This is a genomic window from Vibrio sp. 10N.261.54.E10, from assembly GCF_002877735.2.
Lineage (GTDB): Bacteria > Pseudomonadota > Gammaproteobacteria > Enterobacterales > Vibrionaceae > Vibrio > Vibrio crassostreae_C.
The window spans coordinates 1,786,358-1,844,028 of sequence record NZ_MCXE02000001.1; the positions used below are offsets into that span (position 1 = coordinate 1,786,358).

General features: G+C 44.6%; 47 protein-coding genes, 1 tRNA gene and 1 riboswitch (1 of these 49 cut by a window edge). Of the genes, 15 read left to right on the top strand and 33 right to left on the bottom strand.

Features of this window, described 5'->3' with window-relative positions; translation table 11 throughout:
• Nucleotides 1-195: 195 nt before the first annotated feature.
• The 4 genes from gltS to BCU07_RS07795 all read right to left on the bottom strand — a co-directional run bounded on the left by gltS (nt 196) and on the right by BCU07_RS07795 (nt 5,087).
• Nucleotides 196-1,410: a sodium/glutamate symporter gene (gene gltS / locus BCU07_RS07780; protein WP_017062061.1), complete on the bottom strand. Its 1,215-nt coding sequence runs from the start codon at nt 1,408-1,410 to the stop codon at nt 196-198.
• Between the two features lie 254 nt (nt 1,411-1,664).
• Nucleotides 1,665-1,755: transfer RNA gene (locus tag BCU07_RS07785), tRNA-Ser, on the bottom strand.
• A 180-nt stretch (nt 1,756-1,935) separates the two neighbouring features.
• Nucleotides 1,936-2,385: an L-alanine exporter AlaE gene (locus BCU07_RS07790; protein ID WP_102427842.1), complete on the bottom strand. Its 450-nt coding sequence runs from the start codon at nt 2,383-2,385 to the stop codon at nt 1,936-1,938.
• Between the two features lie 248 nt (nt 2,386-2,633).
• The gene (locus tag BCU07_RS07795; RefSeq protein ID WP_017062063.1) at nt 2,634-5,087 is read right to left on the bottom strand and encodes a hybrid sensor histidine kinase/response regulator; all 2,454 of its coding nucleotides are present in this window, start codon (nt 5,085-5,087) and stop codon (nt 2,634-2,636) included.
• A gap of 171 nt (nt 5,088-5,258) precedes the next feature.
• On the opposite strand from BCU07_RS07795, the gene BCU07_RS07800 reads away from it, so the two are divergent.
• A complete protein-coding gene (locus tag BCU07_RS07800; RefSeq protein WP_017062064.1) occupies nt 5,259-5,828 on the top strand; it encodes a UPF0149 family protein in 570 nt (189 codons plus the stop codon).
• Nucleotides 5,829-5,903: 75 nt separating this feature from the next.
• Here BCU07_RS07800 and BCU07_RS07805 read toward each other — a convergent pair whose 3' ends face one another.
• The 17 genes from BCU07_RS07805 to aspS all read right to left on the bottom strand — a co-directional run bounded on the left by BCU07_RS07805 (nt 5,904) and on the right by aspS (nt 22,103).
• Nucleotides 5,904-6,935, bottom strand: a complete 1,032-nt coding sequence (locus tag BCU07_RS07805) for a potassium channel protein (protein ID WP_017063519.1) — start codon at nt 6,933-6,935, stop codon at nt 5,904-5,906.
• A 175-nt stretch (nt 6,936-7,110) separates the two neighbouring features.
• Nucleotides 7,111-8,172 (bottom strand): quinolinate synthase NadA, encoded by a 1,062-nt coding sequence (gene nadA, locus BCU07_RS07810; protein WP_102427843.1) that lies wholly within the window; start codon nt 8,170-8,172, stop codon nt 7,111-7,113.
• Between the two features lie 209 nt (nt 8,173-8,381).
• The gene (gene ybgF, locus BCU07_RS07815; protein ID WP_102427844.1) at nt 8,382-9,158 is read right to left on the bottom strand and encodes a tol-pal system protein YbgF; all 777 of its coding nucleotides are present in this window, start codon (nt 9,156-9,158) and stop codon (nt 8,382-8,384) included.
• 33 nt (nt 9,159-9,191) lie between these two features.
• On the bottom strand, nt 9,192-9,734 hold the full coding sequence (gene pal / locus BCU07_RS07820; protein WP_017062069.1) for a peptidoglycan-associated lipoprotein Pal: 543 nt from the start codon (nt 9,732-9,734) through the stop codon (nt 9,192-9,194).
• Nucleotides 9,735-9,847: 113 nt separating this feature from the next.
• The gene (gene tolB, locus BCU07_RS07825) at nt 9,848-11,200 is read right to left on the bottom strand and encodes a Tol-Pal system beta propeller repeat protein TolB (RefSeq protein ID WP_017062070.1); all 1,353 of its coding nucleotides are present in this window, start codon (nt 11,198-11,200) and stop codon (nt 9,848-9,850) included.
• A gap of 12 nt (nt 11,201-11,212) precedes the next feature.
• A complete protein-coding gene (tolA, locus tag BCU07_RS07830) occupies nt 11,213-12,280 on the bottom strand; it encodes a cell envelope integrity protein TolA (protein WP_017062071.1) in 1,068 nt (355 codons plus the stop codon).
• Between the two features lie 13 nt (nt 12,281-12,293).
• Nucleotides 12,294-12,737 carry a protein TolR gene (gene tolR / locus BCU07_RS07835; RefSeq protein WP_017062072.1) on the bottom strand — a complete coding sequence of 148 codons (444 nt, stop codon included), beginning with the start codon at nt 12,735-12,737 and terminating at the stop codon, nt 12,294-12,296.
• Nucleotides 12,738-12,740: 3 nt separating this feature from the next.
• Nucleotides 12,741-13,424 carry a protein TolQ gene (tolQ, locus tag BCU07_RS07840; RefSeq protein ID WP_017063515.1) on the bottom strand — a complete coding sequence of 228 codons (684 nt, stop codon included), beginning with the start codon at nt 13,422-13,424 and terminating at the stop codon, nt 12,741-12,743.
• Nucleotides 13,414-13,851: a tol-pal system-associated acyl-CoA thioesterase gene (ybgC, locus tag BCU07_RS07845; protein ID WP_017062074.1), complete on the bottom strand. Its 438-nt coding sequence runs from the start codon at nt 13,849-13,851 to the stop codon at nt 13,414-13,416. Before ybgC ends, tolQ begins: the two co-directional genes overlap by 11 nt.
• A gap of 172 nt (nt 13,852-14,023) precedes the next feature.
• Nucleotides 14,024-14,326: a cyd operon protein YbgE gene (ybgE, locus tag BCU07_RS07850; protein ID WP_017067532.1), complete on the bottom strand. Its 303-nt coding sequence runs from the start codon at nt 14,324-14,326 to the stop codon at nt 14,024-14,026.
• Nucleotides 14,319-14,426, bottom strand: a complete 108-nt coding sequence (cydX, locus tag BCU07_RS07855) for a cytochrome bd-I oxidase subunit CydX (RefSeq protein ID WP_000270284.1) — start codon at nt 14,424-14,426, stop codon at nt 14,319-14,321. Before cydX ends, ybgE begins: the two co-directional genes overlap by 8 nt.
• A 31-nt stretch (nt 14,427-14,457) precedes the next feature.
• Nucleotides 14,458-15,594 (bottom strand): cytochrome d ubiquinol oxidase subunit II, encoded by a 1,137-nt coding sequence (cydB, locus tag BCU07_RS07860; protein ID WP_017067531.1) that lies wholly within the window; start codon nt 15,592-15,594, stop codon nt 14,458-14,460.
• Between the two features lie 13 nt (nt 15,595-15,607).
• Nucleotides 15,608-17,194: a cytochrome ubiquinol oxidase subunit I gene (cydA, locus tag BCU07_RS07865; RefSeq protein ID WP_102332483.1), complete on the bottom strand. Its 1,587-nt coding sequence runs from the start codon at nt 17,192-17,194 to the stop codon at nt 15,608-15,610.
• A 552-nt stretch (nt 17,195-17,746) separates the two neighbouring features.
• Nucleotides 17,747-18,763: a Holliday junction branch migration DNA helicase RuvB gene (gene ruvB / locus BCU07_RS07870; RefSeq protein WP_017062078.1), complete on the bottom strand. Its 1,017-nt coding sequence runs from the start codon at nt 18,761-18,763 to the stop codon at nt 17,747-17,749.
• 103 nt (nt 18,764-18,866) lie between these two features.
• Nucleotides 18,867-19,478, bottom strand: coding sequence for a Holliday junction branch migration protein RuvA (gene ruvA, locus BCU07_RS07875; RefSeq protein WP_017062079.1), 612 nt, complete (start codon nt 19,476-19,478; stop codon nt 18,867-18,869).
• Nucleotides 19,479-19,631: 153 nt separating this feature from the next.
• Nucleotides 19,632-20,153: a crossover junction endodeoxyribonuclease RuvC gene (ruvC, locus tag BCU07_RS07880; protein ID WP_004736470.1), complete on the bottom strand. Its 522-nt coding sequence runs from the start codon at nt 20,151-20,153 to the stop codon at nt 19,632-19,634.
• Between the two features lie 171 nt (nt 20,154-20,324).
• Nucleotides 20,325-22,103 carry an aspartate--tRNA ligase gene (gene aspS / locus BCU07_RS07885; RefSeq protein WP_017062081.1) on the bottom strand — a complete coding sequence of 593 codons (1,779 nt, stop codon included), beginning with the start codon at nt 22,101-22,103 and terminating at the stop codon, nt 20,325-20,327.
• Nucleotides 22,104-22,417: 314 nt separating this feature from the next.
• On the opposite strand from aspS, the gene BCU07_RS07890 reads away from it, so the two are divergent.
• The 6 genes from BCU07_RS07890 (at nt 22,418) to BCU07_RS07915 (ending at nt 28,885) form a co-directional block, all read left to right on the top strand.
• The gene (locus tag BCU07_RS07890; protein WP_102427845.1) at nt 22,418-23,323 is read left to right on the top strand and encodes a DUF72 domain-containing protein; all 906 of its coding nucleotides are present in this window, start codon (nt 22,418-22,420) and stop codon (nt 23,321-23,323) included.
• 139 nt (nt 23,324-23,462) lie between these two features.
• Nucleotides 23,463-24,191 carry a carboxy-S-adenosyl-L-methionine synthase CmoA gene (gene cmoA / locus BCU07_RS07895; protein WP_017062083.1) on the top strand — a complete coding sequence of 243 codons (729 nt, stop codon included), beginning with the start codon at nt 23,463-23,465 and terminating at the stop codon, nt 24,189-24,191.
• A 186-nt stretch (nt 24,192-24,377) separates the two neighbouring features.
• Complete coding sequence (gene cmoB / locus BCU07_RS07900) at nt 24,378-25,349, top strand: tRNA 5-methoxyuridine(34)/uridine 5-oxyacetic acid(34) synthase CmoB (protein WP_102427846.1); 972 nt, start codon at nt 24,378-24,380, stop codon at nt 25,347-25,349.
• A 288-nt stretch (nt 25,350-25,637) separates the two neighbouring features.
• On the top strand, nt 25,638-26,378 hold the full coding sequence (locus BCU07_RS07905; RefSeq protein WP_065585129.1) for an ATP-dependent zinc protease: 741 nt from the start codon (nt 25,638-25,640) through the stop codon (nt 26,376-26,378).
• Between the two features lie 17 nt (nt 26,379-26,395).
• Nucleotides 26,396-27,901 carry an inactive transglutaminase family protein gene (locus tag BCU07_RS07910; RefSeq protein ID WP_065585128.1) on the top strand — a complete coding sequence of 502 codons (1,506 nt, stop codon included), beginning with the start codon at nt 26,396-26,398 and terminating at the stop codon, nt 27,899-27,901.
• Nucleotides 27,902-27,904: 3 nt separating this feature from the next.
• Nucleotides 27,905-28,885, top strand: coding sequence for an alpha-L-glutamate ligase-like protein (locus BCU07_RS07915; RefSeq protein WP_026084277.1), 981 nt, complete (start codon nt 27,905-27,907; stop codon nt 28,883-28,885).
• A 109-nt stretch (nt 28,886-28,994) separates the two neighbouring features.
• On the opposite strand, the gene fdhF is transcribed toward BCU07_RS07915, so the two are convergent.
• The 5 genes from fdhF to cmoM all read right to left on the bottom strand — a co-directional run bounded on the left by fdhF (nt 28,995) and on the right by cmoM (nt 41,084).
• Nucleotides 28,995-33,224 carry a formate dehydrogenase subunit alpha gene (fdhF, locus tag BCU07_RS07920; protein WP_102427847.1) on the bottom strand — a complete coding sequence of 1,410 codons (4,230 nt, stop codon included), beginning with the start codon at nt 33,222-33,224 and terminating at the stop codon, nt 28,995-28,997.
• Between the two features lie 367 nt (nt 33,225-33,591).
• Entirely contained in the window at nt 33,592-38,052 is a 4,461-nt protein-coding gene (gene mukB / locus BCU07_RS07925) for a chromosome partition protein MukB (protein WP_102427848.1), read from the bottom strand.
• A complete protein-coding gene (mukE, locus tag BCU07_RS07930; protein WP_102427849.1) occupies nt 38,049-38,855 on the bottom strand; it encodes a chromosome partition protein MukE in 807 nt (268 codons plus the stop codon). The genes mukB and mukE overlap by 4 nt, the downstream gene beginning before the upstream one ends.
• Nucleotides 38,836-40,173 carry a chromosome partition protein MukF gene (gene mukF / locus BCU07_RS07935; RefSeq protein WP_102427850.1) on the bottom strand — a complete coding sequence of 446 codons (1,338 nt, stop codon included), beginning with the start codon at nt 40,171-40,173 and terminating at the stop codon, nt 38,836-38,838. The genes mukE and mukF overlap by 20 nt, the downstream gene beginning before the upstream one ends.
• 125 nt (nt 40,174-40,298) lie before the next feature.
• Nucleotides 40,299-41,084 (bottom strand): tRNA uridine 5-oxyacetic acid(34) methyltransferase CmoM, encoded by a 786-nt coding sequence (gene cmoM / locus BCU07_RS07940; protein WP_017063509.1) that lies wholly within the window; start codon nt 41,082-41,084, stop codon nt 40,299-40,301.
• A gap of 115 nt (nt 41,085-41,199) precedes the next feature.
• Here cmoM and elyC point away from each other — a divergent pair, with 115 nt between their 5' ends.
• Nucleotides 41,200-42,051 (top strand): envelope biogenesis factor ElyC, encoded by an 852-nt coding sequence (gene elyC, locus BCU07_RS07945; protein ID WP_102427851.1) that lies wholly within the window; start codon nt 41,200-41,202, stop codon nt 42,049-42,051.
• A gap of 164 nt (nt 42,052-42,215) precedes the next feature.
• Here the strand turns inward: elyC and torR are convergent, their stop codons facing one another.
• Nucleotides 42,216-42,929 carry a two-component system response regulator TorR gene (gene torR / locus BCU07_RS07950; RefSeq protein ID WP_017067841.1) on the bottom strand — a complete coding sequence of 238 codons (714 nt, stop codon included), beginning with the start codon at nt 42,927-42,929 and terminating at the stop codon, nt 42,216-42,218.
• A 285-nt stretch (nt 42,930-43,214) separates the two neighbouring features.
• Between torR and torD the strand changes: the two genes are divergently transcribed.
• From torD to BCU07_RS07975, 5 genes are all read left to right on the top strand, one after another.
• Nucleotides 43,215-43,862, top strand: a complete 648-nt coding sequence (torD, locus tag BCU07_RS07955; RefSeq protein ID WP_102427852.1) for a molecular chaperone TorD — start codon at nt 43,215-43,217, stop codon at nt 43,860-43,862.
• A gap of 315 nt (nt 43,863-44,177) precedes the next feature.
• Nucleotides 44,178-45,182: an HTH-type transcriptional repressor PurR gene (gene purR / locus BCU07_RS07960; protein ID WP_017062096.1), complete on the top strand. Its 1,005-nt coding sequence runs from the start codon at nt 44,178-44,180 to the stop codon at nt 45,180-45,182.
• Between the two features lie 170 nt (nt 45,183-45,352).
• Nucleotides 45,353-45,438, top strand: a riboswitch (cyclic di-GMP riboswitch).
• A gap of 127 nt (nt 45,439-45,565) precedes the next feature.
• Entirely contained in the window at nt 45,566-46,156 is a 591-nt protein-coding gene (locus BCU07_RS07965) for a TfoX/Sxy family DNA transformation protein (protein WP_019820997.1), read from the top strand.
• 134 nt (nt 46,157-46,290) lie between these two features.
• Complete coding sequence (locus BCU07_RS07970) at nt 46,291-46,971, top strand: TVP38/TMEM64 family protein (RefSeq protein ID WP_059020315.1); 681 nt, start codon at nt 46,291-46,293, stop codon at nt 46,969-46,971.
• A gap of 47 nt (nt 46,972-47,018) precedes the next feature.
• Nucleotides 47,019-47,336: a DUF2007 domain-containing protein gene (locus BCU07_RS07975; RefSeq protein WP_017062099.1), complete on the top strand. Its 318-nt coding sequence runs from the start codon at nt 47,019-47,021 to the stop codon at nt 47,334-47,336.
• A gap of 131 nt (nt 47,337-47,467) precedes the next feature.
• On the opposite strand, the gene BCU07_RS07980 is transcribed toward BCU07_RS07975, so the two are convergent.
• From BCU07_RS07980 to topA, 4 genes are all read right to left on the bottom strand, one after another.
• Nucleotides 47,468-48,265, bottom strand: coding sequence for an alpha/beta fold hydrolase (locus BCU07_RS07980; protein ID WP_017062100.1), 798 nt, complete (start codon nt 48,263-48,265; stop codon nt 47,468-47,470).
• Between the two features lie 285 nt (nt 48,266-48,550).
• Nucleotides 48,551-50,005 carry a glycogen synthase GlgA gene (gene glgA / locus BCU07_RS07985; protein ID WP_102332491.1) on the bottom strand — a complete coding sequence of 485 codons (1,455 nt, stop codon included), beginning with the start codon at nt 50,003-50,005 and terminating at the stop codon, nt 48,551-48,553.
• A complete protein-coding gene (gene glgC / locus BCU07_RS07990; protein WP_080582251.1) occupies nt 49,995-51,224 on the bottom strand; it encodes a glucose-1-phosphate adenylyltransferase in 1,230 nt (409 codons plus the stop codon). Before glgC ends, glgA begins: the two co-directional genes overlap by 11 nt.
• 523 nt (nt 51,225-51,747) lie before the next feature.
• Nucleotides 51,748-54,378 (bottom strand): type I DNA topoisomerase, encoded by a 2,631-nt coding sequence (gene topA, locus BCU07_RS07995; RefSeq protein WP_050643790.1) that lies wholly within the window; start codon nt 54,376-54,378, stop codon nt 51,748-51,750.
• Between the two features lie 439 nt (nt 54,379-54,817).
• Between topA and BCU07_RS08000 the strand changes: the two genes are divergently transcribed.
• Nucleotides 54,818-55,063, top strand: coding sequence for a YciN family protein (locus tag BCU07_RS08000; RefSeq protein WP_017062104.1), 246 nt, complete (start codon nt 54,818-54,820; stop codon nt 55,061-55,063).
• 61 nt (nt 55,064-55,124) lie between these two features.
• On the opposite strand, the gene aroA is transcribed toward BCU07_RS08000, so the two are convergent.
• Both aroA and BCU07_RS08010 read right to left on the bottom strand, forming a co-directional pair.
• Nucleotides 55,125-56,405, bottom strand: a complete 1,281-nt coding sequence (aroA, locus tag BCU07_RS08005; RefSeq protein ID WP_017062105.1) for a 3-phosphoshikimate 1-carboxyvinyltransferase — start codon at nt 56,403-56,405, stop codon at nt 55,125-55,127.
• Between the two features lie 162 nt (nt 56,406-56,567).
• Nucleotides 56,568-57,023, bottom strand: a complete 456-nt coding sequence (locus BCU07_RS08010; protein ID WP_004736438.1) for a glycine zipper 2TM domain-containing protein — start codon at nt 57,021-57,023, stop codon at nt 56,568-56,570.
• A 53-nt stretch (nt 57,024-57,076) separates the two neighbouring features.
• Here BCU07_RS08010 and aat point away from each other — a divergent pair, with 53 nt between their 5' ends.
• Nucleotides 57,077-57,671: the 5' portion of a leucyl/phenylalanyl-tRNA--protein transferase gene (gene aat / locus BCU07_RS08015; RefSeq protein ID WP_102427853.1), read on the top strand. Its footprint extends 116 nt past the window's final position; the window shows 595 of its 711 coding nt (coding positions 1-595); it begins with the start codon at nt 57,077-57,079; its stop codon lies off the right edge, out of view.

Sequence of the window (57,671 nt, forward strand, 5' to 3'; positions counted from 1 at the left end):
AACATATATCCCAATTTATCAAGATCGTAATTGCTCTTACTAACTTGTGCACCGAGTCACTTCAAGACATCACATCAAAGGCTGATATACGTGTTTTAGCTTGCTGTCGATAAAACAAAGGCGACGACTTTCGTCATCGCCTTTGTGGTCATTATCCCGATGTAAACCTCAAGCAGTCAATAACCGGTCACTTCACTACAGACCAACAAAGAAACTGATCACCAATGCGTTGATCAAATCAACAAAGAAACCACACACTAATGGCACCACAATGAACGCTTGTGGGCTTGCGCCATAGCGGTGAGTTACTGCGGTCATGTTAACAATTGCTGTTGCGGTCGAGCCTAGAGTGATACCACCAAAGCCTGAACATATCACCACAGAATCGTAGTTTCTTCCCATCAAGTAATAAACGACAAACACAGTAAACAGCAGCGAAAGCAAGATCTGGATACTCATGACAACAGAGATATAGCCAAACAGTCCATCGAGATCCCAGATACGCAACCCCATCAATGCCATGGTCAAGAACATGCCTAAACAAATATCAGAGATCATCGCTAAGCCTTTGCGGCCTTGAGCGATTTTCTCTTGTGTACGACGTTTCTTAAACAGTGCGCGACCAACGTTTCCGATTAGGATACCTGCGATCAAACAGCTAACGAATAACGGCAGTTTTAGGCCCATCGAGTCGATAACTTCACTCAAGCTGTAACCCAGCATTAGTGTTAAGTTAAGAATCAACCACGCCCACAGAACGCCGTAGTGGCTAAGCTCTGTTTTTGTTTCACTCTCTTGGAATGCACCAACCGTAACCTCTTCTTCATTAGAAGGGCTTACTTTGTGTTTATTGAGCAGGTAGTTCGCAATCGGACCACCAATCACACACGCTGCAATTAAACCAACCGTGTTTGAAGCGACACCAAGTTCGAGCGCGTTAGCAATACCAAACTCTTCCACAAACATTGGCGCCCAAGCTAACGTTGTGCCTACGCCGCCTATCAAGCTAACAGACCCAGATAGCAAGCCTGCTTTCGCATCCATTCCAAAGCCAGAAGCGACTGCCATTCCGACTACGTTTTGCAACACGATAAAAATGGCAGCAAGACACAGTAGGATGAACAACGGTCGCCCGCCTTTAATCAGTGTTTTAATATCCGCTTGGAGCCCGATGCCAGCAAAAAAGTAGAGAAGCAAAAAGTCTCTGACATCTAGGCTAAAAGTGATTTGGATTTCAAAAATATAGTAAAGCGCCGCTACGGTCGCTGCGCAGACAAAGCCACCAATCACAGGCTCTGGCAGTGAATACTTTCTTAATACTTCAGATCGCTCAATCAAACCTTTACCGATAAACAGTAATGAAATCGCGATCGTAAAAGAGAGCATTGGAGAAACTAGGGTTTCTGTCATGAGGTTATGGATTCCTAATAGTTAGATTATTCATAATATTGCGTACTATTAATAATCTAGGTTCACGCCAAAAAATCAAGCGATTATCTATGATAAAAACACCTAATATGGTTAATTCTGCGACGGTATTAATAGAGATTATAACTATAAAGCAATGATTAAAGGAACGGATATTAGGGAGGTATACAGATGAGGTGGGATATAGAGGCTCTAAAACGAGAAAACCCCAGCATTTCTGCTAGGGTTTTGAATAGTGGTGGAAGGATGGGGATTTGAACCCCAGATACGCTATAAACGTATACTCGCTTTCCAGGCGAGCGCCTTAAGCCACTCAGCCATCCTTCCACAAATTGTGTGTTGAGCATGTCACTCAACGAGGCGCTACTTTATTGATTCTGCTTGCTTTGGTCAAGGGGCATTCTCAAAAAAAGTGCCTTTTTCGGTTTGTTCGATTACAAATTAACTCATTAGATCAAAAACAAACCAAATTTCATTCTTTCGCTGCACTTATGCTTGTTGCTTTTCTTAAGCTTGTTGATAGTAGCCAGGAACTCGAAACCATTTACGACACATATCGAGGAAGTAGCCGTAAAGTACGCCCATACCGCACGAGATAACTGCATTACTGGTGACAGCCGTAACGATCTGGTCGCCTGAAGCACCCACTGCCAACAAAATACCCGCATACACTGGAGACTGGAATAACACGTATGCCATCAAATCAGACAAGTTTTTCATCAATGAGCTTTCTGAAAGTTTTGCAACATTGCGTAAGAACCAATCACGAAAAACGCCATAAGGCCAAGCGATAGCAATGTTTACAGGAATAGATAACGTTCGAGAAGCAAGAGATTGCTCAAACGTCATACCAGAAATAAACACTTCTACGATCATGCCAGAAATAAAACAGAAAACGACCATAGCAAATGTATCCGCAGCTGCGTTTCGAATACAAAATGGACCACGAGACTTCATTGACGACAAACCTAAAATATATCACTGCTTAATTAGTGATTTAGTAACATATAAACAAGGCACATTTGCACCTCACCAGATAATGTCGCTATTAAATCACAAGATTAGTAGTCATACACTCCAAATTAAAAATCAAGTTGTAAATTAACAACCAAAAACCACTTTAAAAGCAGTCACTTTCACCAAAAAATCCAACCAAGGTCAAATGTTGGACAGTTCGTCATTTACTTACCGTAATTAAACAACATTTAAGCCATAGGTAGATTTACAGTAATGATATTAATGACATCTTGTGTAGGTGGTGATCCTAAAGCAACCTGCTCTAACGCTTTATCGACTTGTTCAGTAAGTTCCGCGTTGTTCATAGCTTCAACGTGGACACGTAGGCTCTCTAGTGCAAATTGAATCAGTTCTAGGTTGTTGTCTTCTAGCGCCACATACAACGTCACTAACAGCTCTTCAGTGTTATCTTTGTTGCGAAGATCAGGTTTAGGCAGTGACTCGCTTTTACTTTTCGAATCGTGTGGTTTTACGTCTTGGCTTTCGAGCTCATCCGCTTTTACTTCATGGTATTGATAAAGCTTATTTGAATAGCGGAACAAGGCATCATCCAGTTCACGCTCGTCAATCGGCTTAGCAATAATATAATCCACACCTGCCCCCAACATACGCTCACGAGTCTCTTTAAAGACATCAGCCGTACAACCAAACACCAATACCGATGACACATCGCCTATCAAAGCACGAATAGCAGTGGTTGATTCAACGCCATCCATCACAGGCATATGGTTATCCATGAGCACCAAATCAAAGCGCTCAGCAACCACGGCTTGTATCGCAAGTTCACCGTTTTCGACGCTCTTACAGGTAAAGCCTTTACTGCTCATGAAGGCTTCAATGATCACCGTGTTAGTTCGGTTGTCCTCGACGATCAGTACCTTTAAGCCAGAGTAGTCCAACTTCTTATGTGGCAAACTCTCGATTTCTCCTGGCTGACATGGCTGAATCTTCAAGCGAACATCAAAACTCGTGCCTATCCCTTCTTCACTGGTGACGGTAATACTGCCATCCATCAACTGGGCAATTTTCTTCACAATCGCGAGGCCAAGGCCAGTACCGCCAAAACGCCTTGTGGTCGAAGACTCCGCTTGTTCAAACGGTTTAAAAATACGCTTCTGAGCTTCTTTAGAAATACCAATTCCGGTATCACGAACTCGAATGCTCAGATAGGTGTCACTCCCCTCTACAACTTCTTTCAGGTACACCTCAACAAAGCCTCTGGAGGTGAACTTCACCGCGTTGTTCAATAGATTAAACAAAATTTGGCGAAGGCGAGCTTTATCTGAGAAGTACCAACGACCCGAAGTCACCTCAGAGTACACTTTGAATTGAAGCCCTTTCTCGGAAGACAATGTGTAGTAAACACTGTTAATACTGCCGATGATCGAATCAAGCGGGAAACGCGTTTCATCAAGATCCAACCTGCCCTGCTCGATCTTCGAGAAGTCTAAGATCTCGTTGAGTAGAGTCATCATATGATCGCCGGACTCATACAAGCTCTTAAGATGCTTCTCTTGTTCAGAATTTAGAGGCGTTTTTAATAGGATTTGAGCGGTACCCAATACCCCATTCATCGGAGTGCGAATTTCATGTGACAAGGTCGCAAGGAAAGCGGTTTTTGCATTGGTGGATGCCTGAGCTTTAACCTTTTCCGCTTCGAGATAAATGGTCTTTTCGTTGAAGGTTTTAATCAAATGGCCGATTTCGTCATCACTCGAGTAATCCACATCAATGATTTCGCCGGCTTTCGAACTATCAACCTGTGCTGCAATCCTTGTGATTGGACTAATCAAATAACGGTTCAATAAGTAATACCCCGCCATGACACAAAGTAGCAATAGCGGAACAATACCGCCTTCAATGCTCATCACCTGACGAAACACTTCGTCTTCTACTCGTGATTTGGAGTTCACCACATCCACTTGCCAGCCGAAATCACCAAATTGATTGCTACTGATGTAAATGCCTTCAACGAGATTAAAGTTATGCGAAACCAACACTTGGTTAAGCTTATCTCTGAGCGTAATGCCAAGGTTGTATTCTTCGGCGTGGTTCTTGATAAAACCAAGCAGCTCTTCGAGCGAGAGATCCACCGTGGCAACACCGGCAAAAGTACCGTCGTAATAATAAGGGGAAGACGCCGTAATCATTCGAACGTGTGTGTATGGATCGATATACACATCGCTCCAAGAGATCGTGCCTTGTTTTTGGTTGACGACAGAGGTGTACCAATACTCTTCTTGATAAGGGGCATTTTGGGGGTTGTTGTAAGAATATATCTGGTCGATTATTCCATCGTCGGCTTTATTAAAAAAGTAACTGTTGAGAAGCTTTTTAGAATCAAGCGCATAAGGTTCGGGCCAAATACCGGCACTGACAATCGTATCGTCGCTCGCCGCCAACATGGACTTAAAGAGCGGAATAACATCATCACCGTTACGATGCGCTTGAGCAAACCCAACGAGACTGTCTACGAAGCCTCGAGAACTACTGAGTGGCTCTGTAATCAATGCGGATAACAGTTGCGTACGCAAGTCGAGGTTTTGTTGTAATTTGGCGCGCACAGGGGATTCTACGACGTAATACGTCACACTACCGACAATGGCAATAAACATCGCAAGGTATAATCCAAGCGCTACCATGCTTTTTTTCTTTAAAGACGACCGTATCTGCATAATTCTTTTATTGTTTTCTTTTCTGTTAAACCTAGTGTTTATCATCCATGACATCAAGTCTTTTTAGATTGAAGCTTGATTGGCACAAGTTCATTGGTACTATAAGCGCAAATATGTTCCCTTTTACGGTACCTCACTTTGACTTTACAAGATATTCTTGCGCTTCCAGAGTTGGAAGGAAAGCTAATCACAGAACACAAAACAATGGGCTTTGTCACTGCAATGGCAGCGGCACCGAATGTGTTAACCCCGCATGAGTGGCTACCGTTCTTATGGGGTGGCGAAGAAGTCGCACCTTTTACGGATGGTGAACAGCTAGAAAGCTACATTGAAGTTATCATCGAGCTTTGGAATAAAACCCGCCCAGAACTGATTGAAGGGACTTGGGTTTGGCCTGAAGCTTGTCAATTAGACGACGAAGAAGTGGTGAACACTGCCGCTCGTGATTTTTGTGAAGGCTTGCTTCAAGGCTGGCAGATTGCTCGCGACGATTGGGAAACACTAATGCCTGAAGAGAGCGAAGATAACGCACTCGTTGGCGGTGTCCTGCTGTCACTGAGCATGCTTTACGATCCAGAAACGTCAATTGCTACGCTTGCAGAGCAAGGCATCGAAGGCCTAGAGCAGTTCGAAGAGATCTTTAACGCTGTTCCTGTGATGCTTTGCGGACTAACGCAGCGTGGCATTGCACTGGCTGAAGCTCAATAACAGTTAGCTTTATACAAGCCAAAAGGCCTCATTATGAGGCCTTTTTTAGTTTTCAGACGAAATAAAATAGTCGCTTTAGAAGCCTTTCCAATCGAAGTCATCAATTCGCTCATCAGCAATATAAAACAGCTTAGTGCCACTGCTGACCACTTGATCTAACTCTGGGTTGAGTTCAATACCGCTCCCCGTATCAATGGCGATCAGAGTTGCTTGATACTTCTCTTTAAACACTGAGAAAATAGGCGCGACGGTGACAGACTCAGCGTCTTCAGGGAAATACGTTGAATACTGTGTCATGCCTCTTGTTGAGCTCAATAATTCTTGGTGAAGCGCACTGGAACCTGGGTCTACCGCAGCCTTTGCTAGCATCTCAGCACCCACCGCTGGAATACATTCTGAGTTAGGGCAATGCTTGTGTAACAAATCGCTCAGCGCTTCATCTTTAAAGTAAACAAGAAGGTGCGCTTTAGGGTTTCGGTTGGCACAGTAAAGCGCCGCAGATAACGTAATGTCGTCTTCTGGGTTATCAATCAGGATGCAACTTGCAGACTCAATGCCCGTTTTCTCCATCTCTTTGCCATCGGTGTAGCTGTTTACTTTGACGAAATTGATTTCACCGGGTAACGGGTTCTCGATATCTGAACGCGTACATAGCACGATTGGTCGTTTACCCGTTTCTTCGTGTTGTAGCATGCGGATGAGATGAATGGTTCTTTGCTCATTCCACCCCAACATCAAAATGTGGTTGTCCACTCTAACTCTCCTTTTTCCTAGCAAGCCCGCTCGCCAATATTCAACACCTTCTGTCGCCACTTTACCGAGCAACGCGGCAAAAAGGCTCAACCCGCCTGGAATCACAAATAGAATAACGATCCACTGCCCCGCTACCGTGGTCGGTGATAAATCACCATAACCAACCGTAGAAGCCGTCACCACCAAGTAGTAAGCGAATACGGTAACCGAACTGGTTAAATCTGTTTCACCCGCCAAATACAGCATCGACCACGATAAAGCGATGTAGCCAAGAAAAGTGAACAGTAAGTTTTTGCCATTCAAAACAAAGATGTTTGCTTTGATCCAGCGTTTGAGTTGTAACCAGATTATCATTCGAGCCTCTAATCTTTTCCTCTTACTTACATGCTAGAAAAAATACGCGATATCAACAAGATGTATCATCAGAAAAAGATACATGACCACAAGATTGATATTGGCGGCCTATACGCAGATACAAAAAAACCAGCACTATTGGCTGGTTTTTTTATTGGTTAGATAAAAGAACGACTTACGCGTTACCTTTTACCTGCACATTTAACTGCTCTGCAAAATCTAGCATGCGGTTCAATGGAATAAGAGACTTCACGCGTAATTCGTCAGAAACGAAGATTTCGTGTTGCTCACCACCATTCTCAAGCGCGTTTTCAATCGCTTCAAGGCCGTTCATTGCCATCCAAGGACAGTGTGCGCAGCTACGACACGTTGCACCAGCACCCGCTGTCGGCGCTTCAATCAGCTCTTTTTCAGGAACCAATTGCTGCATCTTGAAGAAGATGCCTTTGTCTGTCGCAACAATCATCTGTGGATGAGGCAGCTCTTTTGCTTTCTTGATCAGTTGGCTTGTTGAGCCTACAGCATCAGCCAGTTCAACCACGCTTGCTGGTGATTCTGGGTGAACCAAGATAGCCGCTTCTGGGTATACCGATTTCATTTTCTTCAAAGCATCAGCTGAGAACTCATCATGAACGATACACTCACCTTGCCAAAGCAACATGTCAGCGCCAGTTTGATTTGCGATGTAAGAACCTAGGTGACGGTCTGGCCCCCAAATAATGGGTTTGCCTTCAGCGTCTAGGCTTTCAACGATTTCTAAAGCGATGCTCGACGTAACTACCCAGTCTGCACGAGCTTTAACAGCTGCAGAGGTGTTCGCGTATACAACCACAGTGTGGTCAGGGTGAGCATCACAAAATTCTGTAAATTTGTCAGCTGGGCAGCCAAGATCAAGCGAACATTCAGCTTCAAGTGTTGGCATTAAAATGCGTTTTTCAGGAGTAAGAATCTTTGCAGACTCACCCATGAAACGAACACCAGCGATGATCAAAGTGCTTGCTGTGTGACGGTTACCGAACTTAGCCATCTCTAATGAATCGCCAACGAAACCACCAGTTTCTTCTGCCAGAGCCTGAATTTCAGGATCGGTGTAGTAGTGTGCAATTAGAACTGCATCTTTTTCTTGAAGTAGTTTTTTGATGTTTGCGATGTGGGCCTGTTTCTGAGCGTCGCTCAATGGAACTGGCTTAGGCGGAAACGGGTAAACTGTATCGATTTTATCTAGTATATGACTCATTGCTCTTGCTCTACGCAACTTCTTCCGAGAATCCGAGTATTCTACACAGGACAGCGATTGGGATCAAAAAGGATTGGTTGCAAGCGGTGACTAGCTAATGCTTAAAACGCATAAACAAGGCGATGTGTTGTCATCACTAGCAAGAGAAGTAAACACTAAACGGAAGTGAACAGGTATAAAAAAGAGGCGCCTAAGCACCCCTATTTTGGTTATAAGTGGGTTTTGGCCACTTTAGCCGAAGCACTGTTTGGGTGCTCGGTTACGACTTGTTGGTAATATTTCTTAGCTTGCGTCGCGTTGTTGTTGCGCGCTGCTATGTCACCAAGCTTAACCAGTGCATCTGCTCGCTTGTTTGAGTCTTTGTACGACACAACAGCAGCGAAGCTCTTCACGGCTTCTTTATCTTGCTTCTTAGCGAAATAAAGCTGACCTAACCAGTAATGTGAGTTAGGTGTGAAGGTAGAATCTGGGAAGTCTTTTTGAAACTTTTGGAATGCAGCGATAGCACCCGTGTAGTCTCGTTGCTTTAGAATCATATCTACAGCATTTTGATAAGCAGTTTGCTCATCCACATCAGTACTGAACGTACCTGAAGCGTCTTTAGAGCCTTCGCTCGCCGCTACCGTTGCTGTTCCTGCTGCTTTCACCTCGCCTCTTACGCGATCCAGTTCAATGAACAGTTCACGCTGACGCTCTAGCATTTGCTTCATATCGTAGCTGTTTCGTTCCAGATCACCACGAAGTTCACTGATCTCCAGTGCCATGTCGTCGATTTGCTGTTGCATTTGAAGCTGAACGAGATTGCGATTTTGAAGCAGGCGCTCTAAACGCTCAATATCTGATTCGTTAGATGCTGATCGAGAGGAAGATGATGAATTGGTTGCGGTGCTATTGAGATCGGATACTGGAGCTGGTGCAGCGAACGCGGTGTTCGCTGCACTTGCCAGTAACGAAAGCAAAATGACTCGCTTTGTGTTACTGAACATGAGGCAATTCCTCAATTATATAGTCTACTAAAATTAGTAAACTAGTACTGCGCGACGGTTTTTAGCGTACACATCTTCAGATTGACCTAGAAGAAGTGGCTTCTCTTCACCGTAGCTTACGATAGAGATTTGGTCAGCTTGAACACCTAGAGCTTGTAGGTATTTCGCTACAGCTTGTGCACGACGCTCGCCAAGTGCGATGTTGTACTCAGGAGTACCGCGCTCATCAGCGTGACCTTCGATAGTAACGTTCATGTCAACGTTCTTAACTAGGTATGCTGCGTGAGCTGCTAGCATTTCTTCGTAATCGCCAGCGATAGTAGAGTTATCGAATGCGAAGTAGATTGTTTGAGTTTCACGTAGCGCTTGCTCTTTAAGCTCTTGCTCAGACAGTTGACCGTTAGCGTCAATTGGCGTTACAACAGTTGTGTCTACATTGCCTTCTGAACCTGAAGTTGTTTGGTTGCTTTCAGTACCAGATGTTGCAGATGTTGCTTCATCAGTTGAGCTACATGCCGTTACTGCCATCACTGGTAGTGCAATCATCAAGCCTTTAAGAACTTTGTTAAGTTGCATCTTTTTTTCCTTACGTTATCAAACTTAGTTTCTACAGCGACTAAGAGTGCTATAGATAGTTAAATGCCACAATAGTTAACACTATCAATAGCTAAAAGAATATGTAATTTTCCCTAGAGGAACGGTGACCATGCAGGCGCTCTTACGCGTCCGTTAGTTGCCGGTAATCTAGCTTTAAAACGTCCATCGATAGAAACCATCGATAGTACATTTGTTTTGTTGTAAATAGAGCTATAGATAACCATACCTCCATTCGGTGCAATACTTGGAGACTCATCTAACAATGTTTTTGTTAGTACCTGAACCGCACCGGTTTCCAAATCTTGCTTAGCCAAGTTAAAACCTGAGTTGCTGCGATTCACCATGATCATGAATCGACCATCAGGAGTGATCTGGCCACCTAAGTTTTGGCTACCTTGCCAAGTAATACGAGAAGTCGAATTATTGGACAAATTTACATTATAAATCTGTGGTTTACCACCACGATCCGATGTAAAAATAAGAGACTTGCCATCTGGGTGCCAGAATGGTTCAGTATTATTCGAACGGCCGCGGGTAATTTGAGTCAGCTTACGGCTAGCAAGGTCAAGTGTGTACACCTGAAGGCTGCCCGTTTTCGACAATACCAATGCCAATGTTTTACCATCTGGCGAGAATCTTGGCGCACCATTGTGACGAGGGTATGACGTCACTTTCTCACGTTCACCCGTGTAAATATTCATGATGAATATTTCAGCTTGGCCATTCTGGAAGCTCACATAAGCTAGCTTTTTGCCGTCTGGTGACCATGCTGGAGACATGAGAGGCTGCTTAGAACGAAGTACTAAACGCTCGTTAAAGCCATCGTAGTCAGCAACACGAAGTTGATACGGGTACTTGTCTTTATCGTTCACTACCACGTAAGAGATACGAGTTAAGAACGCGCCTTTCTCACCAGTTAGCTCTTCATACACTAGGTCTGAGATACGGTGTGCGTACTCTCTCAAGCGATTACCAGGAACCGTAGCCTTCTTATTGAATAGAACGTGATCTTTAGAAAGCACTAATTGGCCTTCATCACTCAGCGCACGACTTTGTCCTTTGGTCAGTTGACCACGAACAATGTCGATCAATTGGTAATTCACCACATACTGCCCTTCGGCATTTTTAGTGATACTACCGGTAAGCAATGAGTCAACACCTAGGTTAGTCCAAGCATCAAAGTTAACCTCAGTTTCGCTGTAAGGCGTTTGAGGCATTTTGCTTGTCGCAACTGGGCTGAATTTACCACTGCGCTGTAAGTCAGAAGCGATAACCGCTGATACATCGTGTGGCAATGGCTCTGAGCCTTCCCAACGGAAAGGTACAATAGCGATAGGTCTTGCAGAGTTAATACCGTCTGTAATAACCAGCTCCAGCGCTGCATGTGCAAACTGGCTGCTTGTAGCTATTAAGAAAACAAAACTCAGTAATAGTTTCTTTAACACAAGTTCGTCCTTTTACTCTGGTGATACAGTTAAGTTAATGTCTTTCAGTGAGTTCACAATGTCTGGGTCTTTAGGCAACGGGTAAGATTGTACTTGTGCCACCGCACGCTTGGTTGCTGCACATAAACGGCTATCGCCATCTAAGATACTCAAACTACCCAATATCGCGTTAGAGCCCGTTGGAATCAGCTTAAGGTTCACTCGACATGAGCGTCCTCGATAGCTGTCTTCTAACAACAGGTTCTGTTGAATCAGTTGGGTATAGATAGCCCCGTAACGTTGCGCTTCATCAGTGATAAATTGTTGTCTTGCTGAAGAGTTTTGAGTCGCTTCCGTTTCAAGCCCAGCAAAGATATCGTTCAATGCGGCTTCTTGTTGTTTACGCTCTTTTTCTGCTTTTGCTGCAGCTTCTTTTGCCTTACGGGCTTTCTCTGCTGCGGCTGCCGCTTCTTTCTCTTTCGCTATGCGTTGCTTTTCCGCGAGTTCAGCGGCTTCTTTCTCTTTACGAGCTTTGTCTGCTGCCTCTTTCGCTGCTTTTTCTTTTGCCACGCGTTCTTGTTCAGCTTTTGCGATTGCCGCTTCTTTGGCTTTACGCTCGTTCTCGGCTTTCACTAACGCAGCTTCTTTTAGCTTACGGTCAGCTTCGGCTTTAGCGGCTTTCTTTTGCTCTTGCTGTAAACGCGCTTCTTCAGCTTTGCGTTGTTTCTCTTTCTCAACTCGACGCTTTTCAGCTTCACGAGTTGCTTTAGCTTCTTTCGCTTGCTGTTCTTTTAGCTTGCGAATATTTTCTTCTTCAGCTTTACGATTCTTTTCAAGTCGTTCGCTTTCACGTCTTAGTTTGTCAAGACGCTCTTGCTCTTTCTTGCTTGCCGCTTCTCTTTGTTGACGAATCTGTTGAGCTTGCTGGCGAACCAACTGAGGATCAATCACCACTGCTTGAACCATCTGCCCTGTAGGCTTTGGCTCTGACATCGTGAAATCCGCCCCCCAAATGAGCGCAACGAATAAAATGACGTGCAGCCCAAGAGAAATAAGAAGCGGTGATCTGAAATTATTGGATTTTTTATTATTCGCTTTCATGAATGCTACGGAGCTATTCCCTTATATCCGTTAAAAGGCCAACCTTTGGCACACCTGCACGGCTTAATTCATCAAGTAATAAAACCACTTCAGCGTATGGCGTTGCGGCATCACCGCCAACCGCCACTGGAGAATTCGGCTTCAAAGACAACTCAGCTTTTACTCGGACGATAATATCTTCCATGGATAAGCCACGTTGTACTTCTTCGTCATTCACGCTCAAACCAAGCTCACCGTCTTTGTTCACTTCAACGATAATAAAGCTCGCGTTGTCGTCACCCAGTAGGTCTTGTGCCGATTTAGCCGTTGAAGCCTGAGGCAATTCAACGTCGACACCTTGAGTAACAAACGGCGAAGTCACCATAAAAATGATCAGCAAAACAAGCATAACGTCGATGTAAGGTACAACGTTAATCTCTGCTGTCATTTTGCGTTTTTTAGGTTGGTATCCAGCCATCTATTATTCCCTGCCAGCCATCGCTTGACGGTGAAGAATACTGTGAAACTCTTCAGAGAAAGTCGCGTAGTTGTGTTCTAGCTTGCCTACTCGGCTGCTGAAGCGGTTGTACGCCATTACCGCTGGAATCGCAGCGAATAGACCCATTGCTGTTGCGATCAGTGCTTCTGCAATACCAGGAGCAACCATTGCGAGCGTCGCTTGCTTCACTTCACCTAATGCGATGAATGAGTGCATGATGCCCCAAACCGTACCAAATAGGCCGATGTATGGGCTGATAGAGCCAACGGTCGCCAAGAAAGGTAAGTTAGTTTCTAGTTCATCAATCTCACGAGCAACGGCAACGCGCATCGCACGGCCAGTGCCTTCCATAATGAAGTCAGGTGATGTTGCATTCGATTTACGAAGGCGAGCGAACTCAGTAAAGCCTGCGTAGAAAATTTCTTCAGTACCAGAAAGCTCGTCTTTGCGTTTGTTGCTCTCTTGGTACAGTTTTGCAAGATCAACGCCTGACCAAAATTTGTCTTCAAACACTTCTGTTTGTTTAGAAGCTTGAGATAACACTTTACTTCTTTTTATGATCATCGCCCAAGAAACAACAGACATGCCCATAAGAGTCAGCATGACCATCTTAACTAGTAAACTAGCTTCTAAAATTAGGCCTAAGATTGAGATTTCAGCAGTCACTATTCGTTAGCTCCGTGAGAATAAATGTTGGCATTGCTTTGGGTTTCATTTTTTGATTATCGATACATGCTACCTTAACCATTGCTTTACACAATGCCTTGCCATCAGGATTTACGATCTCTTGACAGAAGACCAAGGTAGCTCGCTTCAACTCGTAAATATTTGTAATGACTTGTAAAGAATCATCAAGACGCGCGCCTTGAATAAAATCAATGTCCATATGTCGGACTACAAAACCGATGTTTTGTTCTAACAATACTTGCTGAGAAACGCCAATTGAGCGCAACATCTCAGTTCGAGCGCGTTCGAAAAACTTAAGATAGTTTGAATGGTATACAACGCCACCCGCATCGGTGTCTTCGTAATACACAGTCACTGGCCACGTAAATAGCTTAGATAATCCCTGCAATTTGCTACCACAATCCAAAACGATAAAGATCTCACTATAACCTAACTCCTTATCATTAATAGTATATCGCTGTGAATTTTTTGATTTGAGAGACGAAAAAAAAGGCCATCTGTATAAGATGACCTCTTTTTGGCTAAAAACCCAACAAGTATAAAGGCTCACGTTGTTATGAACCTAAATCCTTTGCCTTTTATAGAAGGCGCAGCGTCGTTAGGTAGAGCAAAATTGTGAGTGAAACATATGGGCTAAACAGTAGCTGCCACATCCAAGCTCTTGGCTTAAATCCGATACCGTAAACCATGCTTGAGCATACTGCCCAAATGAACATTGGCCCGATGATCGCGTTAAAGCCACCGATGCTTGTCGCATACGCTTCAGGATCCCACATCACTAAACCCACATGCATGAAACCCAATACTAGGGATAAGGCTCTAAGCAGAGTCTTATCCATTGGTTGATGCAGCTTAGCGATTTGCTCTGCGAGATTACTCACTGTCTTTGTCCATCATTTCTGAATGCTCTAGCCATAGAGCATTGATGATGCCGAATGCACATGCTAGAAGTACACCCAAAATCCATGCGAAATACCACATAAAATTTCTCCTAAGTTATTTAACTTCTAGCTTAGTAAGCTGAAACGTCGTTATCTTCGATGTGTTTCTTATCTAGACGACCGAACATTTTGTAGTATGTCCAAGTTGTGTAGCCAAGAATCACAGGAACCATTACCGCCGCAACGACAGTCATAAGACCAAGCGTTAGCTCACTCGCTGTTGAATCCCACATAGTCAAGCTTTGGTTAGGGTTCAGGCTTGATGGCATTACGAATGGGAACATTGCAAAACCAGCCGTTAGAATAACACCAGCGTTCGATAGGCTTGAGAACAAGAATGCGAAACCACCACGCTCAAAGCGAGATGCAATCACAGCAAGCAGTGGCATTGCTACACCAAGGATCGGCGCAGCCCACATTGCTGGATAAGTTTCGAAGTTTGTCATCCAAGCACCCACTTGAAGTGATACTTCTTTGTTTAGTGGGTTTGAGTCAGCAAACGTATCGATAGTGCTCGTAATTACATAGCCTTCGATAGATTGAACCCAGAAACCACCAATAACGAATAGAGCAATAGCAATTAGGCCAGTGATCTGAGCAACGTTACGAGCACGAGCGTGCAGCGCTTCTGTTGTCTTCATTTGAAGCCATGTTGCACCTTGCATCACGAACAACATCAGAGCCAACACACCACAAAGCAATGCAAATGGGTTAAGCAGAGCGAAGAACGTACCATGGTACTTAGACATCATAAATTCGTTCAGTTCAAATGGAACACCTTGTAGTAGGTTACCAAATGCCACACCGAAAATGATTGGTGGTACTGCGCCACTAAAGCAAAGTGCATAGTCCCAAGTTTTGCGCCATTTTGGATCTTCGATCTTAGAGCGGTAGTCAAGTGCAAGTGGACGTAACCAAAGCGCTGCTAACGTCGCGTACATTGCGAAGTAGAAGCCAGAAAACGACGTTGCGTAAACCAGTGGCCATGCAGCAAACAATGCACCACCCGCAGTGATAAGCCAAACTTGGTTACCATCCCAGTGAGGGGCAATCGTGTTTAGCATAATACGACGTTCAGTGTCGCTCTTACCGATAACAGGTGACAGAGCGGCAACACCCATATCAAAGCCATCAGTTACGGCGAAACCAACCAGTAGAACACCGATCAATACCCACCAAATAAGTCGTAAGCTTTCGTAATCAAACATAATATTCCCTCACTTATACTTCAACTGAACGGCTAACTTTGTCTTCAACAGAGTTATCGTTTTGTTCGAAGTGGTAACGGCCTGTCTTCAAGCTACTTGGACCTTTACGTGCGAATTTCAGCATTAGGTAAACTTCAGCAATCAAGAACACTGTGTAAAGTGCCAGGATAGCGAATAGAGAAGTCCAAAGCTGTTCAATAGTCAGTGCTGATGCAGCAACGTTAACCGGTAGGATTTCACCAACCGCCCATGGTTGACGACCAAACTCAGCAACGAACCAACCTGCTTCAATCGCAATCCAAGGAAGTGGGATTGAGAATAGCGCAGCTTTAAGTACCCATGGTTTCTGTTCGATTTTCTGACGACACGTTTGAACAAACGCAGCACCGAATACAAACAGCATGATGAAGCCACAAGCAACCATCAGACGGAATGACCAGAATAGAGGCCAAACTGTTGGGATAGAATCATCCGCAGCCATTTGGATTTGGTCTTCAGTTGCATCAACAACGTCGTCTGTGTAGCGCTTAAGAAGCAAGCCGTAACCTAGGTCACCTTTCACTTCGTCGAACGCAGCCATGTTTTCTTCAGACTTATCGCCTGCACGTAGATTTTCAAGCAGCTCGTACGCGTACATACCAGTACGGATACGATCAACGTGGTCATCACGTAGGTCACGTAGGCCCGTTACTTCAGTATCAAGCGAACGCGTTGCGATGATACCCATTACGTAAGGAATTTTAATTGCGTAGTCAGTATTCATTGTCTCTTGGTTTGGAATACCAAAAACAGTAAATGCGGCTGGTGCTTCTTCAGTGTGCCATTCCGCTTCTACAGCAGCGAGCTTCACTTTTTGAACTTCACCAAGCTCGTAACCAGATTCATCACCTAGTACGATTACTGACAAGATCGCCGCCATACCGAAAGACGCTGCAATCGCGAAAGAGCGACGAGCAAAGGCAAGGTCACGACCTTTAAGAATGTAGTATGAGCTGATACCAAGGATGAACATTGCACCCGTTGTGTAACCAGAAGCTACTGTGTGTACGAATTTAACTTGTGCTACTGGGTTTAGTACAACTTCAGCGAAGCTCACCATTTCCATACGCATAGTTTCAAAGTTAAATTCCGCACCCACTGGGTTTTGCATCCAGCCGTTTGCTACCAAGATCCAAAGCGCAGAGAAGTTAGAGCCAAGTGCTACTAACCAAGTTACCGCTAAGTGCTGACGCTTTGACAGTCTGTCCCAACCGAAGAAGAATAGGCCAACAAAAGTAGACTCTAGGAAGAATGCAACAAGCGCTTCGATAGCTAGCGGAGCACCAAAAATGTCGCCAACATAGTGAGAATAGTAAGACCAGTTAGTACCAAACTGGAACTCCATGGTTAAGCCTGTCGCTACACCAAGAGCAAAGTTAATACCAAACAATTTACCCCAGAACTTGGTCATGTCCTTGTAAATTTGCTTGCCAGTCATTACATAAACTGACTCCATAATGGCAAGTAGAAATGCCATACCTAAAGTCAGTGGAACAAATAGGAAGTGATACATCGCTGTAAATGCAAACTGCAATCGCGACAGATCAACAACATCAATCATGGTAACTCCTTTGTGTCGGCTGAATGACACTTGTGTGATTATTCACCGCAAAAATCCATGTTAAAACAATTTATGTAATTGTTATTACAAATTGAAATTTGTAGCAAAAACGTACCGTTATAGTTAGATTATTGTTAAGCATGAGCTAATATAGCTGGCGCTAATATTACTGGTAAAATCAGTATGTTTCAAAAGGTTTATGGGAGAACCCTGCGTTGATTTGTATCAAATTTATTTGAGCAAATTAGAGTTATTTTTGTACAATTATGATTAAAATCACACCAATTATGCTTGTCTTAATAACAGCGCATGATATCTGTGACAAATGCTCAGCACCGCCTCAACATCCGAATTACAACTACCTATAAAGTATTAACAAAAAATATGACAACTTATTTCATTTCCTGTTATCTAAATCAAACCTGAAATCAAAGTTTCCATTTTTGAAGCTCCCTTTTCGATCTTTTTATCGACTCGCTCAAAGAGTTGTTATTCAGTAAAAAGCAAAAAAAACCAGCGCTTATGCAACTGGGATCTTTAAAAATGAATAATTTAACGATTGGAGGGTTTATCTATTCCAAAGTGTAAATACGCTCTGTCGGTCGCGATTCGACCTCTTGGCGTCCTTTGTAGGTAACCTTGTTGAATCAAGTAAGGTTCTAACACATCTTCAATAGTGTCTCTCTCTTCACCAATCGCGGCAGCCATGTTGTCGATACCTACCGGACCACCACCAAACTTCTCCATAATCGCCAGCAGAAGCTTTCTATCCATGTAGTCGAAACCTTTAGCATCGACATCCAACATGTTTAGCGCTTTGTCAGCAACCTCCGGACAAATATGCCCGTCGCCTTTTACTTCCGCATAATCACGAACACGGCGCAGTAGACGGTTAGCAATACGTGGCGTACCACGAGCTCGGCGAGCAACTTCTAGCGCCCCTTCGGACTCCATAGAAAGACCAAGGCAATCTGCACTGCGCTGAACGATGTTTTGTAGATCTTCAACCTTGTAGTACTCAAGACGCTGAGTAATACCAAAACGGTCACGTAACGGCGATGTCAGTGAGCCAGCACGAGTGGTTGCGCCAATCAAAGTAAAAGGAGGAAGGTCAATCTTGATAGAGCGTGCCGCTGGGCCTTCACCAATCATGATATCTAATTGGTAGTCTTCCATTGCAGGGTACAACACCTCTTCAACCACAGGGCTTAAACGGTGAATCTCATCAATGAACAGGACATCATTTTCTTCGAGATTGGTCAGTAACGCCGCTAGGTCGCCTGCTTTTTCTAGAACAGGGCCTGAAGTCGTACGAATGTTGACATCCATCTCATTGGCAACAATGTTCGCCAACGTGGTTTTACCCAAGCCTGGAGGGCCAAATATCAACAGATGGTCGAGCGCCTCGTTACGCAGTTGTGCCGCTTTGATGAAAATCTCCATCTGGCCACGAACGTGATCCTGACCTTGATAGTCAGCCAGTGCTTTAGGGCGTATTGCACGATCAATGACATCTTCATCTTTGAATACTGGGTTATCCGGTGCAATAAGGCGATCGGCTTCAATCATAAATTCTGCTATTCCTAACTATGCTCTTGTTGACTCTGCGCTTCTTGACTCTGTGTAAAGGCAAAGTGAATGAGTCTATTTTGTCGAACAAGTATATTGGGTATTAAACCATCGATTTCAGAGCTTCGCGAATCAACTGTTCGCTGGTCATGCCATCTTTAGCCACTTGAGAAACCACCTTGGAAGCTTGAGTCGGCTTGTAGCCTAATGCAAGTAGCGCACTTACCGCTTCTTCTTCCGCGTCGTGAACGGTTGGCATAGAATCAATCGGAGCTGCATCTGTCGCTGGAGTAAACAAGTCACCCGCGCCCCACCCTTTCAGGCGGTCTTTCATTTCAACAACCAGACGTTCAGCGGTTTTCTTACCCACACCCGGAAGTTTAACCAGCGTCGAGATGTCTTCACGTTCAACACTTTGAACAAACTGGCTAGCCGTCATGCCTGAAAGAATGCCAAGGCCTAGCTTAGGGCCCACACCGTTCGCTTTGATCACTTCACGGAACAGCGCACGCTCTTTAACCGTGTTAAAACCATAAAGTAGCTGCGCATCTTCACGTACAACAAAGTGCGTGTAGATGATTGCCTCTTCGCCCACGTTTGGTAATTCGTAAAAACAGCTCATTGGCATTTGAACTTCATAGCCAACGCCACTCACTTCGATTAGTAATTCTGGTGGCTGTTTTTCTATTAATGTACCGCGTAGACGTCCGATCACAATTCACTCTCTTGATGGAATATAATTTGAGGGACAGAATATAAAAGAACTGGATGCTTATCCAGTTCTTTGTGTTTATTAAGATGATTTATTTAAGCTTGCTTAGCTTAAGAAACCGAATGATTCTGTCTTCAGAAACGCCATAGCCTATGGTTATCGGTAACGCCCTTTTCTTGCGCCTGTCGCTTTACCCGCAAGAGCTACCAAGGTTTTATTGGTGTTGGCGTGAGTGATCGCTACGCCTAGAGCATCGGCAGCATCGGCCTGTGGTTTAGCGGGTAACTTAAGCATGCTCATCACCATGTTCTGAACCATCGACTTATCTGCACCACCATTGCCTGTCACCGCTTGTTTGATTAGACGAGCCGCGTATTCATGAACGGGGAGATCAGCATTTACCGCTGCCACTATCGCACTGCCACGCGCTTGTCCCAGCTTAAGTGCAGAATCCGCATTCTTCGCCATGAAGACCTGTTCTATCGCAAACACATCCGGTTGAAACTGAGTGATGATTTCGCTCACACCGGCGTAGATTTGTTTGAGTCGGCCCGGCAGTTCTTTTTCAGAGGTGCGAATACAACCGCTACCTAAGTAATATAGATGGCGACCATTTTGACGAATCACGCCATAGCCGGTAATACGCGAGCCAGGGTCAATTCCTAAGATAATAGACATAACTTCAATACTGATTATTTATACATGCTTTATGAGCTTAGTATATCGAACGCAAAAAAAAATGCCCGTCAAATTAACGGGCATTCTCTAATTTACTGGCAAGTCTTGGCTAATTAATTGAGAGCTCTCTATCAACTAGGATCTCTTCATCAACAAGAAAAGATAACAGGCTTACGCTTGCTCTTTTTTCTCTGCCAATTTAACTGCGATTGCTAGCTCTTCCAGTGATGCTGGGTTCGCTAGGCTTGGCGCGTCTGTCAGTAGACATGCTGCAGCTGTTGTTTTCGGAAATGCGATAACGTCACGGATGTTCTCAGTACCACAAAGCAGCATTGCTAGACGGTCAAGACCGAATGCTAGACCAGCGTGCGGTGGCGTGCCGTACTTAAGCGCTTCAAGTAGGAAGCCGAACTTCTCTTGTTGCTCTTGTGCTTCGATACCTAGGATACCAAATACCGCTGTTTGCATTTCTGCGTTGTGGATACGTACAGAACCGCCGCCTACTTCGTAGCCGTTGATTACCATGTCGTATGCATCAGAATTTGCTGCTGCTGGGTTCGCTTTTAGCTCTTCCGCGTTCACACCTAGTGGTGATGTGAATGGGTGGTGCATTGCGTGTAGGTTACCTTCGCCGTCTTCTTCGAACATTGGGAAGTCAACAACCCACAGTGGAGCCCATGCAGATGTGTCTGTTAGCTCTAGATCCGTACCTAGTTTAAGACGAAGTGCGCCCATTGCTTCAGCAACGATGCCCGCTTTGTCTGCGCCGAACAGAATGATATCGCCAGATTCAGCTTGAGTACGATCTAGAATACCGTTGATTACGTCTTCGCTTAGGAATTTAGCAACTGGAGATTGAATACCTTCCATGCCTGCAGCACGGTCGTTAACCTTCATCCAAGCTAGGCCTTTCGCGCCGTAGATGTTTACATGTTCAGCGTAGCCGTCGATTTGCTTACGAGTTAGCTTAGCACCACCTGGAACACGGATAACTGCTACGCGACCTTTTTCGTCGTTAGCTGGGCCAGAGAATACCTTGAATTCAACATCTTTAACCAAGTCAGCAACGTCCACTAGCTCTAGTGGGTTACGTAGATCTGGCTTATCAGAACCGAAACGACGAATCGCTTCAGAGAAAGGCATTACTGGGAATTGACCTAGTTCAACATCTAGAAGTTCTTTCCACATATCGTGAACAAGCTTCTCAGTCACGTTACGTACTTCTTGAGAAGTCATGAAAGATGTTTCGATATCGATTTGAGTAAATTCAGGCTGACGGTCAGCACGTAAATCTTCATCACGGAAACATTTAACGATTTGGTAGTAACGGTCAAAACCAGACATCATCAGCAGTTGCTTGAAAAGCTGAGGAGATTGAGGAAGTGCGTAGAAGCTACCTTTGTGAACACGGCTTGGTACTAGGTAGTCACGAGCACCTTCTGGTGTCGCTTTCGTTAGTACTGGCGTTTCGATGTCTAGGAATAAGTTCTCATCTAGGAAACGACGAACGAAGCTAGAAGCACGTGCACGAAGCTTAATACGGTCGCTCATTTCTGGACGACGAAGATCGATGTAACGGTACTTAAGACGCTGCTCTTCAGAGTTCGTTTGGTTGAAGTCTAGTGGAAGCGCTTCTGAACGGTTAATGATCTCTAGACCCGTCGCGTAAAGTTCTACTTCACCAGTAGCCATGTCTTTATTTACTTGGCTGTCCGGACGAACTCGTACTTCACCAGTAAACTTAATACAGAATTCATTACGCAGTTGGTTAGCGATCGGGAAGATATCTTTCATATCTGGATCGACAACAACCTGAACGATGCCTTCACGATCACGCATATCAATAAAGATAAGACCGCCTAAATCACGGCGACGGTTTACCCAGCCGCACAATTCTACAGTTTGTCCCGCCAGGGACTTGTTCAGGTTACCACAGTAATGGGTACGCATAATGAATTTCCCAATCTCTTAATTATTTACTAATTTCCAAGCTGTCAGTGGTCATTCCACACAACAGAGCAAAGGAACATTTATACGCGGAAACTCGCTTAAAATCGACCTTCCACATTCGAATTTATTGTGTTTTATCTGGCTTTGCTGCTTTTTAGCCCATCAAGTGCGCAAAGATTCATCAAAACCGAAAAAATTGCGATAATTATATCTCGAAAGTACCTTAATCAGCAAAACTCTCGTAAAGTAGATTTTCGTTTCAACCCAAAAACTTTTTGTAATGACTGATGGCGTGATGGATAACGGTGTAATAGATGGATAATCGTGTAATAACAACAGAAACTTTACCTCTAAGACTTGGATTAACTATGTGGTCTCATTCTGAGTGGCAAAGTCAGTTCTACGGTAAAGGCACCAAGCCTGCCGAACGCTTGGAAAAATACACCCAAGTTTTCCATACCGTTGAGGGCAACACCACCTTTTACGCTACGCCAAGTATGTCTACCGTTCACAATTGGAAAGCCGCCAGTCACGATGATTTCAAGTTCACCTTCAAATTGCCCAAATTCATCACCCACCAGCAACAACTGAGACACTGCCAAGCCGAACTCAAAGAGTTCTTGATAACGATGTCGCCACTGCATGACCGTATTGGTCAATGGACGATTCAGCTGCCGCACAGTTTTGAGCCCAGCATGCTGCCTGCCCTACAAAAGTTTTGCACCTTATTCCCAAAAGATATGCAGCTTGGCGTCGAAGTTCGACACTTAGGTTTCTTTGATAAGGGCGATGCGGAAAAACGCTTCAACCAATGGCTGGTTGAGGAAGGCATCAATCGCATCATTATGGACAGCCGCCCCGTTTTCTCTGCGCCACCCACCACAGAAGCGGTGATCGATGCGCATCAGAAAAAACCGCGTGTTCCTGTTCATGCAATTGCTACCGCCAATAACCCGATGATTCGATTTATTGGTCACCCAGACCAAGAACCTAATATTGAGTTTTTTAAGCCTTGGTTTGCCAAAATCCCAAACTGGCTTAATGAAGGCAAGCAGCCCTATTTAATGATCCACACCCCAGACAATAACCACGCACCTGAACTTGCGATTGCTATTTATAAGAGGCTACAAAAGCAAGTCTCTGAAAATACGTCATTATTACTGCCCGAACTGGCTCAGTTTCCAGCTCAAAAAGGCAATCACCAAATCTCGATGTTTTAACCTCTCACTTGTAAGTAGCTTCGAACCTTGAGCTAAATCTCAGTTTTCGTGACAGTGGCGTTTTTTTTACGTAAAATACGCCCCCTTTTATTTGGTACGAATTTTGTGCCAATTACGCTGACTGTCGAGAGAAAATGCTATGAGCAACACAGACAATATCTTTTCCGCTCCTATTGATAAAATTGGAGACTTCACCTTTGATGCAAGGGTTGCTGAAGTATTTCCGGATATGATTCAACGTTCGGTGCCTGGCTATAGCAATATCATCTCTGCAATCGGCATGCTGGCTGAGCGCTTTGTAAAGCCACACTCAAATATTTACGACCTTGGCTGCTCGCTTGGTGCTGCGACACTTTCTATGCGTCGTCACATTCAGCAAGAAGGCTGCACGATTTTCGCGATCGATAATTCAGAGGCCATGGTTGAGCGCTGCAAATTGCACGTTAATGCTTACCGCAGTGACACACCGGTAGAAGTGATTGAAGCCGACATCCGTGAAGTGGAAATCAAAGACGCTTCTGTTGTGGTGCTTAACTTTACGCTGCAATTTCTTTCTCCAGACGATCGATACGCTCTGCTTGAGAAAATTCATGCTGGCCTGCGCCCAGGCGGGATCTTAATCCTGTCAGAAAAATACGTATTCGAAGATGAAAGCTCAAATGAACTGCTTATCGACCTGCACCATGATTTCAAACGTGCTAACGGGTACAGCGAGCTAGAAGTAAGTCAGAAACGTAGCGCAATTGAAAACGTGATGCGCCCGGATTCGATCCCTGTTCACAGAGAGCGATTTGATAAGATTGGCTTCTCAAGCAGCGAAGTCTGGTTCCAATGTTTCAACTTTGGTTCAATGTTCGCGATAAAGTAAACATTTTAGATTACGTAACCGTCGCGACACCGTTAGCACGTACTAAAATGTCATCCTCAAGAGCGAGGAACAAACGAATTGGGGATCTCTTATCAAACACGATAAACGAGATTCCCTAGCATGTTTGTCCACACTCTTAATGGAGTGACAAATTTAATTTCTACACCACCAACTCAGTGAAAACCTATGTTTAATTTTGCCAATTTTTATCAACTTATTGCCCAAGATACTCGCCTTCAGCCGTGGCTAAATGTCCTGCCACAGCAACTGACCGATTGGCAAAATGCAGAGCACGGTGACTTTGACCGCTGGCTACGTGCACTAAACAAGATTCCACAAGACGTGCCAGATCAAGTTGACCTGAAAAATTCAGTGACGATTGGTAGTTCTACGCCATACCACACAGGCGAACTGAAAAAGCTAGAAAGCTTATTGAAGACTTTCCACCCGTGGAGAAAAGGTCCTTACACGGTTCACGACATTCATATCGATACAGAATGGCGCAGTGACTGGAAATGGGATCGTGTGCTTCCACATATCTCACCACTTAAAAACCGTTCTGTGCTCGATGTAGGTTGTGGCAATGGTTACCACATGTGGCGCATGCTTGGCGAAGGCGCTCGCTTAACGGTTGGTATCGATCCTTCCCACCTATTCTTGGTTCAGTTTGAAGCGATCCGTAAGTTGATGGGCGATGACCAACGTGCGCACCTTTTACCTCTAGGTATTGAACAACTACCAAAACTGGAAGCGTACGACACTGTATTCAGCATGGGCGTGCTATACCACCGTCGCTCTCCGCTTGATCACTTGATTCAACTGAAAGACCAATTGGTGTCTGGCGGTGAATTAGTGATTGAAACCTTAGTGATTGAAGGCGATGAAAATGCAGTTCTGGTTCCTGTTGACCGTTACGCGCAGATGAGAAACGTGTACTTCTTCCCCTCTGCTCGAGCTCTGAAACGCTGGCTTGAACAGGTCGGCTTTGAAGACGTGCGCATCGTGGATGAGAATGTCACGACAATCGGCGAGCAACGCACGACAGAATGGATGACACACAACTCTCTACCAGATTACTTAGACCCGAATGATCCAAGTAAAACGGTTGAAGGTCACCCAGCACCAAGACGTGCCATTCTTGTGGCGACCAAGCCATAAATGTGATGCCCGAAAGCCATTATTTAGCCGATAACAGAGTAATGGCTTTTTGGTGGCTACAGCGCCACCTTTTGCTTCGCTGTGAGCTTTCACAAAAATGCGCGCAAATTGAACAAAAATTGACTTATGCTTAATAAGTGAGCTATTTAAAATTACAATAATTGGCGTAGCGCTCACATTGCGATTCAATATGACCAGACTCTTACAATAGGATGCTTCACGCATCCTTTTTTGTGGGCTAAACTTCTAAATAGTCTGAACTATTCTCTAATTTCCAAAGGTTTTTTTATGTTTAAGCGATTATCGCCTATTGTGGCGGTTGGTTTGCTCTCTGGTTGTACCCTTACTAACGGTGCTGCCTACCACCAAGAAACTCTCGATGCTATTGCCCGCTCAGAGACAAACATCGCAAATAAGGTTCAAAATCTTGAACTGCAAGTCAGTAATCAAAGTGATTACATTGAAAGCTTAGAAGACGAAATCATCACCCTTTCAAATCAGTTAGATGTTCATCTAACAAGCATGGAACACAAAGTCATTGAAGAGCTAGAGGAAGAAGAACCCGTGGCAGTTGCAGCGGCTCCTATCGCTCCTACCTCACAACCGACTATCCTTGGCGGAATCGAAAAAGTGTCTATCGACTCAATCAAACAAAGCTTTGATGCGCGAGTGGATACCGGCGCAACAACCTCTTCTTTGAATGCCGTCGATATTAAAGAATTCGAACGAAATGGTAAGAACTGGGTTAAGTTCCACCTAGAAGACCAAGGACAAGCGGCAGAAGACCAAAAATGGATTGAAGCGCCTGTTGTACGTTATGTGAAAATCCGCCAATCAACGAATGATCAGACAGAACGTCGAGCTGTGATTGAATTATGGGTTAAAGTTGGAAAAATCCATGAAAAAGCGCAATTTACATTGGCGGATCGCTCTCAAATGAGTCACCCTGTATTACTAGGGCGCGAATTTATCAAAGACATAGCGCTAGTAGATGTAAGTAAAAAGTACGTACAAACGGAAGTTAAATAACAATAGTAGGGTAAGCTATGACGTCAAGAATTCCATTTTATATCTCTATATTCCTGCTTATCGTGGCAGGCATAACACTGAGTATGTTCAGACATACGACCTACGGTGTACCTTGGACTCCAGGGGAAACCAGGCAGGTTTGGGACGTTGAAGCTCGTATTGAGTTCAACGCAGTAGGCAAAGAAGCAAAAGTTTCCTTAGCGGCTCCTCATACTCAGTCTAACTACACACTTATCGGCGAATCGGCTTCATCACCAGGTTATGGTATTTCTTACTTAAATACTGAGTCAGGTCGTCGTGCAGAGTGGTCTATTCGTTACGCAGATGGCCCTCAAACCATCTACTACAAGACACAATTCCTAGTCGACAACCAAGCTAAAGTGAACGACACACCACCAGAAGGTGAAGTGGTTCAACCAAGCTTCGACGGCCCGGAAGAAGCGGCGTCTCTAGCTCTTATTGACAGAGCAACAAAGCGTTCTGCAGACAATCTAACGTTCACTCGTGAGCTCATCAAAACACTTAATGATCCAGACAGTCAAAACTCTGCGCTGATTCTGAACAACATGACCAAAGTGGAAGCGACACACAAGCTACTTTCAGCAGCGAAAATACACAACAAAGTGGTTGGTGTTATCGAGCTAGAAGATGGCCGTCGTCGTCAATCAATTCAGAACATGATTCAGATTTGGGATAACGATGAGTGGATCCTATTCTCTCCTGAATCCAGCGAACAGCAAGTTCAACCAAACCTACTTATCTGGGACGAGTCAAACGTTTCTCTACTGGATGTAGTTGGCGGTCAAAACAGTAAAGTTCACTTCTCTATGATTGCTCAAGAGGTTTCACCAACTGAAGCAACCAACAGTAAAGTCTCGGCTGACCAGCTGTTAAACCTATCGATTCATAGCCTACCGCTAGAAGAGCAAGCGATGTTTAAAACCATCATGCTGATTCCTATCGGTGCACTTATTGTTGTGTTCTTGCGTGTCATCATCGGTTTGAAAACGTCTGGTACCTTCATGCCAGTTCTGATTGCGGTGGCCTTTGTTCAAACACAACTGGTAACGGGTATTGTTGGCTTCCTGCTTATTGTAGGTACGGGTCTGATTATTCGAAGTTACTTGTCCAAACTCAACTTGCTCTTGGTAGCCAGGATATCCGCCGTAATCATCACGGTAATCATGATTATCTCCGTGTTTACCGTGGTCGCGTTTAAAGTCGGTCTGACTGAAGGTCTATCGATTACGTTCTTCCCAATGATCATCCTATCTTGGACTATCGAACGTATGTCTATCCTATGGGAAGAAGAAGGCGCGAAAGAAGTAATGCTACAAGGTGGTGGTTCTCTATTCACTGCGGTTCTTGTTTACTTAGGCATGACTAACCCGTTCATTCAGCACTTAACGTTTAACTTTATTGGTTTACAACTTGTTATTCTAGCGACCATCTTGCTACTAGGTAACTACACAGGATACCGTCTAACCGAGCTTCGTCGCTTTAAACCGCTAGCGGAGGACTAAGTTATGTTTGATCAGTTTACTTCACCGTTTAGGTTGAAAGACAAAGGCATAATGGGAATGAACAAGCGTAACCATAGTTATATTGGTCGCTACAATGATCGTTCCAAGTATCCACTCGTTGATGACAAGCTTAAGACGAAGATCATTGCTGAACAGGCTGGTGCTACTGTACCAAAACTGATTGGCGTGATTGGTCATCAAGCTGAAGTAAAAACAATCCACAAGATGGTAAAAGAGTGGCCGGGTTTCGTAATCAAGCCAGCTCAAGGCAGTGGTGGTAAAGGTATCCTTGTTGTGACTTCTCACAAGGACGGCGTTTACACCAAGCCATCGGGTTCGACTATCAATGAAGAAGACGTAGAGCGCCACATCAGTAACGCTCTCGCGGGTCTTTTCTCACTCGGTGGTAAGAACGATGTTGCTGTAGTTGAAAACCTCATCAAGTTTGACGAGTGTTTTGACGGCTTCAGTTACGAGGGTGTACCAGATGTACGAATCATTGTATTCAAGGGCTACCCTGTAATGGCGATGATGCGTCTATCGACTTCGGCTTCTGATGGTAAAGCTAACTTGCACCAAGGTGCTGTGGGCGTAGGTATTTGTATCGCTACGGGTAAAGCCGTTCGTGCGGTTCAGTTTGACCACCCAGTCACTCACCACCCAGATACGGGTAAAGAGTTGGCGCTACTTCAAGTGCCGCATTGGGAAAAACTGCTAACACTGGCATCAAGCGCTTGGGAAATGACGGGGCTTGGCTACATGGGTACTGACATGGTTCTAGACCAAGAAGAAGGCCCAATGGTACTTGAGCTTAACGCACGTCCAGGTTTGGCTATCCAAATCGCGAACGGTGCTGGTCTGCTTCCTCGATTGCACCATATTGAGAACCTTGGTACGCCGGCTGAATACCCGAAACCTGCAGAGCGCGTGGCATACGCAGCTAAGCAATTCGGTGTTCACGGTAACGAGATTGTTCCGAACTGAGCTATTTGCTAACTAGGTCACTTGATACCTAATAGAGCTCAATAAATAAGCCGCATAACTCTGAGAGTTACGCGGCTTTTTAGTATCTGCCATTTGTTAACGAATTGGGCTAAGCCTCTGTCGCTTCAATTTCAGGCTCACGAATCGGATCAATGCGCACTGCCGCAACCTTAAACTCAGGGATCTTGGCATGCGGATCGGTCGCCGTTGTCGTCAAACGGTTCACAGGAGACTCCACGAAATGGAAGGGAATAAACACCACACCTTTCTGCATTCGCTTGGTTACAAAAGCCGCGATTTCAATTTCACCACGACGTGTTGAGACTTTAAGCATCTGACCATTCGAGATCCCTAACGCTTCAGCATCATGAACACTGACCATCGCACGTGGCCCAGCTAAGTTATCCAGCCCTTTAGTTTTACGCGTCATGGTTCCGGTATGGAACTGCTCTAGAATACGCCCAGTCGTTAATACTAACGGATACTCTTCATCCGGAAGCTCTGCTGCATATCGAAACGGAATCGCTTCCATCTGACCACGTCCACGAGTGAACTGAGTCTGGTGCATAATACGAGTGCCATCAGGATTGTTTTTATTGCTTGGCCATTGCACGCCATTAACCGTGATGTTTTCCCAACGTAAACCACCATATTGTGGCGTGACGCGAGCAATCTCATTGGTAATGTCCGCAACCGAATCGTAGCTCCAACCACCACCCATTGCATTCGCAAGTAACTGGATAATCACCCAATCCTCTTTCGCTTCACCTGGAGGTAATACCGCAGGGTTGATACGCTGAACGCGTCGCTCGGTATTGGTAAAGTGACCAGACTTCTCGGCGAACGAGCAAGACGGTAGAACCACATCGGCATACTGCGCCGTTTCGGTTAAGAAGATGTCTTGCACCACAAGGAAATCTAACGCTTCAAGCCCTTCAATCACGTGTGCTTGATTCGGATCGCTTAGTACAGGATTTTCACCCATCACATATAAACCACGCACATCTCGATTACACGCCCCATCAATAATCTCGGTCAGCGTTAACCCTGTTTCAGCAGGCAAATCAGCAACGCCCCACTCCATCGCAAACTTTTGACGAACCATTGGGTTGTACACTTTCTGATAACCCGGCAAGTTATTTGGCAACGCGCCCATGTCGCATGCACCCTGAACATTGGATTGACCACGTAATGGGTTGATACCGCCGCCTTCAATTCCGATATTGCCACACAAGAGCTGTAGGTTAGCGATTGATCGAACGTTATCGTGACCAGTGGTATGTTGCGTAATGCCCATCGAGTAGTACACCGCTGTACGCTCTGCAGTACCAATCAATCGCGCCATTGCGAAGATGTCTTCCGCTTTAACGCCAGTTACCAGCTCCACTTTGTCTAGTGAATAACTTGGTGACATTACCTCTTGAAGCAAGGTATCAAAGCCATCCACACGGTCTTCGATATACTCTTGGTCGTACCAACCGTGTTTGATGATTTGCTGCATCACACCATTGATCAACATTACATCAGTACCCGGTCGGTGCGCTAAATAAAGTTCAGCATGGTCAGCAATATCGATTCGTTTTGGATCGGCAACGATCAATCTCGCTCCACCATGTCTCACAGCTTGCTTGATATGCGAGCCAATAATTGGGTGTGCTGACGTGGTGTCGGAGCCAATAATAAAGATCACATCTGAGTGCTTGATGCTTGGAATATCATTGGTCATCGCCCCGCTACCTAGCGAAGCCTCTAAACCAGTAACAGTAGATGCGTGACAAAGGCGCGCACAGTGATCGACGTTATTGGTACCGAGTTCACGACGTATGAATTTTTGGAAGGCATAGTTATCTTCATTGGTGGTTTTCGCCGACGAGAACCCCGCTAAAGCGTTACTGCCAAAGCCTTGCTTAATCGCAGTAAACTTCTCGGCAATAAGCTTAACTGCCTCATCCCAACTTGCAGGTTGCAACCAGCCATCTTTACGAATTAATGGTGTGGTTAAACGCGCATCGCTGCCCACAAAATCGAAGCCAAATCGTCCCTTAACACACAACATGCCTTCATTAACCGGAGAGTCTCCGCCTTCGATATAGCGGATTTTGTTTTTCTGCTCATCGATATGCATGGTTAGCTTGCAGCCGACACCGCAATAGGTGCAGATGGTATCGACTTTCTTGAGTACGTCTGTGTCTCCCTGCTTTCTGTCGCGAGCATCCACCATTGCACCGGTTGGACACACCTGAATACACGATCCACATTGAACGCAGTTTGAGTCGCCCATTAAGGTCTTATCTGCCCCAAAGTTAGGGCGACATTCAGGTCTTGATGCAGGTTTGCCATCCGATTGATTCATGAAGCTTAGAACGCCATGAACATTCTGTTCTCGACATGCTTGAATACACTGGCCACAACTAATACAGCGGTTGGCGTCAAAGATAATGAACTCAGAACTGTCATCGACCGAAAATTTTTGCCTTGTTAACCCGACCTTCGCTTCTTCAGCACGAATCGCCTGCCAACTCTCATTCGAAGCCACATCGATTTTGTACTCTGGATGCGTTTGCGTTGCTTTGTATTCGGTCGAGTAGTCTCGTAGGTCGCAATCGGTATTGGCTTGGCAGCCACACTCTAGACATCTTGCAGCTTCCGCTATTGCATCAGCATTCTCAAACCCTGTTTCTACTTCATCAAAGCTTTGTTCACGCTGCTCGGGCGTTAGTTCTGGCATGATCTTACGAGCCATGCGTTGTATCGACTGGTATTGCTCAGGATCCACCGCTTTGAGCTGTTTGTGCTTTCTTGAGTTAAACGGTTTAGCCGGAATATTTTCCATATCACCATGGAAGAAGCGATCGATCGCTTGTGCAGCAATACGCCCATCCCCAACCGCTTCGACTGCAGTTGCAGGGCCGCGTCGGAAATCACCAATACTGAAAATATTTCCGGTTCCGGTATGCATGGTTTGTGGATCAGCATCTGCGGTATTCCAACGAGTAAGAGGAATATCAATTGCTTCATTGTCCATAAAACTCAGATCAGGCTTTTGTGACACGGCAGCAATAACCGTATCAAACGCTTCAACAAAGAACTCGCCCGTTGGTTTAGGGCTGCGACGACCTGAAGCATCAGCCGGACCCAAAGCCATACGCTCTAATCGTATTTCTGATACATGACCATTTTCATCGGCTATGTTTGCTGCCGGGTTGGTTAAGAAATGGAACTTCACACCTTCATGCTCAGCTTCTTCGATTTCGTAATCTTCTGCAGGCATCTCATCTCGAGTACGACGATAAATCAGCGTAGTATCCGCGCCATCACGCACCGCTGTTCGAGCGCAGTCAATCGCGGTATTACCGCCACCAATTACTGCGACCTTTTTACCTGTGACATACTGCTGATCGGTCACGTAATCTTTCAGATAATCGACACCCAAATAACAACCGCCGAGTTCACTACCCGGGTAATTCATTTCAACCGCTTGTGATGCGCCAACGGCTAAACAAACCGCATCAAAATCGTTACTTAAATCAGACAGTGTAAAATCAACACCGAGTTTTTTACCGCACTCAACCACCATTCCGTTGCGACACATCAACTCGATTTCTTTATCTAGAATCGACTTAGGTAAGCGATATTCAGGGATACCGTAACGCAGCCAACCACCCGCTTTGGGCATCGACTCATAGACACTGACTTCATAGCCTTCGTTAGATAGGTAATAACCCGCCGTAAGCCCACCGGGGCCACTACCAACAATAGCAATGCTCTTGCCTTTATTTGGTTTCTTCGCTGGCATGTAGCTCTCTTGAGCCGCTAGATCCGCATCGGCAGCGTGTCGTTTGAGTTGGCGAATCGCAATGGATTCATCGACCAAGTTACGACGACATTCGGTTTCACAGAAAGCAGGACACACACGACCAATTGAAAGCGGCATTGGCAATGTCTTTTTGATCACTTCAATCGCTTTAATGTGATCATTTTGAGCAATATGGTGCAGGTAAGATTGGATGTCGACCCCAGCAGGACAGGCTGTTTGGCATGGCGCCTCACAGTCAGCGTAGTGATCGGTCATGATGCGATTCAACGCTTCTTGTCGATGATTCGTTAACTGTTTTGACTGAGTGGTAATATTCAGCCCATTAGACACTTCAAGCTCACAAGAGCGAGTAACACCAACGCCATCAACTTCCACAACACACAAATCACACGGCACTTTATCCGCTGTTTTATTCAAACCACATAAAGATGGGATTTCCAAACCACATGTTTTTGCCGCTTCAAGAACGGTTTGTCCTTGCTCGACGATTCGATATTTCCCATCAATAACGATTTGAATCATACCTAAGTCCTACCTTTACCTTTCGCACACGCGAGTTATCAACAATTAAAATTTAAGTAATACAATATTATTAATATTATTAAATCTATGTCATTACCATACATTATTTGTGGTTTTGTGCGTGTGACCTCAAACAAGTTCCATTGATAATAACCATAATGTATGAGTGGTCTTATCAGTGTCGACGAAAGGATTAAGCGGGAGGGGTTCTGCTGTAGAAGTAAGAAGTAAGAAATTAGATTCAAGGTACAAAAAAGCCCCTAATGATTAGGGGCTTTGAACAAATATCATTGAGTCGCTTTCGAGCTTATAGCTAAGCTATCAAGGTTATTGCTCGGCTATCAAGATTATAATTCGGCTATCAAAGTTATTGCTCAGTTTCTTCGATAAGCTCTTGCACCGGAGATGCTGGTTTGTTTTGAGCAAAACCGCGCAGGCCAACAACATGTACGTGTTCGTGGTCTTTGAAGACCTTACGAACCAGTTTGTAGGTTGTACCTTTCTCTGGGCTAATGTTTTCAGGTGCTGCAATCAGAAGTTGCATACCCAAACGGTCACACAGTTCAAACAGCGTAGAGATCGACTTAGAATCCAAACGTGCTGCTTCATCAAGGAACAACAAACGACATGGAACGATGTCTTTACTGCGAAGTCGACGAGATTCCTCTTCCCAGCTCTGAATAACCATCAATAGGATTGACTGACCCGTACCGATCGCCTCACCCGTAGACAATGCGCCCGATTCAGCTTGTAACCAACCATCTGAACCACGGTTAACTTCAACACTCAGCTCTAGGTAGTTACGGTAATCCAGTAGCTCTTCACCAAGAACCTGTGGAGAACGTTGACCCATATCGATATGCGGGTTCACTCGTTGGAACAACTTCGCCATCGCTTCTGAGAAGGTAAAGCGCGTTGATTCAAACAAGTCTTTGTGTTGCTCTTGTTGAGTTGCTAGCCCTGATAGCAAGATCTCGTGGCTTTCACGGATCTTAACGTTCAGACGTACGCCTTTAACCTGACCAAAGTAAATGTTAGATAAACCTTGGTTCAGCATTCGAATACGGTTCTGCTCGCGCTGAATCGTTTTCTTGATGATGCTTGCTACGGACTCAGAGCTGATTGCCAGGCGATTTTCACGCTGCGTCAACTCTTCTGTTAGTCGAGCTAGCTCCACTTCCATCTCTTCGATTGCTTCAACCGGATCATCCGTGTGAATAATATCTTGGCGAATACGCTCACGAAGGTGTTGGTAAACCGCAATGTAGAACAGAACTTTACGCTCTGGATGCGCGTTGTCTTCAGATAAACGCAGCGAATCACGCAGGTCGTCATTGTCGGCTACCGCCAGACGTAGCGCACCCAGTGATTTATCCGACATAGAGCGAAGCTCGCCTGCCGTTAGATAAGCCAGTTCACGTTTATGCAGACGACGTTCAACATCATTCTCACGCGCTAAACGAAGTACTGAACACCAACCCGCTTTCGCTGCAACAACGAAAGTACGAAGCTCGGTGTACTCTTTTTGAACTTTCTTAAGACGCTTAGCCAGTGCTTTCATCTCAAGTTCAGTTGACGTAATCGTACGCTCGTATTCACTCTTACGGCTGCGAGATGTGTGCAGACGCTCTTGAAGCTCGTCACGACGACGTACAGCACGCTCTTCAGCGCCTTCGTCAGCGTTTACGCCGAACTCTTGTAGCTCTTGTTTGAACTCTTGAACCGTTTCTTGCTTCGCTTGATGTGAGCTCTTCAGTGCCGCCAATACTTGGTTGTATTGGTTCATCTGTTCGCGAGCTTGCTTCAAGCCATCGCGGCCTTTGGTTCTTGCTTGTTCAGCTTGAACCAACTTCGCTTTCAGTTGCTCGCTCAGTTCACTGCTCTTATTAAGCAAATCAACAGAATCCGCGTAAGCAAAGTAATGACGACGCTCAATCAGATCAGACAGTGCGAACACTTTGCCTTTTAGCGTTTGTAGCGCGTTGTCTGCTTGACGGTACTCTGCTTCCAAAGCTTCGAATTGCTCTGGGTCAGCGTCTAGTGCAGATACGAACTGTTCTAGAGAAGTAAGCGCCTTGCCGTGCGTATTCAAGTAAGATTTCGCTTCACTTAAACGCTCTAGTTGCGCTTCTAATTCAGCTAAACGCTCAGCCAATGTTTCGTCTTCTAAAATACGAACCATTGGTGCTAATTTATCTAGCGCACCAAGTGCCTGCTTGCTTTGTAGAAGCTGACTGCGTTGCTGCTGCTCTTTAGAGTTAAGCTCAGCCAGAGAACGAACAATTTGATTACGCTTATCACGAATCGCAGCAAGTGCTTGCTCTGGGTCTGCGTTAAACGCAACGTGCAGGTGCTTCGCAACAAAGCTGTTGAATGCTTGGTATAGGCGATTCAGTTTTTGAGAGTCAAACGCTGCCTTCGCGTGGTTTTCAACCACAACGTCACGCTCTTCGCGCAATTTCTCTAGACGTTGTTCACGAGCCGCACGGCCAAACAGTGGGATCTCAGGGAAACGTGAGTAACGCATTTGGCGATCGTTCAGCTGAACACATACTGCGCCTTCAAGCTCATCGGCATTAAATGAACTGTCATCAAACGCGTCGACATCGCCTTCTAGGATGTAAAGGTCTTCTGGACAATCATCAAGATCCACCAGCTTCTCTTTAATACCATCAAGATCAGAAACCACAATTGCGTGACGAGCTGGGCCGTACATCGCACTGAAGTACGGCGCATCACCAATCGTGATGTCATCGTAGATCTCAGAAAGCAACACGCCACCAAGCGTATCCGCCAGACCTTTCAAACGAGGATCGTTAGAGCCACCTGGCGAAGCTAAACGCTCAATCTCTTGCTCAAGTTCAGCTCGGCGCGTAGCCAACTGATCTTTTGCTGCCGCTTGCGATTTCTCATCTTCAAGCACTTGCTGCATTTGAGTCATCACCGCTTGGCTATCTTCTAGCTCAGCGTCTGTTTGATCTCTTAAAGCTTCAAGTGCATCGTTTGCCGTGATCCACGCAGGAGCAATTGACTCAAGTTTTTGAATCTCTTGGTCGTGGTTTTGTTGTATACGACGTTGCTCGCTCTTCGCTTCACGCAGCTCTTCTTGAGCGTACTCAAGGGACTCGATCTGCATAGCATGACGTTCACGTTCTTCATCGAAAACCGCTTCATCAGTCAGTGAGATGTTGTGCTGTTTTTGGTATTCAGTCGCAAGCTCTTTTGCTTGACGCTGCTGAGCCACATCACGAGCCATGTCGCGGTGCTGAGCGCGCCACTGCTGTTCGTTCTCAACAACGTGTTTTGCGTTACGGCCTTTTTCTAAAGCTTGCTTAGCGCTTTGAGACGCTTCTTTACGCTCAACGTCACCCACAATACTTTTAACAAGAGCGAGCGCTTTGTCGAACTGCGCAGAAGCAGCAGAAGACATGTCTAGTTTATGTTTAGTAGACAGCAGCGTTTGAGTGCTTGATTCTTCTTGTGCTTTTAGCTCAGAAACCAGAGTTAGTGCGCTTTCTGCCGTAATAGACTCATCACCAAGTAGCTGCTTAGTTTTCTCTAATGCTTGAACCGCTTGCTGGTATTGAAGTGCACGAGTCTGCTGAACATCCAATGCTTGTTGGTAATCAGCAAGCTGAGTTTTCAGGCTATCCACTTCTTCTTCAGTGATGGTTGCCTGCTCTTCAGCAAGAAGTACTCGCTCTTGAGCTTCTTCCACTACCATCATCTGCTCTTCTAGACGCTCATTAAGCTCTTCTAGATCTTCGCTATAGCGAGCAATCTTCTCTTGCTGGCGAAGTGCAGTTTGAACCAATTGAAGATGATCCGAAGCCGCTTGATAATCTTGCTCTAGTGCCGACTCTTGATCGACCAACAGCTCTAATTCTTCTTGAACACGGTTCAACAAGTTGTTTTGATCATGCAAGGTTTCACGCGAACCAAACAGTTCACCACGGAACTTCATGGTTTGATCAAGCTTGTTGCGACGATCGTTAGCATGGCGCATGTAATCTGCTGCCACGTAGTTCGTAGATTCAGTGATCAAGTGCTTAAACAAATCACGATCCGACTGAGTCGTTTTGATCGCTTCTAGCGTCATACGGTTTTCGCGTAGTGCTGATTCCATGTCTTGGAACGCTTTCTTCACACCACCATTTTGCGGTAACAGGTAATCACGCAGAGAACGCGTAATCGCACTTGAGATACCACCGTAAAGTGATGCTTCAATTAGGCGGTAGAACTTAGAACGGTCGCTGCTGTTACGCAGTTTCTTCGGTACCACACCGTATTCAAACATTTGCGAGTGGTAATCAACAATCGAAGAGAAGGCCTTAAAATGCGTGCCTTCGTATTGTGCAACCGCCGCTTTCACGTCGTTCAACTGACATACGCGAGCGTGGCTGTCTGAAACGTTCTGAATCAACACATCCGTTGGTTTCACATGGCTTGGAAGGCCTTGAATAACGAACGGTTTGATGTCGACTTTCTTATCACGACCCGCAACTTGCTGCAGTTTTACTGCAAACAATAGACGTTGATTACGAGAGTTCACAACATCTAGCGCGGCATAACATGCGCCTGGCTGAAGCTTACCGTAAAGGCCTTTATCACGAGATGACTGCGAGCTACCCGCTTCCGTTGTGTTACGGAAATGCAGAAGGCTTTGGTCAGGGATCAGTGCTGTGATGAATGCCGCCATTGTGGTCGACTTACCCGCACCGTTACCGCCAGAAAGCGTTGTAACCAATCCATCAATATCAAAAGTACGCGCAAAGAAGCCGTTCCAGTTGACCATGGTTAATGATTGATACTTACCTCTTTCAATCATGCTTCACCTTCTACTTTTGTTTGTTCGCCATCGTTTGACTCAAGGTCAAAGTCAGCTTGATCGTTAAAAATGTCTTGTTGACCGTTTTCGTTTACGTCTGCAACTACTTCTGATACAGCTTCCGCTTGTTCTTCATTCAACAAGCTACCTTGGTTAGGCTCTTGGGTATGCACCACAGCTTCACCATCACGGATAAGACGTAATTGCGCTTCTTTCATATCGTCACCAACACGAACGTCAGCGCCAAAGCGGAATACCGCTTCGCTGATACGGAACTTGCCCGTTTCACCAATCGCAATCAGCATGCCGATACGGCGTAAACGACGCAGAGAAGTACGAACTTTTTCGAAGAGCTTTTCTTTATCTAAGTCAGAACCAGATGCACGGTTGGTTGCTAGCTTCATGAGTTTTTTCTCATCCGCTAACGACATCAATTCATCAAACAGTTCTTGATTGGTGAAGATACCTTCATGAGCCAGACGTTCTGGGCTTAGGTATAAGAAACACAACACCTTGCCAACCAACATGTCGAGCTCAGACAACACACTACGACCAATCAGAGACGTAGAACGCGGACGCAGGTAATAGAAACCTTCCGGCGCTTTTACCAGTTCCGTATTGTAGCGTTGATAGAAATGCTGAAGCTCAACTTCAAAATCAGACAGCAACGCGTGGTTATCTAGGTCTTCTGTTGAAACATGCTTACCTGAACGCAGCATGCTATCTAGCGCAGGGAACAGTGGGTTCGCTATCGCTTTTACCAGTTTCTCTGGCATGTAATCATCAGTACTTGTTAATGACATTTGCTTGTACCTTTGCACCGAAATCGTTAATTGCCTGCCAATCTGGCTGAATAGCCTGATAGTCAGACTCTGAGTAACCTAAGCGCACGGCTTGGTCGACAACAATTCTGGCTAAATCAAAATGGTGTGTGCGAGGGTGTGCAGCGAGGTAATCGCGTAACACAAGGCCAAGATCAATTGGCGCGCCTTGCTGTTTGTGAGCTTTTAACATCTCTGCAATTCGATCTGAAAGCAGGTCATTTACTTGCTCAAATTCTTCGTACTCTACGTCGATTGGTGCTTGTCCCATCACTTCGTCATCACGAAGCACAAGCGCTTCATCACGAAGGTCTGTCAGCTTCTCAGCATCGGCGTAGGTCAAAAGCCAAGGCGCATCAAAGTAGTCGGTAACCGACTGACGCAAGCGTTGGCTAAAGGCACGGTTTTTATCCATATCAATCGCGGTACGGATAAACTTGTGAACGTGGCGGTCGTAGCCAATCCATAAATCGATGGCTTGTTGGCCCCAACTGGTTATTCGGTCTAGCTTCATCTGCAAGCCGAACAGAGTTTCGCCAACGAACTCGAGTTCATCGTCACCGTAAACAATTTCTTGAATATCGAGGATCTGTGTTTGCAGTTCATCACCCGCGGCTTGCAAGGTGTCTTGCAATTCTTTTAGCGTGGACGAGGTTTCTGAAAGCAAGGTTTCACAGTTGTTAATCGCCTCTCGCCAATCCTTGTTTAAAAGGTCGGCAATTTGCTGCTTAACGGTTTGCTGCTGCTCATCCATAACACGTTGGTTAAGATCAATCTGATCGAAAATTTCACCAACAGAATACTTGAGCACGCCGTAAACATTCTTTCTCCAATGCCCTGGCGTTCCGCCTTTTTGTGCTGCTTCAATGGCTTTTGCCATCTCGTCCGCAACCATAGAAAGCTGGATAGACAGTTTTAACTTAGAAAACTGACGGTGGCGTAAGTAATAATCTGAAATACCAATCGCCAATGGTGATAAGCGATAAATACTCACACCATCGGTAATTTCGCTGGTAAAGCGGCTAATCAACTTCTGTTTAACTAACTCGTTGATGGCATTGTTGGCACGAAACGCGGACGCTTCGCCAGTATCTTCAAACAGTCGAGTGACGATGGTAAATGCATCGTGCAGTTCACCCTCGCCCAACTCTTCATCGAACCTTTCATTGCTTAGTACTGCGATAGCAATCAAAAATGCTAAGCGCTCTGGTGGCAAGTTTAATGAAAAATCATGCTGCTTGACCCAGCCCACCAACTCATCAATTGGCTGCTCTTCGGCAGTTTGAGTCATTTCACTCATTGTGGTTCCTGTTACTGTTCTTCGTCATATCGAATGTATTAGATATGACGCCTATTTCTTTATGACGCGGGCTTCTTACGATTGCATAGCGCATGTTGTGGCTTCTTTTACCACATTCACCGCTATTATTGCGCAGGTTTTTGAGCCCAAACGTGAATATAACGGCCTAGTGACAGATATGGCTCTTGGCGACATAGCTGTTTTTCCAGTTCCAATACATCTTCAAATTGGTAATCGCCCATGTACTCCATATTACCTATGTAGTCACTGAAAGAGCGAATGCCTGATTTACCACAGATTTCTAGACCAGCGTCTTCTATCCATTGATAAACCTCTTCCGGCTTCAAGCCTTTTTGTGGTTGCAGCTTAAACCGTTTTCGATGTGGCATCCCATTCAATACATGAGGAATGTTGCCACAAATCACATTTTTCAGGACTAATCCGTGGTGGTTGTAAAACATTATCGAGGCAACGCCACCCGGTTTAACTTGTTCAAGCAATAAATCAAGCGCCTCTTTAGGATCGGCTAACCATTCCATTACGGCATGAAACATCACAAAATCGACTTTTTCATCGAGATGTTCTGCGACTTTTTGTACTGGTGAATGAATAAATCGATATTGCTCGAGCAAACCAGCTTCGCTGATACTTTCTTCTGCGAGCTTCAGCATTTCAGAAGAGAGATCACACAGAGAAACGTTATGCCCAAGCGACGCAATTTTTTGCGACATCTGTGCAAGCCCGCCTCCAGCATCAAGCACATGCAGCGGAGAAGCTGATTGCTCAAATTTGCTCAAAGCTTGTTCTAAATCTTCCCATACGATGATCTGACGGATCTCTCCTTTGTCAGAGCCGTAAATATTTTTTGCAAATTTGTGGGCAATATCGTCGAAATTACGGTCTTCAGTCACGGCTACTTGAGTTATTATGTCCTATCGTGCCTGCTATTCTGTCACAGGAATTTCAGGAATAAAGAGGCGATGTCTCTTTTTACTACTAAGTGATGTTTTTTCGGACTATTCGGATATGTTTGAGCTGAAAAAAGTAGTGTCTTCGCTATTGATGCCACTGCCAGCAATGTTAATTCTCGCTTTTCTGGGTTTAGCCCTAGTGATGTTTACTACCAAAAGGAAGACGGGTTGCCTAATCACCCTTTCAGCCCTATGTGGTATTTTCCTAATCGCTTTCCAACCAGTTTCTAGTCAACTTTTAATGCCAATGGAAAGGCAACACACCGCATTTTTACCTGTCGATGAAACCGTCGATTACGTGATGGTTCTCGGAAGTGGTCACGTCGTAGACGACCAAATTCCACCGACATCAGAACTTAGCCGCACCGGCCTGATGCGTTTAAGTGAAGGGATTCGCATTCTACGTCTTTATCCTGGTGCAAAACTTATTTTGTCTGGCTATGGCGGAGCTACTGAAGTCAGTAATGCAAGAATGATGGCTAAAGTAGCGCTAGCTCTTGGCGTCGCAAAGCCTGACATCATTCTGCTTGAAACAGCAAAAGACACCTGGGAAGAAGCCCGTCAAGCCGCTGCATTCGTTAAGAATAAAAGAATGGTACTGGTGACTTCAGCGAGCCATATGACCCGTGCCTTGAATGAATTCCATGCTGCTGGCATGAAACCACTGCCAGCACCAACCAACTACCTTGCTCAACAAGGGGTTTTGCAACCTTGGAATAAGTATATGCCAAAGGCGATCTATCTTGAGCAGACTGAGCGTTACTGGCACGAAACCATGGGGTTGGTTTGGCAAAGCCTGCGTGATTGGCTTGATACAAGCAATGACATTGTTGAAGAGCCGGTTATTCCAGAAGCTTCCAGCTTAGTTGAAGATGACGGTGACGTTTCTGCGGCCCAGCCTCAGTAACCCTATTGAATCTTTAAACTCATATGAGCAGACGAGTCGCCAAATATTTATAGATTTTCTGGTCGTTAACAATAAAAGCTAAGTAATAAAAAAGCCGAGACATCAATGATGTCTCGGCTTTTTACGTTTAAATGTCGTTGTTGATTAATCACTCCCGAAGGAAATCAATCACCAGCGAACATGTAACCTTCACCGTGAACCGTCACAAAGATTTGTGGGTTCTTAGGGTCGAATTCCATTTTAGCACGCATGCGACGAATCAATACGTCGATAGTACGGTCATTAGGCGCGTCCACTCGGTGGCTAATCATATTCAAAATACGTTCGCGGCTTAATACTTGATTAGGGTAAGAAGACAAAGCCACTAGCAGTTCGTATTCTGCTTTGGTCAGTTTCACTGGTTCGCCGTTCTTGCTTAACGCACGACGAGGGATATCAAATGTCCACTCACCAAAACGAACCACAGACTCATCTGATGTTTCTTCTACAGCGCCCGCTGCTGTTTTACGAGCAGCAGAGATACGCCAAAGTAGGTTTTTAACTCGAACTAATAACTCGCGAAGTTCGAAGGGTTTAGTAACGTAATCGTCAGCGCCCATTTCAAGGCCTACGATCTTGTCGATGCTATCCGTGCGTCCAGTAACTAAAATAATTCCAATGTCTGATTGACTGCGTAATTCGCGAGTTAGCATCAATCCATCTTCGCCTGGTAAGTTGATGTCCAGCATAATGAGGTCAACGTTGTTTTCTTCTAACACGTTTCTCATTTGAGCGCCGCTTTCTGCTTCGCTCACTGTGTAACCCTCGTTCTGGAAGTATCCAACCAGTTTACTGCGGGTTACCACATCATCTTCTACGACTAATACGTGATAGCTCATCTACACCACTTTTCTTATTTAATAGTTTCAGTGACTATTCTATTCATAACTAGTAACAATTCTAGTGGTACAGAAGATAAAAGCCAGAAACATGGATTTTTTTTGATACAAGACAATCTTAAACCTTGCTATTTATCGTCCATCGCAATTCAATATAGGCATTACTACTAACGAGTAACTTTGCGTTTCGCAAATAACCTTGTTATTCAGCCTTGGTGTGCTTATGCCCAAGTGACTTCAAGATGCATATAAGCAACATCACAAGACTAAGTCAGGATCTAACAAATGAAAGATACGAAAGCGTTCAACGAGCAAAGAGCAGAAATATACTGGTGGCTATCAAGCTTATTTGCCAAAGAGCTCACTCAAGAAGAACTCGATCACTACCACTCTGTTGCAATTCGTTCTTTCCTAACTGGTTTAGGCGAAAATGAAACACTAAAGCCAGCGATTGATAAGTTAGTGGATGCGCTAAACCGTCTACAAACACGTGAAGATGCTCAGCTAGAACTGTCTGCAGACTTTTGCGATCTTTTCTTAAAGACAGATAAGCACGGTGCTCTTCCTTACGCTTCTATGTATATCGGCGAAACTGGCCTTTTGAATGATAAGCCAGCAAAAGATATGGAAGAGATCATGGCTAAGCACAACTTAGTCGTGAACCAAGATCTAAAAGAGCCAGCAGACCACATTGCTATCGAACTCGATTTCCTTGGTAACTTGATCATTCGTTCAAACGAAACGGATATTGAAGAAGAGCTAGAGAATTCATTTGCCGTTCAACAGCAGTTTATCGAACAACAATTGCTGACTTGGGTACCAAAGTTCAACGTGAAATGTCATGACGTTGATGAATTCGGTTTCTACGCTAGCGTCTCATCTTTGCTACTCGCATTCTGTCAATTAGACACTCAATATTTAGCTGGTGAATAGCTTATTGGATGACTAGGTAAATAAATTCAGTAGAATGTGACAATTCACCCGGATTTCTGGGTGAATTTTATTGCGAGTAATTTCTAGTCAGTCTAAAATTGTGACCGCAAACGATAAAATATGAAACATTCACGAAATGCTATGCTTATTACAGTTCAGAGCATTTCGGTGTTAAGACAAGCCGCTCAATAGCGGTTTTTTGTTTTTTAGCACTTTAGTACCCAAAGAGCCCTACAAATTTAAGCTCTTAGTTAGGTAGCTTAACGGCTACTTTATTCCGTACTTTGGGAAAGTAGCTTCTAATAGGATAAAACCATGGCCACTATAAAAGATGTCGCTCGCTTAGCCGGCGTATCAACAACAACCGTTTCTCACGTAATCAACAAAACTCGCTTTGTTGCAGAAGCAACTCAAGAAAAAGTAAACAAAGCCGTAGATGAACTGAACTATGCACCAAGTGCTGTTGCTCGTAGTTTGAAGTGTAATACAACACGCACCATCGGCATGCTAGTGACTCAATCAACTAACCTATTCTTCTCTGAAGTTATCGATGGTGTTGAGAGCTACTGCTACCGTCAAGGTTACACTTTGATCCTGTGTAATACGGGCGGTATCTATGAGAAGCAACGTGACTACATTCGAATGCTTGCAGAGAAACGTGTAGATGGCATCTTAGTTATGTGTTCAGACCTAACTGAAGAACTAAGAGAGATGTTAGACCGTCACGCTGACATCCCTAAAGTTATCATGGACTGGGGCCCTGAGAGCTCTCAGGCTGATAAGATCATCGATAACTCAGAAGAAGGTGGCTACCTAGCGACCAAATACCTTATTGAACGCGGTCACTCTAAGATTGCATGTTTAAGTGGCCACTTAGACAAAGCAGCATGTGTTGAACGTATTGCCGGTTACAAGCGCGCACTCAACGAAGCAAAGATTTCTGCTGATGAAAATATGATCATCGAAGGCAACTTTGAGTGTGATACGGCTGTTCTTGCTGCAGAACAAATCGTTGAGATGGAAGATCGTCCAACAGCGGTATTCTGCTTTAACGATACAATGGCACTCGGCTTAATGAGCCGCCTGCAAGAAAAAGGCATTCGCATTCCAGAAGATATCTCAGTGATCGGTTACGACAACATCGAACTGGCTGAATACTTCTCTCCGCCGCTAACGACCGTTCACCAACCAAAACGTCGTGTTGGTAAGAATGCATTCGAAATTCTATTAGAGCGCATCAAAGACAAAGACCACGAAAAACGCGTCTTCGAAATGCACCCTGAAATTGTTGAACGAAGTACAGTTAAAACGTTAAATTAGTTGATAATTCGAGTTTAATTTCATCAAGCGCACCTTTAGGTGCGCTTTTTTTATCAGCAACTATAATGAACCCTTATGCATAAATGAAAGATCATTAATTGAAGCAATGTCACATTTTGAAATATCAACTGTGAGCTTCATTCAACAAAAACTTTATTCTATTCAATCAGTCACGCACAGGGCAAACCACTCGAAAGAGTGAGACGCAAAGCTTCCGGCCTAAACCACTCGTTGGTATGGTAGCGGGGTTACCGATGGCAAAATGCAGTAACTACTAATAATTTAGTAATTTACGGCTTATTGACAATTTAATTGCAACATTTTGCTAATCTCTCGGACCTGCTTATTTGGTGGCGTAGTTCAAATACACCGAGATAAATAACATGGATAAACCGATACTAAAGGACTCGATGAAGTTATTTGAGTCCCTAGGAAAAATAAAATCACGCTCAATGTTTGGTGGCTTCGGTCTTTTTGCTGATGACACTATGTTTGCTCTGGTTGTAAATGACCAGTTGCACATACGCGCAGACAAAGGCACAACGAAACAATTCGAACAACAAGGGTTTCAACCGTACGTCTACAAAAAACGTGGTTTCCCTGTCGTTACTAAATATTTCGCTTTACCTGAAGGCCTCTGGCAAGACCAAGAGAAAATCTTGCAGCTTGCAACCACGTCTCTAGGTTTTGCTAAAGAAGAAAAAGCTGAGCAGTCTTCTGCTAAGCCGACCCGACTCAAAGATCTGCCTAATCTTCGACTCGCTACCGAGCGTATGTTGAAAAAGGCAGGGATCGATTCTGTAGAACGTTTATATGAATCTGGCTCTGTAAACGCATTTAACGCCATCAAAGAATCGCATGCGTCTTCTGTCAGTATTGAACTACTTTGGGCGCTAGAAGGCGCGATTAATGGTACACATTGGTCTGTTATACCGCAGCAGCGTCGCGAAGAGCTTATCAATCGCGTCAATTAACATTGTCAGTGCAATCTATATACATAACTAAGCCGCATTTACTGCGGCTTTTTTTATATCTGGTGAAAGTTAATCTATGCTTTGCCTGTCTATCTATACTATCGGTATGCATTGAAAATTTAGAGGAAGTATCAATGAGTAAGAAAATGATATTGGGTATTGTGTTGGTCGTAACCATCGTCTTGTTAGGCATCAATTTCGGCCAGTACTTAACGCTTGAAAATGCTAAGGCCCAACAAGCTGTGTTAAATGACTACATTGACAGCAACTTTATTGCGGCTGCCGCTATCTATTTTGTCGCGTATGTAATGATTACAGCTTTCTCCATTCCCGGTGCCGCTGTTGTGACCCTATTAGGGGCCGCGCTATTTGGCTTCTGGAACAGCTTGCTGCTGGTATCTTTCGCAAGTGCGATCGGTGCGACCTTAGCCTTCTTAAGTAGCCGTTACCTGTTGCGTGACTGGATTCAAACCAAGTTTGGTGACAAATTGGCGACGATTAACAAGGGGGTTGAAAAAGACGGCGCATTTTACCTGTTTTCTCTGCGTCTGATTCCTGTATTCCCATTTTTCCTTATCAACCTATTGATGGGTCTAACACCCATGTCAGTGAGTCGTTACTACCTTACGAGTCAAATCGGGATGTTACCGGGGACGGCGGTTTTCTTGAATGCTGGTACTCAGCTCGCAGAAATTGATTCACTTTCGGGCATCGTCTCCCCTTCAGTACTATTGTCATTTGCGTTATTGGGTATATTCCCAATAGTGGCTAAATGGTTGATGGGTAAGTTTCGTTCAGCGCCCGTAGCTGAATAATTTATAATAACTAAATAACACAGATAGCCGAATAAGGTTCTAATTCAATGAAAATCTTCAGTGCATCGAATCCGACAGAAGCTCATATCATCTGTGGGTTGTTAGAAAGCGAGAATATTGCCTGTGAAGTCCGTGGCGAGGGGTTGTTCGGATTGAAAGGGGAAATCCCATTCACTGAAGAAACTGACCCTTACGTATGGTTATATGAGCCAGAATTGGCCAGTAAAGCTCGCATGCTTGTCAATGACTACCAAAAGCAGCAAGATTCGATCATCTATGAAGAGTGGCGTTGTGGTGAGTGTCATGAAGTCAACGAAGCGCAATTCGGCTCTTGCTGGCAGTGCGGTGCTGCCTCACCTGAATAGCAGGGTTTCAGTGACCTGATAGAACGATTCGGTCAGATACCTCCTCCAATTAAAAACGGGAAGCTAAAGTTAGCTTCCCGTTTTTATTTCAATTCGATTAACTCATCATCTTTGATTTCACGCCTAGAAAATCACTGAATTTGTTTTTGAATAAACGCAATCGAACGCTGATTAAACTCTTCAGGGTTTTCCACGTTACACACGTGTCCACAATTCGGAATTTCTACTAGCTCACTCGACTCATGCGCTGCGACCATTTCTTTTACAGGCTTGATGAACATGTAGTCACGTTCTCCCATTAAATAAAGGGTTGGGATCGGCAATTCTCTGTCTTTGAAATACTTCATCAATGGGTTTACATCAGCCGTTAAGATAAACCAACGCTTAAACTCTTTTTGACACAGCTTTTTAGCTTCGCGGATAAAAAGATGACGAGACTCTTTTTGGCTCTTTTGTGGCATCACAACATAAGCAAAAAGGCTGTATAACCACATGTAAGGAATGATGTGCTTGCTGAGGTTACCCAACTTGATTAACACTTGAGAGCGAGTATTTAGCTTGGTGACAGCGCCACCCAGTACCATTGAACGTACACGGCCAGCCGCTAGTTCCGCAACGTTACGCACAATAATCGTGCCCAAAGACATGCCAACGAAATGTGCAGAACGGATTTTAAGATGGTCTAACACTTTAAGAATATCAAGCGTCACCGATTTGAACGTATAGCGATTCGAAATCAGCCCTTTAAGTATATTGTCTGATTTACCGTGCCCTCTCAGATCAATGAGAAGTAAGTTGAAATGCTGTTTATACGCTTTGATCTGCTTGAACCAGATGGAGGAACTGCCTCCTGCGCCATGCACAAATACAACCCACTCATCGCTCGTAGGGTGAGTAAATGTTTTATGAAATAGTAAACTCTCAGACATACCTATCGCTTTAATTATTGGAATGGAGCTATGCCTCATCACGAGGCGATGACTAAGGATATCACGCTATTAAGAACTTTAAGTGATAATAGTGTCAAACCTATCATTAGTCATGTGAATACCTATCTCACCTTTTCTACCTGACTAAAATGAGTTTGCAAGCTTTGTCTTCGTAAACGTGATGTGCTCTGACCAGGAAACAAAAAGGCACTCTACAATTAGAGCGCCTTCATTTATTACGAGCGGTTGTTGCTCGCCAGCTAATTTTAAAACTAAGTCAACAAGTTAAAGTGCTGAATGGTACATATCCAAGTATTCTTTAGCCGCATCTTCCCAACTAAAATCTTGCTGCATAGCATAAAGCTGAGCACGCTTAATTTCAGATGGGTTTTGTGCGTAAAGCAGTAATGAACGATGTAACACAGCCAATAACGCCTGCGGTGTTGGCTCTTCAAAAGCAAACCCAGTCGCGACTTCAGGATCCTCATCGTAATCATTCACACTGTCTTTTAAACCTCCCACAGAACGAACAATCGGCAAAGTACCGTAAGCCATGCTGTAGATTTGGTTTAAGCCACACGGTTCAAATTCCGAAGGCATCAAGAAGAAATCAGAGCCTGCTTCAACCAAGTGCGCAAGTTCATTATTGTACGCTTCCACGAACGAGAACTTATCTGAGTGAAGCGCTGATAGCTCTTTCAATTGACTCGCTAAAACCGGATCGCCAGTACCGACAATCACGATCTGCAGATCATTTTTCAAAAACTGTTCGATGATAGGCAGTAAGTAATGAACACCTTTTTGATTCGTCAAGCGACAAACCATGCCATAAACCGCGCAGTCGGCAACGGGTAAACCTACATCTTGTTGCAGTTTTTGCTTACAAGCTGATTTTCCGCGAGCCATGCTGTGCTTGGTCGCTTTGTATTTACGAGGCAGGAAAGCATCAGTTTCCGGATTCCAAGCCCCGTAATCACACCCATTCAAAATGCCGAACAGATCAGCCGATCTGTGTTGGAATTCTGCAGCCATACCGTGGCTACCTAATTCCGTTTTCAACTCTTCTGCATAGGTAGGACTTACTGCGTTCACTTTATCCGCGCACATCACACCAGCTCTTAGCATAGTGACATGAGTGTCACTCACTGAAGCTTCAGGCGCATGGTAACTGTGCATCTCTGGCAGGAATTGAAGTTCATCGTATGCGAACACACCTTTGAAAACCGCATTGTGGATCGAGATAACACTGCGCGTATTTTCAAAGAAATCGTGTTCTTGATAACGCGATTTAAGCAAGAAAGGAACGAAACCAGTATGCCAGTCATTTGCATGAATGATATCCGGTTGAAAACCAAGCTTAGGAAGCATATCAAGACAGGCTGCACTAAAGAACGAGAAGCGCTCTCCATTATCAGCATAAGCTTGATTGTTTTCTGCGTACATTTCCGGGCGGTCGAAATACTTGGCACATTCAATACCAAAAACTGGAACGCCTTCTACGCTCAGTTTTTTAACTTGATAAGCCGTATGAGGCCAATGATCGAGTTCAGTCGATAAAATAACTTCTGCTGAATCAATGTTTGGAATGTTTCTATATGCGGGGATAGTCACTCGAACGTCCTGTTCGAGTGTTTGCAACGCTTTCGGCAGTGCCTTGGCTACATCAGCCAAGCCACCACTTTTAATCAAGCCTTCAACTTCAGACGCTACAAAAAGTACCGAGAGAGTCTTAGTAACCAACTCGTGCTCCTTTAGAAATCACTACAACACCATCGTCAGATACGTGGTAATGCTTTTTGTCTTCTGTCAGATTCACACCAATCTGTGTACCCGGTGCGATGTCTGCATCTTTATCAATGATAACGCGGCGCAAGATACAACCCTCACCCACTTTTACATCACCGAGTAAGATACTTTCGCTGATATCACACGCTGATGCGATATTGCTGCGGAAGCCCAATACACTCTTTTCAATACGCGAACCACGTACATAACTACCGCTACACACAAGGCTATCAATGATCTGAATTCGACCATTTGCCGAATCAGTAAACGTAGCTGGTGGTAGTGGCGGGTAATAAGTGTGTAGAGGCCATTTACGGTTGTATAGCGAGAATGGCGCATCTTTCTTAAGAAGGTCCATGTGCGCTTGCCAGTACGCGTCAATCGTACCTACATCGCGCCAGTAAACTTCTTCTTTCTCACCAGTAATACGGTTGGTGCTGAAATCATAAACAAACACGTCACCACGTGGGAACATGTTTGGAATAATATCTTTGCCGAAATCGTGTGTCGAACCTTCTCTATCAGCATCTTCCGTTAGTTCAGCAAAAAGCTCTTTCGCTTCGAACACGTAGTTGCCCATTGAAACGAGCGCTGATTCTGGATCGCCCGGGATCGACTTCGGATTTGCAGGTTTCTCTTCAAAGCCAATCATACGGCCGTCAGCATCAACCTCAATAACACCGAATTCTGATGCTTCAGCAAGCGGCATGCGCAATGCTGATACTGTTAGAGCCGCTTTCTTCTCTTTATGGAAATCAAGCATCTGTTTGATGTCCATCTTATAGATATGGTCTGAACCAAAAATACATACTTGATCAGGTTCTTCCAACTCCATAAAGCCCATGTTTTGGTAGATAGCATCTGCTGTGCCTTCATACCAACGCTTTCCTTTACGCATTTGCGCAGGAATTGGGTCGATAAAACGGTCTGTTATGCCACTGATATTCCAGCCTTTTTTCATATGGTGGAACAGTGACTGTGACTTAAATTGTGTTAATACGTAGATCTTCATTAGATCAGCATTAACGAAGTTGTTCAAAGCGAAATCAATTAAGCGGTAACTACCACCGAAAGGAACCGAGGGTTTGCTGCGAGATTCAGTTAAAGGTCTTAAGCGAGAGCCTTCACCACCAGCAAGAATCATTCCCAATACACCAGCCATTTTATTCTCCATATATCTATAGCTTGTCGATGTTAGTACTCGTAGAGGTATCTTCCTCTGGGGGATGAGCACCAACACTTATTTCGGTATTTAGCGAATATCCATTCACATACAGTGACAATATCCTAAGCCAAACGTTGTTATGTGTGCACTATTCTTTGCACTTGGTTTTATATACGTTATCGACTTTTCGGCCGAATTCAATTTTTAATACGCCATTCTGTGGTACGTAAGCTGATTGCTTTCCTAAGACTTAAAGCAGCTCACACTACACCGTCCAGACGAAACATTACATTAACACCCGACACACATCAGGTATACAACTAAACGCTGATCTGTGAGTTACAATATTTTAATTAAGTTACATTCTCGTTAAAGTTGCATAAGAAGATATGATTAATTGCCGCCATTACTTTGCGGTGTGAATTTAATAAATCCCCACCGACGAAACACCAGGTCAACAAGTTGCATAATTAGTCATATTGAGATCAAAAAAAAGCAGCCATTAGGCTGCTTTTTCATCAATAACGTTCAGTTACTTCTCTTTAGGCTTTTTACGCTTATCCGTAACTTCCCACTTACCGTCGATGTACAACGCAGTCCAACCGGACGGTTTTCCATCTACTTCAGTACGAACGTAGTTTTCTTTAGTCTTACGACTAAAACGAACCACTGTCGGCTTACCATCAGGGTCAGCAACTGGCGCTGATGCTAGGTATTGGAACTTAGGTGAGATACGGTCTTTAAAACGAACCAACTCTTCCACTAATGGTGCACGTGTTTCACGTGATTTAGGGAAGTTGCTCGCAGCCATAAATAGACCAGAAGCACCATCACGAAGAACAAAGTACGCGTCTGAATTTTCACATGGAAGTTCAGGGAAATGTACCGGGTCTTCTTTCGGTGGCGCAACTTCGCCATTTTTTAGAATCTTACGAGTGTTCTTACAATCGTCATTGGTACAATCCATGTATTTACCAAAACGACCGTTCTTCAGAACCATGTCAGAACCACACTTGTCACACTCAACAAGTGGACCATCGTAGCCTTTCACTTTAAATTCGCCGTGCTCAACCACATAACCTTCACAGTTCGGGTTGTTACCACATACGTGCATCTTACGCTTATCATCGATTAGATAAGCATCCATTGCTGTTTCACAAATAGGACAACGCTTTTTAGCTCGAAGTGCTGCTGTTTCAACGTCTTCTTCAAGCACGTTGATAATGCCTTCTTCATCACCAAGGTTGATTGTTGTCTTACAACGCTCTTTTGGTGGAAGTGCATAGCCAGAACAACCAAGGAATACGCCTGTCGAAGCAGTACGAATACCCATTTTACGGCTACAAGTCGGACACTCAATATCGGTTTCCACGATATGATTTGGCTTCATGCCTCCAGCGTCTTCGTCTAAATCTGCTTTTTCCAAATCGCCAGTAAAGTCTTCGAAGAAGTTATCTAGCACGCCTTTCCAGCTTGCTTCGCCTTCTGCGATTTGGTCCAACTTCTGCTCCATACGAGCAGTGAAGTCGTAGTTCATTAGGTCATTGAAGCTGCCGTCTAGACGGTCAGTAACAATTTCACCCATCTTCTCAGCATAGAAACGACGCTGTTCAACTTTTACATAACCACGATCTTGAATCGTCGAGATGATTGATGCGTATGTTGAAGGACGACCAATACCACGCTTCTCAAGCTCTTTAACTAGCGCCGCTTCAGTGAAACGAGCCGGTGGCTTAGTGAAGTGCTGTTTAGGGTCTAGCGCGATCAGATCGAGCTTATCGCCGATCTGTACTGCTGGAAGGATCGTATCTTCGTTCTTACCCATTGGACGCTGAACACGAGTCCAACCATCAAATTTAAGGATACGACCTTTCGCTTTCAACGTGTACTCATCGGCTTTAACGCTTACTGTCGTTGAATCGTATTGAGCTGGCGTCATTTGACACGCTACGAATTGATTCCAAATTAGCGAGTAAAGCTTGTGTGCGTCTGCGTCTACGCCGTTTAGATCTTCCGACTTAACATCTACACTTGAAGGACGAATCGCTTCGTGGGCCTCTTGAGCGCCCTCTTTGCTGCCGTATGCAAGTGCTTTAGGTGGAAGGTATTGCGCGCCGTACTCAGAACCAATGTATTCACGAGCGGCTTCTACAGCTTCTGAACTCAAGTTGGTTGAGTCAGTACGCATATAAGTGATGTAACCCGCTTCATACAGGCGTTGAGCCAGCATCATGGTTTTCTTTACGCCATAACCAAGACGCGTACTCGCCGCTTGTTGCAGCGTCGACGTGATGTAAGGTGCAGACGGCTTACTCTTTGTTGGGCGGTCTTCACGTTTACATACTTCGTATTGCGCTTTTTCTAAAACGCTAACAGCAGCTTGTGTTTGCGCTTCATTTTCAGGTTTAAACGCAACACCGTCTTTCTGCGCTACTTGCAGTCTAAAGTCGGTTTTCTCGGCTGTTTTAGTATCAGCATGCACATCCCAGAACTCTTCAGGGATAAAGGCGTTGATCTCGCGCTCACGCTCTACCAGTAGTTTTACCGCTACTGATTGAACACGGCCAGCGGACAGGCCTCGTGCTACTTTTTTCCAAAGCAGAGGTGACACCATAAAGCCAACAACACGGTCCATAAAACGTCGTGCTTGTTGTGCGTTTACGCCATCAATATTTAGCTCACCTGGAGTTTCGAAAGCTTGTTGAATAGCATTCTTGGTGATTTCGTTAAAAACCACTCGCTTGTATCGCGTTTCATCGCCACCGATGATCTCACGAAGGTGCCATGCGATAGCTTCTCCTTCGCGGTCCAAATCGGTTGCGAGATAAACATGGTCTGCGTTCTCAGCCAGTTTTTGCAATTCAGCGACGACTTTCTCTTTACCAGGTAGGATTTGGTAGTTCGCTTCCCACTCTTTATACGGGTTGATACCCATCTTTTTGATAAGAGCTTTGCGATCTTTTTCTTTCTTGATACGAGCTTTGTCTTCTGGGCTCATACCCTTGGTTGAAACTGCAGCAGCCTTTTGACCAGTACTTTGACCTGCCGTTGGTAAATCACGTACGTGACCTACACTCGACTTAACGACAAAGTCTTTGCCAAGATATTTATTGATAGTTTTAGCCTTGGCTGGCGACTCCACTATAACGAGCGATTTACCCATATTGACTCTAACGTCCTTAATCACGATGCTTCAGCACCAACAATTTAGCTTGTGGGCTTTTACGCATGATATTCTAAATTCATTGCTTCTTTTTTTACTATTGTGCGAGATTACTAGAAGATCAACCGCTTTTTTCAAAATTGGATCTGATCGCTCGACAATTCGACGACTCATAGATAAAAGGGTCACAATATAAAGAAGCTATAAAGTACTCACTAAGAATACTTGCAAGAGCCTATTCATCAGGCATTACGTCTAAACGGGCTCATACTAAGCTTGTCCGCGAATCTAACGCGAGCCCCATTCAATTATTTTTGCCGTAAATCACAAAATAAATTGTGGATGTTTGAAAAGACTCTCTTAATCGGTTGTGAAATCATTGAATTTCTAGTTCGACACCATAAACTCAACGTTATATTCAGTTATCAGAGATAAACTCATGACAAAGAAAGTAATAGCAGAATTTGATTTACTGCTTATCGCAAACCAAATTATCCAATCACATGATGACTACATTGAAGGCATGCGCGCAAACAGCGTAGTAGAAAAAGACGATGTACTCGTCTTCAAAGGTGAATACTTCTTAGACAGCAATGGAATGCCGACCGAGAATACAACCGCGGTATTTAACATGTTTAAATACTTAGCGCACCACCTTTCGAAAGAATTTACAATTCAGCAATAATTAAAAAGCTTGCCACTTAGGCAAGCTTTTTTGTTCCTAAACCTTTACATACTAAGCATTTTTATAGACTTAGCATTTTCAGCTTGTCGAAGTAATCAGGGAATGTCTTTGACGTACAACCTGGATCATTAATCGTCACAGGCGTATCGCTCAAGGCAACCAGCGAGAAACACATCGCCATACGGTGATCATCGTAAGTATCAATCGCCGCATGAGTCAGTTCAGCCACAGGGTTAACAATAATGTAATCTTCACCCTCTTCCACTTCAGCGCCGACTTTGCGTAGCTCTGTTGCCATTGCAGCCAAGCGATCTGTCTCTTTCACACGCCAGTTGTAGACATTACGGATTGCCGTTGTGCCTTTCGCAAACAATGCGGTTGTCGCGATAGTCATCGCAGCATCTGGGATATGGTTATAGTCCATATCAATGCCTTTCAGCTCGCCACAACGAGAAATAACGTAGTCGTCACCCCATTCGATTTCCGCACCCATTTTCTCAAGCGCATCAGCGAATTGGATATCACCTTGGATACTGTTTTTACCAATACCAGTGACCTTAATCTCACCACCTTTGATAGCAGCGGCTGCAAGGAAATATGACGCAGATGATGCATCACCTTCAACCAAGAAATCACCCGGTGCCGAGTAAGATTGCCCGGTAGGAATCACAAACTCTTGGTAATCATTATTGATCACGTCCACACCAAATTGCTTCATGATGTGCAGCGTAATATCGATGTAAGGTTTAGAAACCAATTCACCGTCAATTTTAATGGTCACTTCACCTTCAGCTAAAGGCGCAGCCATCAAAAATGCCGTCAAAAATTGACTAGAGATCGAACCGTCGATAGAAACCGTACCGCTCTTCAAACCGGTACCTGTGATCTTCAATGGCGGGTAGTTTTCGTTCTCTAAATATTCAACGTCGGCACCGGCTTCTCGTAGTGCTGTTACTAAGTGGCCAATTGGGCGCTCTTTCATGCGAGGCTCACCAGTAAGAACGTATTCACCGCGACCTAAACATAGTGCAGCCGCCAACGGACGCATCGCCGTACCCGCATTACCTAAGAAAAGCTCTAGGGCTTTGTCACTTGAAAATGCACCACCAACACCTGTCACTTCACAAACGGTTTTGTCTGCAGACAACTGATAATCAACACCTAACTGAGTCAATGCATTCAACATATGACGAATATCATCACTGTCTAGCAAGTTTGTTAGGCGAGTGGTTCCCGTAGAAAGTGCAGCCAAAAGAAGTGCACGGTTGGAAACGCTTTTTGAACCAGGTAGGTTAACTTCCCCGTTCACTTTTTGAATTGGTTGTAACGTAAGGCTTTCCATTAAATCTTATAGTCCTTGTACCACCCGAAGTCACTGGTGCGTATTTATTTTCGGGTGATGAATAATTCTTCGTACTTGCAGACTAACGAACTTTTCCAACGAACTCCAGAGCTAATCCGGCCCAAACCGGTGATTAATTAGCCAATCAATCGTATTTATATACTAGTACACGAGATCAACTCGAACACCATCTGAAAAATAGAGAATTCGTACATCATCGCCTCGGTTGAACAGCATCGAGTTATCGACATCTTGGATAATGTTGACCAACTTGTCGTCTTTGGTTTTGACCAATAACTCGACCAGTTTGTACTCTACTTTATATTGTGTGTTACCTCGGTTACGAGCAATACCCGCACCTGCTACTGCACCTACAGCTGTCGCCACTTCTTTACCAGTGCCGCCGCCAAACTGGTTACCAATCAAGCCACCAATCGCCGCACCTAACAAGGTTTCCCAACCATTCGCTTTCGACTCAACGATCTCTTGCTGAGTGATGTATCTGACCGTATCAATCTCACCATAAACCACCTCGTTTACTGGTCGAGCTTGGTTTCTGTTGTAAGCTGCATTTGCCAACATGGGCAAAACAAGTAAAATCCAAAGCAACTTCTTCATGGTAAAACTCCTAAAGACCTCTTGGTCAGTGATTAATCTGTAATGCGGTACTTATGACTATATACCTAACCGAACTTGATACTACTAGTATAGAGTTTCCTTCGCCTTTCGACGCGCTTGATGACCCCAACGGTCTGCTCGCCTTCGGTGGTGATTTATCACCAATGCGAATTTTAAACGCTTATAGCCAAGGTATATTTCCATGGTATGGCCCAGGTGAGCCTATACTTTGGTGGAGCCCTGCACCGCGAGCGGTATTTAATCCTAAGACATTCGAACCGTCAAAAAGTCTTAAAAAGTTTCAAAGAAAGCACAATTACCGAGTCAGCATCAACCAAGCGACGGACAGAGTAATTGGTTATTGCTCTTCACTAAGACCCGAAGAAGAAACCTGGCTAAACAGCGACATGCAGTCAGCCTACCGCAAACTCGCTTCATTAGGTTTCTGCCACTCGGTTGAGGTTTGGCAAGATGATGAACTGATCGGTGGACTTTACGGCTTACAAAGAGGCCAAGTCTTTTGCGGTGAATCGATGTTCAGCCTAAAGACCAATGCCTCTAAAATTGCGCTGTGGTACTTTTGTAAACACTTTACCCGATTCGGCGGACAACTGATTGATTGCCAAATCATGAACCCTCACTTGGAAT

Bases quoted from the DNA above. Each gene is read 5' to 3' on its own strand.
- gltS (WP_017062061.1), bottom strand. From the start codon at position 1,410: ATGACAGAAACCCTAGTTTCTCCAATGCTCTCTTTTACGATCGCGATT.
- BCU07_RS07790 (WP_102427842.1), bottom strand. From the start codon at position 2,385: ATGAAGTCTCGTGGTCCATTTTGTATTCGAAACGCAGCTGCGGATACA.
- BCU07_RS07795 (WP_017062063.1), bottom strand. From the start codon at position 5,087: ATGGTAGCGCTTGGATTATACCTTGCGATGTTTATTGCCATTGTCGGT.
- BCU07_RS07805 (WP_017063519.1), bottom strand. From the start codon at position 6,935: ATGATAATCTGGTTACAACTCAAACGCTGGATCAAAGCAAACATCTTT.
- nadA (WP_102427843.1), bottom strand. From the start codon at position 8,172: ATGAGTCATATACTAGATAAAATCGATACAGTTTACCCGTTTCCGCCT.
- ybgF (WP_102427844.1), bottom strand. From the start codon at position 9,158: ATGTTCAGTAACACAAAGCGAGTCATTTTGCTTTCGTTACTGGCAAGT.
- pal (WP_017062069.1), bottom strand. From the start codon at position 9,734: ATGCAACTTAACAAAGTTCTTAAAGGCTTGATGATTGCACTACCAGTG.
- tolA (WP_017062071.1), bottom strand. From the start codon at position 12,280: ATGAAAGCGAATAATAAAAAATCCAATAATTTCAGATCACCGCTTCTT.
- tolR (WP_017062072.1), bottom strand. From the start codon at position 12,737: ATGGCTGGATACCAACCTAAAAAACGCAAAATGACAGCAGAGATTAAC.
- cydX (WP_000270284.1), bottom strand. From the start codon at position 14,426: ATGTGGTATTTCGCATGGATTTTGGGTGTACTTCTAGCATGTGCATTC.
- cydB (WP_017067531.1), bottom strand. From the start codon at position 15,594: ATGTTTGATTACGAAAGCTTACGACTTATTTGGTGGGTATTGATCGGT.
- cydA (WP_102332483.1), bottom strand. From the start codon at position 17,194: ATGATTGATGTTGTTGATCTGTCGCGATTGCAGTTTGCATTTACAGCG.
- ruvB (WP_017062078.1), bottom strand. From the start codon at position 18,763: ATGATTGAAGCCGATCGCCTTATTGCACCGGATAACCCAGTATTCAAA.
- ruvC (WP_004736470.1), bottom strand. From the start codon at position 20,153: ATGTCTATTATCTTAGGAATTGACCCTGGCTCGCGTATTACCGGCTAT.
- aspS (WP_017062081.1), bottom strand. From the start codon at position 22,103: ATGCGTACCCATTACTGTGGTAACCTGAACAAGTCCCTGGCGGGACAA.
- BCU07_RS07890 (WP_102427845.1), top strand. From the start codon at position 22,418: ATGGATAATCGTGTAATAACAACAGAAACTTTACCTCTAAGACTTGGA.
- cmoA (WP_017062083.1), top strand. From the start codon at position 23,463: ATGAGCAACACAGACAATATCTTTTCCGCTCCTATTGATAAAATTGGA.
- cmoB (WP_102427846.1), top strand. From the start codon at position 24,378: ATGTTTAATTTTGCCAATTTTTATCAACTTATTGCCCAAGATACTCGC.
- BCU07_RS07905 (WP_065585129.1), top strand. From the start codon at position 25,638: ATGTTTAAGCGATTATCGCCTATTGTGGCGGTTGGTTTGCTCTCTGGT.
- BCU07_RS07910 (WP_065585128.1), top strand. From the start codon at position 26,396: ATGACGTCAAGAATTCCATTTTATATCTCTATATTCCTGCTTATCGTG.
- BCU07_RS07915 (WP_026084277.1), top strand. From the start codon at position 27,905: ATGTTTGATCAGTTTACTTCACCGTTTAGGTTGAAAGACAAAGGCATA.
- fdhF (WP_102427847.1), bottom strand. From the start codon at position 33,224: ATGATTCAAATCGTTATTGATGGGAAATATCGAATCGTCGAGCAAGGA.
- mukB (WP_102427848.1), bottom strand. From the start codon at position 38,052: ATGATTGAAAGAGGTAAGTATCAATCATTAACCATGGTCAACTGGAAC.
- mukE (WP_102427849.1), bottom strand. From the start codon at position 38,855: ATGTCATTAACAAGTACTGATGATTACATGCCAGAGAAACTGGTAAAA.
- mukF (WP_102427850.1), bottom strand. From the start codon at position 40,173: ATGAGTGAAATGACTCAAACTGCCGAAGAGCAGCCAATTGATGAGTTG.
- elyC (WP_102427851.1), top strand. From the start codon at position 41,200: ATGTTTGAGCTGAAAAAAGTAGTGTCTTCGCTATTGATGCCACTGCCA.
- torR (WP_017067841.1), bottom strand. From the start codon at position 42,929: ATGAGCTATCACGTATTAGTCGTAGAAGATGATGTGGTAACCCGCAGT.
- torD (WP_102427852.1), top strand. From the start codon at position 43,215: ATGAAAGATACGAAAGCGTTCAACGAGCAAAGAGCAGAAATATACTGG.
- purR (WP_017062096.1), top strand. From the start codon at position 44,178: ATGGCCACTATAAAAGATGTCGCTCGCTTAGCCGGCGTATCAACAACA.
- BCU07_RS07965 (WP_019820997.1), top strand. From the start codon at position 45,566: ATGGATAAACCGATACTAAAGGACTCGATGAAGTTATTTGAGTCCCTA.
- BCU07_RS07970 (WP_059020315.1), top strand. From the start codon at position 46,291: ATGAGTAAGAAAATGATATTGGGTATTGTGTTGGTCGTAACCATCGTC.
- BCU07_RS07975 (WP_017062099.1), top strand. From the start codon at position 47,019: ATGAAAATCTTCAGTGCATCGAATCCGACAGAAGCTCATATCATCTGT.
- BCU07_RS07980 (WP_017062100.1), bottom strand. From the start codon at position 48,265: ATGTCTGAGAGTTTACTATTTCATAAAACATTTACTCACCCTACGAGC.
- glgC (WP_080582251.1), bottom strand. From the start codon at position 51,224: ATGGAGAATAAAATGGCTGGTGTATTGGGAATGATTCTTGCTGGTGGT.
- topA (WP_050643790.1), bottom strand. From the start codon at position 54,378: ATGGGTAAATCGCTCGTTATAGTGGAGTCGCCAGCCAAGGCTAAAACT.
- BCU07_RS08000 (WP_017062104.1), top strand. From the start codon at position 54,818: ATGACAAAGAAAGTAATAGCAGAATTTGATTTACTGCTTATCGCAAAC.
- aroA (WP_017062105.1), bottom strand. From the start codon at position 56,405: ATGGAAAGCCTTACGTTACAACCAATTCAAAAAGTGAACGGGGAAGTT.
- BCU07_RS08010 (WP_004736438.1), bottom strand. From the start codon at position 57,023: ATGAAGAAGTTGCTTTGGATTTTACTTGTTTTGCCCATGTTGGCAAAT.